We start from the raw sequence: 57,388 nt of genomic DNA, 5'->3' as shown, positions 1-57,388 counted from the left end.
ACTTTTAAGCGAGGAGTGGTTTTTCGTGGTGTGTGAAGTTCATCTGGCGTATTGCCCAAGAAGGCGAATCCAGGCGTAAAGCCAATAGCATACGCTCGATAGGTTGTCTCGTGGTGGCGCTTAATCACTTCGTCGACACTCAGTTTGCAATGGTTGGCAACATCGTCGATGTCTGGAGCGACTTCTTTGCCATAATACACAGGAATCACCACTTCACGCTGATCTTTGACTGAAAAATCATTTGGATCAATGGCTTCTATGGTCTGGCGAATCGTTTTAAAAATAGCAAAGCGGTCGTAATGATCGTCGTCAAATACCACTAAAAGTGTGGTGTAAGATGGTACTAAATCCACAATGCCAGCCAACTGCACCAAGTGTTGTGTAACTTGGGCAATGTAATTGGAGGTTGGTTCGCTAATCACCTGACTAAAGGTCAACAAGCAGGACTGATTGCTGACCATTTCTATATTCGGGAAATCTTTACTGCTCATAATTTAGTTCGCGTTTGTCTTGTTTGGCTGATTGAGTTTTAGTCGGTCAACCAGAGTGCGAATACGCATAACTGCATCCAGCGCATGATCACCATCGCCATGCACACAAATAGTATCGGCGTGGATCGCTAGTTGCTTGCCTGAGGCAGTTGTTAATGTGCCGGTTTCACATAGCTGCTCGACTTGTTTCTCAATCAGTTCAAAACTGGCGTGAACGGCGTGTGCTTCTTTACGAGGCGTGAGTCGACCTTCGTCAGTGTATAAACGGTCGGAAAATGCTTCAAACCAAACTTGAATACCGTATTTTTCGGCCATGAGTTTGATCTGTGGCGCTTCCGGAACCGCCATGACCATGAGTATCAAGTGGTTATCCAGTTCACTAACGGCTTGCATAACCGTGTCTAATACGGTGAAATCCGCCATCATGGTATTGTACAAAGCGCCATGAGGTTTGACGTAAGTTACTTGAGTGTTTTGGCTTTCGCAGATGCCTTTTAACGCTCCGATTTGGTATTGAATTAGGGCTTTCAATTCCGCAGGTGCAATGTCCATGTTGCGACGGCCAAAACCGACCAAATCTGGGTAAGCGGGATGCGCACCAATGGTCACATTATGTTGTTTCGCTAAGGCAACGGTTTTCGCCATAGTCAGTGGATCTGAAGCATGGAAGCCGCAAGCAATGTTTGCTTGATCAACAAAGGGCATGATTTTGTCGTCTAAACCCATTTTCCAGGCGCCGAACGCTTCGCCCATATCGCAATTTAATTTCATGTTTGGTTCCTTGTGCTCATTTATGTATTAAGAGCTTAGTTTTGAGACATGGTGGTTGGTAAAAAAGTGACGATCTCAGGAAAAATACTGATCAACAAGATAGCAACGCCAATCAATAAAAAGAAGGGGAGAGCCGCTTTTGCTACATACAAAATATTTTTCCCTGTCAGGGCCTGAATGACAAAGAGATTAAAACCAACAGGTGGGGTTATTTGCGACATTTCCACCACTAAGACAATGAAAATACCAAACCATAGCAGATCAATATTTGCCGCTTGAACCATAGGTAAGATAACAGCCACAGTCAGCACTACCACAGAAATTCCATCCAAGAAGCAGCCCAATATCACGAACAAAACGGTGAGGTATAAGATCAATTCCATTGGCGACAAAGACATGCCAGAAATCCACAAGGCCAAAGCTTTAGGGATACCCAAAAAGCCCATCGCCAGCGTTAGAAAGTGTGCGCCAACTAGGATGAATCCAATCATACAGGAGCTTTTTACCGCACCTAATAAGCTGTCCATAAAACTATGTCGACTTAATGAACCTGTGAATGCGGCCAGTACCAAGGCTCCAGCCACACCAATAGCAGCGGCTTCGGTTGGCGTCGTAATGCCACCATAAATTGACCCCAAAACAAAGCCAATTAATCCAACGACTGGCAAGAGTTTACGCAAACCTTTGATGCGTGCCGACCAGCTGGTCTCGTGACCTGTTGTTTTGGGTAGCTCGTCTTTGTGTAGATGCCCCCAGATCATGGTAAAGCCCATAAATAGGGTGACTAATAACAAGCCAGGCAAAGCGCCCGCGATAAATAATCGAGCGATAGACACTTCGGCCGCGACGCCATACACAATCAAAATAATGGATGGCGGAATTAATAGTCCCAATGTGCCTGAACCTGCCAAGGTGCCGATAGCCATGCGATCGCTGTAACCTTGCTTGCGCAGTTCTGGCAAAGTCATGCGGCCAATGGTCGCAGCCGTTGCCGCAGAAGAACCAGACACCGCAGCAAAAATGCCACAGCTAAGAATATTCACATGCAACAATTTACCCGGCACACCGCCTAACCAAGGCGATAAACCTTTGAACAAATCTTCTGATAAACGAGTACGAAACAAGACTTCGCCCATCCAAATAAATAGCGGCAGAGCTGTGAGAGACCAAGCTGTGCTGGCTCCCCAGCTAGAGGTCGCGAAGAGCAAGTCGACCTGGTAATTTTCAGAAAGAATTAAGCCCAAACCACCAATGGCGATTAGCGTAAACGATACCCACACCCCAAGTGATAAAAGGGCGAGCATGGCAAACGCCAGTAGGATAGAAATCCACATCATATCCATTAGATTTCCTCCAAAGACAGGGCGTCTTCTTGTTCACTGTAAGCTGGCTTTTTGCCGCGTAGTACGGTGATTAAAGCATCTAAAATAGCAAGATTCAGCGCAATAACACCAATAGCCACAGGCAGTTGAGGAATCCACAGCGGAACCGGGATGTAGCCGTAGGATACTTCGTCATAAATATAAGATTCATACACCATATAACTACAGGCATAGGACAAATAGCTCAATAACGCTAAGGACAGGATTAGAATCATGCCTTCTTGAATCTTGCGAGGTAACGGAGAAAATCGTTGAATCAGCAAGGTGACTCGAATATGGCCGCCTTCACGGAAGGTATAGGCCAATCCAAGAAAGGTTGATGCCGCAAGTGCATAGCCTGCGAAGTCTTCCGCAGAGGGGACAATAAAACCGAATAAACGACCGACGATTTGTGCTAATAAAAGCGAGGTAATAATAACGATACACAAACCGGACAGCAGGCCAGAACAGAGGTAGAGTTTTTCTTTTAATTGGCTCATAGCGTTCACTTTTCTGAAGAGCAATTAGAGACCCCACCTAGCCTCCCCCTTAGCAGGGAGAGGAATTTATATACAGCATCTCACTTAGTACAGGGGTAAGTGCTCCCTCTCCTTATGTCTTTGAAAGGAGAGGGCTAGGGTGGGGGTTATGTATATCGCTAGTTATTTTTGGTAACGAGTCAGGATGGCACCAATTTCTTTTGGTGCTTCCGCTTTCCATTCTTCTGTCATTGTTTTGCCAATGGCTTTTAGTTCTTCAACTAATTGAGGTGATGGGTCCGATACCACCATGCCATTTTCAACTAAGGTTGCTTTGTCTTTCGCGGCGCGTGCTGCGATTTGAGTCCAGCCAGCGGCTTCCGCGTGTTTCGCGGCGTCCAGTACGACTTGCTGAGTTGCTTTATCTAGACGACGGAAAGAACGCTTGTTTACCACGACGATGTTTTTTGGAATCCATGCTTTTACATCTGTGTAGTAGTTCACGTAATCCCAAGCTTGGCTATCTACACCTGTTGACGGTGACGTGATCATAGCTTGGATGATACCAGTACTAAAAGCTTGAGGAATGTCTGGCGTCTGAATAGTCATAGGAGTGGTATTCATTAAATCAGCAAGACGAGATTGCGTTGGGCTGTAAGCTCGCATTTTTTGACCTTTTAAATCGGCCAAGCTATTGACTGGCTCTTTGCTATAAAGGCTCTGTGCTGGCCATGCCACGGTGTAAAGCAGCATCATGCCGTCTTTATCAAGTTCTTTGGCGATCGATGGTTTAGCCGCTTCCCATAGTTTTTTAGCATCTTCAAAAGACGTGGCTAAAAACGGGATATTATCGTGTTTATAAATAGGGTTTTCATTGCCTAAAATGCCTAAGAACATTTCACCCATTTGCACCTGCCCTGATTTTACAGAACGTGGGATCTCAGTATGCTTGACTAACGAACCACCAGAGTGAACCGTGATATCAAGGTCGCTATTGTCTTTGATTTCTTTTGCGAAGGTATAAGCAATCTGTGTTTGTAGGTTGCCATCACCGTAAGGCGTAGGCATGTGCCATTTTTCCGCAAAACTGGCTGTAGATGTCAGGCCGCCGATAGCGACACCACCAATGAGTAATGCGTTAGTAAGTTTTAACATAGTGTTTGTTCCTATTTTTGATGTTGTTCGTTTTTATTATCAATAATGATGGATTGTGCTTGCCCGCACGGTGCGGCTTCAATGATCTGACATTTTCATCTCCTAATAGGAGTTAGAAAACGGCGAGGTCCGTATCTAAAATATCTGTGACGAGCATTTTTCCGGGTGCATGAGTGATGCATATCGGTGGCTTTGCATTGCGAATGGCAACCTGAGGTGTAACGCCACAAGCCCAAAACACGGGAACCTCTCCTTCTTTAATGTTCACTGCATCGCCATAATCTGGTTTGTTTAAATCTGCGATGCCAATCTCTTGCGGTGAACCAAAATGTAATGGAGCACTGTGTGCTTTCGGGAAGCGAGTCGTAATTTGAATAGCACGAATGGCATCTTTTGGGACATATGGTCGCATGGTAACAACCGTGTTACCGAAGAAGCGTCCTGCAGGCACAGTGGCAATATTGGTTTCAAACATAGAAACATTCACGTCTTCTTCTATGTTTCTTGGCGTGAGTCCCGCTTGGGATAAAGCATGCTCAAAAGAGAAAGAGCAACCCAGTACAAAGGCCACCATGTCGTCTTGCCATAAGTCTTCAATATCTGAGCGACTTTCGACCTTCTCGCCATTGCGATACACATAATATTCAGGAATATCGTGGCGCATATCGATGTCATTGCCGAGCTCAGGCATCGTAAAATCGCCAACCTCCGAAACACCAATTAAAGGACAAGAAACAGGGTTTTTCTGACAATAAAGCAAAAAATCATGAGCCCAATCTGCAGGTAAAATCACCACGTTACCCTGCATTGCGCCTTGCGCTAAGCCGCTAGTAACGCCCGTATGTGACTTGTTACGTATCGCTTGTCGAAGTATCTGCGTCTGGTGTAATAAGCTTGATTGAGATTGAGAGTGCATTTTTTATCCTTATTTTTGCCTTATTAACTTCCTGTAAGAGTAGATCTAGCGACCAAGAAAAGTCTAATCGTGTTTTTTTGGGTGTTTTGATCAATTTTTTTTATTAAAACGATTTGTTTCTCTCTTCACTTTTCTGCGGTTTGGTTTTTTTGTCGTATTCTTTGGCGATCTGAAGAGCTAGCTGTGCGACTTGATAAACGGTATGGTCCCTTGGATCATTTAAATAAGACGCGGTAAAAATAAGATCCTCAGGCACCCAGCCAGGATCAAAAGAAATAAGACGGTTTGCTTCAATAAAGCGTTGCGCTAGCTGTATTGGTAACACACCAACGCCAATACCTGAGGCAATCATTTCAAAGCTAGTTGATAGAGATGTTGAAGGAAAAACTTGACCTACTTCTCGATAGCGTCGCATTAACTCAGACATGAGTTCTTGGTAAGGGCGAGAGAGTCTAGAGAAGGAAATAATAGGTGTGCTGCCTAGGTCCTTGTTTTCAGTTTGTGGATGACAGAACCACCCAAGCTCGAATGAAGGTAAGGTGATGTTTTCAACATTCCCTTCGGATAGTGGTCCCATTAGAAACACCAAGTCCATGTTTCTACTTAATAATTGATCGCGTAAGTTCATGCTTATATCGACAGAAAGTTCGACAACCAGCTTTGGATAATGCTTTCTAAGAGCGGAGAGAAATTCAGACAACCAAGATTGTGCAATGGTTTCTGCAACCCCGATTCTTAACGTGCCTTTTACTTCTTCTGACGGTGTTAATTCCGCTCTGATTTGTGACAAATAGCTTTCCACTCGCTCCGCGTGTGACCTTAACAGTAAGCCTTCTTTTGTCAGTACAACACCACTTTTTTGGCGATCAAATAGCTTAATACCTAGTTCTTCTTCCAACGCCGAAATTCGTGCAGAAACAGCTGGCTGGGATAAATTCATCTGTTGTGCGGCTCTTCGCACCCCACCTAATTTGGCGACCCAAAGGAAGGTTTTTAATTGATCAAAGTTCATTTAATGCACTCTTTATTTTTGCGTTGGTTATACAGGTGATCGGTTTTTTTTATCACTTTAGAAAGAAAATTGCGAATTGACTTTATCACTTCAGCGTTTAACACTGAACTTAGCCTATCTAAAGACGCTTTGTCTTTTGGGGTACATAAAAAAATTTGTAATCAACAAATTCACAAAGTAGGACACGAATATGACTAAGCAGAATATATGTAGAACGGGGATTCCTTTTGTTTTAGCTGGAGCACTTTTCGCAGGTAATACTTTTGCAGATGACTCTCTTTCTATTGTCGGTAGTTGGAGCAGCTTGCCGCTTTATAAACAATTTGAACAACCGTTTTGGACAAGTACATTGCCTAATGACAGTAAGGGCGATTTTAGTGTTTCTATGACAACACATGACCAGATGGGCATTGGTGGTGGTGATGTTTTTCGCATGTTGGGTGATGGTGTTTTTGATATTGGTATGACGGTTGGAGACTATGCCGTTGCTGACGCACCTGCATTAGAAGGGCTAGATGTCCCTCTATTAGCGAATACAGCAGAAGAAGCCCATAAAATGGTAAATGCGGCTCGTCCAATGGTCGAAAAAATCTATGAGACAGCCTTTAATTCGAAAGTGTTGGCTATTGTGCCTTACCCGCCTCAAGTTGTGTTTTGTAAAGCACCAGTGTCGTCCCTAGAAGATTTATCCGGTTTGAAAATTCGTGCTTCAGGTCGTATGACAGCGAAGTTCTTAGATGCTCTAGGTGCGCAAAGCGTCAATATTGGTTTTGGTGAAGTGCCTGGGGCGTTACAGCGTGGTGTGATTGATTGCGCTGTGACAGGGGCTGGATCTGGTTACAGTGCGGGCTGGTGGGAAGTGACAACGACTCTTATGACCTTACCATTGGGTGGATGGGATCCGGTGGTTACAGCAATTAATTTAGATAAATGGGATGACCTGTCCGCTGAACAGCAAACGTTTATCCAATCGGAAGTAGCAAATAAGTTTGAGAAGCCTGTATGGGCGGCAGCGCAAAGCGATCTTGATCAAGATGTGGCTTGTTTAACCGGTAATGGCGAATGCACTAAAGGGCCAAGCCATAGCATGACGTTGGTTGAGCCGAGTGACGCTGATTTAGCACATGCTAAAGATATTCTTACCTCAAAAGTATTACCTGATTGGGCGGATCGTGCTGGTAAGGACTGGGTAAAAGAGTGGAATAGCTCCGTTGGGAAAGTCGTTGGCATTCAAGTCGCTGTGGCTGGAGAGTAGTATCCATGATGCGCATTATTGATTGGTTAAAACGTATCAATAATGGAGTGGCGATTGCTGCAGGCCTAGTATTGCTGGCCTGCATTCTCCTCATTCTGGTTGATATTGTGTTGCGGGAGTTTGGCATCAGTTTTGGTGGCTCAGAAGAAATTTCTGGTTATGTGATGGCGTCTGTCTCTAGTTGGGGGATTTGTTATGCATTAACAGAAAAAGCCCACGTGCGTATTGATGTTTTAAGGAATAAAAGTAAGGCCGCAGGACGTTCAATTTCAGACCTTATTGCGCTATGTGCGACATCATTTGTAGCGATTTATGCTGCTTACTATGTGATTCCTGTTGTAGAGAAAAGCTTTAAACGACAGTCACTTGCCAATACGTCATTAGAGACGCCACTTATTATTCCTCAATCTATCTGGATGGCGGGGTGGATATGGTTTGCTGTCACTTCGTGCGTGTTGCTGGTTTGTGCTATTTGCTTGGTCATTCAGCGTAAACACAATCAAGTAGACGATATTATTGGCACGGGGACTGAATAATGCTTCCTTTTACGTTTTTTGGCCTTTTAGGCCTGCTCGGTTTATCGATTCCTGTTGGTATTGTGCTGTTTCTATTGGCGTTCGGAATTGACGAGTTTTTTAGTCCTTTTCCTTTAATGCGTGGTTTAGGCCAGGTTTTATGGTCTTCGTCAAATCACTCAACGCTTATCGCTGTGCCTTTGTTTGTATTGATAGGTGAAATTCTATTACGAAGTGGCGTTGCCCAGAAGACTTATGGCGCACTCAATGCATGGGTTTCTTGGCTACCGGGCGGTTTAATACACGCCAATATAGCCACCGCGACTATGTTTTCGGCGACATCTGGTTCATCGGTGGCGACCGCTGCAACAGTCGCAACCGTAGCGACGCCTCAAGCAGAAAAATTGGGCTACGACCAACGCTTGTTTACGGGTTCGATTGCGGCTGGTGGAACCTTGGGCATTTTGATTCCACCATCAATCAATTTGATTGTGTACGGTTTTTTAACTGAGAGTTCAATTCCCAAGCTGTTTTTAGCTGGCATTGTTCCTGGTATCAGCATGGCGCTGATGTTTATGATAGTGACTGTGATTATCTGTTCTATCTGGCCTCGCCTAGGGGGACCAAAACAACACAGCAGTTGGAAAGAAAAAATTGTTGCGCTGAAGTCTCTTCTGCCAGTGTTGGTGTTGCTGTTTAGCATTGTAGGTTCTATCTATTTAGGGTGGGCTACGCCGACTGAAGCTGCTGCTATTGGTGTATTGATATCGCTTGTGTTGGCCGTTGCATACAAGGCATTTTCGACCAAAATGCTGCTTGATAGTTTATCGGGTACGATCCGAATTACGGCGATGATCATGTTGGTGGTATTGGGGGCCTATGTTCTCAATTTCGCTTTGACGGCTGCGGGTGTAGGCCGCACGTTACAAGATCTCTTAACGGGTCTAGGACTTAGCGCGTTGACGACTCTGTTGATAATTGTATTGATGTATATCGTTTTGGGCTTCTTTATTGAAACGCTGTCGCTGATGGTGGCGACTATTCCTATTGTTGTTCCCATTATTGTGGAACTCGGCTACGACAAAATCTGGTTCGGTATCTTAATGATCATTCTGGTTGAGATGGCATTGATTACGCCGCCTGTCGGATTGAACTTATACGTTGTTAACTCTGCCCGGAAGAACGGCAAAATCTCAGATGTTGTCATGGGGAGTTTGCCTTACGTTGGCGTGATGATCTTGATGATTATTCTGCTTATTGCTTACCCAAGTATTTCTCTTTACCTACCTAATAATTTTTAAGGAATCTCATGTTATTTACCGTGAATGAAACTGCAAAACAAATCGATATCAAGCACTTGGTCATTGCAGGCTGGACTGCGCGAGACATGGCATCTGTTCAAGAGCATATTGATGAGTTAATAGAAATCGGTGTGACGCCACCTTCTGCTGTGCCATTATTTTACCGAGCATCTAACTTGCTAGTGACGCAAGATCCTATTGTTGAAGTATTAAGTGGTGATACTTCTGGTGAAGTTGAGCCATTAATTATTAAGGCCGAAGGAAAGCTATGGCTGGGTGTGGGTTCTGATCACACAGATAGAAAGCTAGAAGCGCATTCTGTTGCTCATTCAAAGCAAGTATCTGTAAAGCCTATTTCTTCCACTTTATGGGATTTTGAAGAAGTAGCGGATCATCTGGATGAGTTACTAATTGAATCTTGGGTAGACGAAGGTGAAGGTTGGGCTCAGTATCAAAAAGGTTCATTGGCGAACATTCGTCCTTTGACGGAGTTGGTTGAGAAAGGTAATTTGTCTGAAGGTAGTGCGATGTTATGTGGAACCTGCCCAGCGATTGGCGGTGTACGTCGTACAGAAAAGTTTCGTATGAGTATTCATGATCCAGTATTGAATCGTACTATTTCATGTGAATACATCACCAAAGAATTGCCAATAGTGAGCTAATGTATGACGCAATCAAAACCAGCGGTTTTTTCTTGGCAGGGACGAGAGTTGGTTGCTAAGTGGAAAGCTGCAGTAGATATTATCGATTTGAAAGGGCAAGCTGTTTTTACCGAGCTTTTTGAATATGTTGAACCTCAGCAAGGACCTTTGAACGGGGCGATTATTTCGATCAAAGATCTGTTTCAAGTGGAAGGTTATAAAACTCAAGCGGGTTCAGTATTTATTGACCCACAGCTGGCTGATCAAGATGCGGCTGCCGTTGCGGCATTAAGAAAAGCGGGCGCGAGTTTTTTAGGTCACACTAATATGACGGAACTGGCGTATTCTGGATTGGGGCTTAACCCTCACTACGGGACGCCAGATAACCCGATAAATGCGGGACGTATTACTGGGGGGTCAACCAGTGGTGGGGCGGCGTCGGTTGCCTTGGGTGCGGCAGATGCTACTTTGGGAACGGATACGGGTGGTTCATTGCGTATTCCCGCTGCGTTTTGTGGTCTGACTGGTTTTAAACCCTCGCAACAAAGCGTATCAAGAAAAGGCTGTTTGCCATTATCTGATGAGCTTGATTCAGTCGGTCCAATTGCTAAAACAGTAGAAGAGTGTGAACTGCTGTGGCAGGTGTTGTCTGGAGTGACATCGTCAGCGGATACATCAAACAGCACGGACTCTGCTCAGCTGAAACTAGTGGTACCAAGTAACTTTGGTATGAATGATTTAGATGCTCAAGTTGAACAAGGTTTTGCTGAAAAATTGGCTCGCCTTGAAGCCGCTGGCGTGGTGGTTGAACGACGCTTTATTGAGGCGCTAGAAACGTATAAAACTTTGCCGGTTTGGCAGTTTTCGGCGTTTGAATGTCAGGCGTTTTATAGCCGAGACTATGATCTAACAAGCGCAGATATTGATCCGCGAGTTGCTTCTCGTATTGCCCGTGCGAAAACTATTAACGCTGAGGATTTTCAGCAGACTCAAGCGGCTCGACAGGCTTTTATTCAACAAATGGCGGAGGATGAACCGAATACGGTTTTCTTATTGCCAACCGTTGCGGTGGTCGCGCCTAAATTGAGTGATTTAGAACACGATTCTGAATACGATCGTTTGAACCTTTTGTGCCTGCGTAATACTTCGTTAGCCAATGTTTTAAACGGCTGCAGTATTTCTTTACCTTTTCTCTCTGAGAATGAACCTATGGGATTTATGCTGACCGCGGGAAATGGTTTGGATCAGCAGATTCTTGAATTAGCCAAAGTATTTGAGCCGATTGTAACGTCATAATAAGTTTGGCTTGGAGGCGTTTTTAGTTCTAAAGCGTTTTCAGTTCTAAAGTGTTTTCAGTTCTTAAAGTGTTAAAAAAGCTTGGTTAGCGATGCGCCAAGCTTTTTTTACTTTTAGATGATGTTATTGATGTGTTGTTGTCGGTTGTATTCTTGTGCTGCGATGACGGCGATATTGGTCGCGACTTCTGCGATAGGGTTAAACGGCTCATCAGAATAAGATGCGGTGAATGTCAGGTCGCTTGGTGTCCAAACCGATCTGATTTTACGTAGCTTACCTTCCTCTAATTCTTTGGTTATCATAATGTTCGGTAAGGTGGCAATACCAACGGCATTAATGGCTAAACTGCGGCAAGCGGCTAATGATGTCGAGGCAAAAAAGTGTGCTGGCGCGCCATCGAGCTCACGGAACTTTTGATTTATTTCAACATAAGGTTTGGTTGCTCGGGCGTAAGTAATGATTGGCCATTTAGCTAATTCTTCGAGGTATAAAAGCCTGTCTGGCAGATCTAAATTCGGACTGGCGACCCAAGATAGAGCAAAGGTACAGAGTTCTCTATTGACTATATGTGTTTCGGAAATCGGACCCATTAACAGTCCTAGGTCCAGAGAGCGATCTTTTATACCGTTGGTCAGGTTACTGGTTACATCAACTGTCATTTCTACATCAAGGTTTGGCATGTCTTTATTAAGCTGTGCGAGAAAGTCAGGCAGCCAAGTGTTCACAATCGTTTCTGATACGCCTAAACGTAATACCCCTGAATAAGCCGTAGAAAGACCGGCGCGTTTTCGTAATTGCTCAGTTTGATAAAGAATTTTCTCCACATAAGGGAGTAGCTCTTTGCCTTTCGATGTCAGCATTATTGGGCTGGAGCCACCTTCTCGTTCAAAAAGTTTGACTCCCAATTCGGCTTCTAAACCAGAAATTCGAGCAGAAATGGCGGGCTGCGTGGTATGAAGCCGCTCTGCGGCTTTGCGGAAATTTCCTAATGAAGCAACCCAAACGAAGGTTTCTAGGCGTTTGTAGTTCATGCAGCAACCTTAATTAAGTAGATATTGCGTAAAAGAGTATAAGGCGGACGATGTTTCGGCAATCTTTTCGTTAAGTCTTATAAGAGTCATAGGAGTGGCACAAAGCTTGCGGTATGCTGTGAACAATTTTCTAGGATCATTATAAACATGAATAAATTAATTACCTTACTACTTAAAGGATTAGTAGCGGTTCTACCTATTGGTTTGACTGTGTACTTGATCTATTGGTTGCTGGCGACTGGTGAAGCGATTGCTCGGCCACTACTGTTATTCCTTATTCCTGATGTGCTGTATTTTCCAGGATTAGGCTTAATTGCCACCTTGGGCACTTTGGTATTGATTGGATTCTTGGTCAATCTTTACGGTGTTCGTTATTTAGTGAAACTTAGCCATAACGTTTTTGAACGTATTCCGTTAGTGAAGTCTATTTATGGTGCCATCAAGGACATGATGATGGTATTTAACTTGGCGGAAAAGAAGGAAATGAAGAGTGTTGTGTCGATTGAGTGGAACGGCGCGCAAGTGATCGGTTTTATCACCGGAGAACAAACTGGACAGCAGTTGTTTGGAGACCAAGACTTAGTTGGCGTTTATGTTCCCCTGAGTTATCAAATTGGCGGTATAACACTTTATATTTCCCGGGATCGTTTGACGGAATTGGATATCGGTGTTGAGGAGGCTATGCGCCTTGCGCTAACGGCAGGCGTTCAAAGCCAAAAGGATCCCAAAGAGACATCAGAGAAAACTTAATCGCACCATTCTTAATCCATTTTCTTGCATCTAAAAGGAATAGTTTTATGAATATTAAGACTGTTTCTCAGTATTTGCTCCGAATAGAAAGAACATCCATGCTTGCTCAAAATAATTGTTTTGGGCTTCTACTGAGCTATACGTTGTTTTGCCTAACATAGCGTCGTTAGATGGCCCAAAGACGATAGAATGCAATAAATGCATTGCCAATTTTTCAGGATCGCCCTGACGCAGAAAATTTGACTTCTGTGTCTCTTTAACTAACAAAATTAATCTATCCATAATTGGGTCGCTATGTTGTTGGGCTGATTTGCTAACATCAAAAAATTTGGATTCACTAAGAGCAATACGTTTAAATGCAATCATTTCAGGATCTAAGTTCACAGTAAGGAACCAGCGAGCAATATGCTTTAGGTGTTCTAATTTATTGCCTTCATTACTGATTGTTTCAATTTCTAACGTCAATCTATCCACAATACGGCAGCGCATGTCCTCAACAACGGCTTGGAAAAGCTCAAGTTTTGATGAGTAACGACGATAAATTGTGTCTTTCCCAGCACTGCATGCGGATGCAACCTGTTCAATAGAGGTTGCAGCATAGCCTTGCGTTGCAAATAAACTGGCCGCCGTGCGGATGATTTTTTTAGATGTTTCTTCAGTCCTGTTTTTTGACGGCCTTCCTGAGCGTTTTTCTTTTTTAGGCTGTTCTATCATTATCTCTCCTCTATGCTTCTCACTTTTTATTTGTTAATAAAAATGAGTAACGAACTCTCTCTAGTATGATCATGGACAATAACAATTTGAGTCGAAGTTTTCCTTAGTATAACAAAAATAAAACTAGACGGGTGCGTCCCGTTTGATTTATATTTCAGGTCAATTACGAATACGAATCAATATCAAATGAAGGTTATTAAGCTCATGACTTTAGATGTATCTAAAAAAATCTCGACCTCAATTGTGCTCTTTTCATTACTTAATGCCTCTACAGGCTATGCTCTTGAAACCCATAACACGCTTCCAGCACTTGTTGTAGAAGAGACAGGGTTAGCAAACTCAACGGAAGAACAATACCTAGAAGATGACTCTAGCAGTGCAACTAAGAGTACTGTATCTGTATTAGAAACAGGGCAATCTATTTCGGTTATTACACGTAAACAGATGGATGATCAAAATGTAAAAACCGTAAAAGAAGCTCTGAATTACACCTCTGGTGTGCTTTCCACGACAAATGTTACTAGTCGTTATGATGGTGTCTTTATTCGAGGTTTTGGGGGCTTTGGTACAGCAACTCGTGCAGTGGATTTTTTAGATGGATTGAAGTTACCAAGAGGACAAGGCTTTTTGGTGCCTTCTATCGAAGTATTTTTGTTGGATCGTATCGATGTATTAAAAGGCCCATCAGCTTTACTTTATGGCAATACTAGCCCTGGGGGGGTAGTGAACCAAGTTAGCCGTTCTCCTGATTCGACGTCTTATAATGAAGCTAATATTAAAATTGGGACGGATAATTATCTGCAAGGGAGCATTACCAGCCAAGGAACCATTGATAAAGAGGGGGAATGGCAATACAGCCTAACAGGAGTCAGTACTTCCGCAGGTTCTCAATATGATGGTGTAAGCGAAGAGCGATTTGCTTTGGCGCCCGTCATAACATGGACGCCAGACAGTAAAACACAATTGACATTAAGTGCTTTCTATCAAGAAGACCCTGAAGGCGGGTATTTTAATTCTATTTACCCTAGCTCATTAGCGGATAGCGAATACAAATCTTCACTTAATAGAGATCTTAATGTTGGTGACCCAAGTTTTGACAGTTATGAACAAGAACAATACTACGTTGGTTATGCTCTAGATCACGCCATTAGTGACATGGTGAGCATCAGCTCAAAAGCACGATACTTTTCTGCAGAACAAGATTTCCAAGGCATGCAAATGAGCGGAGAGCTGACTAGCGACGGCCTTTTACCCCGAGCGGCTGCGCATTCAATTGAAGATGTGGAGAGCTTTGTTGCTGATAACTTTATTCAGCTTGATTTCAGTGCCGGAGGAATGCAGCACACAGCGCTTGCTGGATTAGATTACCAACAAACAACTAGCAATTGGGAATACTTATACGGTTCAGTGGACTCTCTTGATGTAACATCGCCTGTTTACGGTATCACTGTTGGATCGCTCTCAACTTATACCGATAGTAAACAGACACAAAAACAAACAGGGCTTTATTTACAAGACCAGATTAAAGCAGGCCGTTTAACAGCGCTTTTGGGAACTCGTTATGATTGGACGAAACAAGAAACCGAGAACAATCTAACAGATTCAACCAGCAAGCAATCTAGTGGTGCATCAAGCCATCGAGCAGGGCTTCACTACTTGTTTGATAACAATATAGCGCCTTACGTGAGCTACTCTACTTCGTTTGAGCCGACTGTTGGTGTTGATGTAGATGGAAATAATTTCATCCCCACAGAAGCTGAACAATGGGAGCTTGGTGTTAAATTCGAACCTTCTAGTATGGATGCTCTTGTCACGCTTTCTGTCTTCGACATAACTCAACAAAATGTTTTGACAGCGGGCTCAACCGCGGGATATTACGTTCAACAGGGTGAAGTTCAATCTCGTGGTATTGAATTGGAAGCACGCGGTAAACTTAGCAAAAAATTAGAGCTAATCGGTGCTATTACCGGATTAGACACAAAAACAACAGAATCGACTGTGGCTGCCAATATAGGCAAACGCCCTCAAACATCTCCTGAATACTATGCATCTTTATGGGCGAACTACATGTTCTTTGATGGACTAAGTATTGGTAGTGGTGTTCGTGTTGTTGGTTCCAGCTATGCAGATGACGCTAACACTATCAAAACAGACGGTTATACATTGTTTGACGCTAAGGTCAGTTACAATCTAGGTGCGTTAAATCCATTATTAAAAAATATAGATACAACTCTGAGCATCTCCAATGTATTTGACAAAGAATATTACGCGAGCTGCAGTTACAACTATTACTGCCAATATGGTGATGGAAGAGAACTACTGCTTACGGGTAGCTATAAATGGTAACTATCCTTACGTTAAAAAATCTCGTCCATAGAACAAATGCATTAAAAAAGTGTATTGAAAAAAATGCACACAAAAAAAATACATTGAAAACAAGAATAGGAAGCATCTGAGTGTCATATTTGAAAGCGAATGTAATCATAGAGTTTACGGACTTAACTCGGTGTTTTACTGATATTGTTGAATTAATGGCTGCGCATAACATTAAATTAACGACAAAAGGTAATGTGTATTGTTTAGTGTCTGCTTTTGGAACCGCGGAATTAAAACTAAAGCAAACGTGCTTAGATGTCTCTATTGAGGCATCTTCTCCAGCATCATTTAATCGGCTGAAAACTGAGTTAACTGGCCTCATTGAGTTCGCGGCTCAAGATGAAAAACTGGATATTCAATGGACAGGAGATTCTATAGGTGCTGTATTGCCGCCTGATTTGCGAGTCTTGATGGTATCTAATGTACAGCAAATAACACCTCGTATACGCAGAGTATCTTTTGGGGGAAGCAATTTAGATCGTTATGCAGTTTCAGATCAACTTCATTGTCGTATTTTGTTTATAGACAAAGGTACTAAGCAGTATCAGTGGCCTATGTTAGGAGATGATGGCCGCATTATCTGGCCAGAAACAGGCAAAATAGCCACGCGTATTTTTACTATTCGTAGTATTGATGTCGAGGCTGGGACATTAGACATCGATTTTGTAATGCATGATGGAAAGGGGCCGGCCAGTGCATGGGTTGCAGAGGCAGAATCAGGTGATGTTGTGGGTATACTTGGACCTGATGCCCATGGTCCAAAACCTGCGGAACAGTATTTTCTTGCCGGCGATGAAACGGGCTTGCCTGCAATCGCCCGTATTCTAGAGGCGCTTCCTACTACCGCTTCAGGATGTGCCATTATTGAAGTAAATGATAGCTGTGAGAAGCAACAAATAAACGCGCCATCAGGTATTACCATCACGTGGTTGTACCGTGGTGGAGCGAAAGCGGGAACAACAACATTACTTATTGATGCTTTTCGTGAACTCTCATTACCAGAAAATCATGACCTTGCTTTTTATTGGGTTGGAGCCGAGCTTTCAGCTTGTCGGGCGATACGAAACTATTTACGCTCCGATATGAAAGTACCCTCAGAGCGTATGGTGTGTTTTTCTCATTGGCGACGCGGGATGAGTGAAGAAGACATTATTGAAGCAGGGCCAAGCGCTCTTTCCTGACTTCAAGCAACGTAAACAAGTAGCAATAAAATATGCCTAATGATGACAATAAATACTCACCAAGAAAAATGATTTTACTTGGTGGTTTATACACAACCCAGTTTCTAGGATTGGGGTTCATATTAACCGCTGTCCCTGCCATTATGCGTGATCTGGGCAGTTCGTTAAGTGAGATCAGTATCATGTATACGCTGGGCTTTATATGGTCGCTTAAATTCCTATGGGCGCCTTTGATTGATAGGTTCAGCCCTTATAAGAAACAGCATTATCGCAGTTGGTTAATACTTTTTCAGAGCTTTATGATTGTTTCATTACTCTGTGCAGCTTTGTTAGATATAACCGCTCAATATGCTTCATTAATTGTATTGTTCGCTCTGTTTTCTATCTTCTCTGCAAGTCAGGATATTGCCGCTGATGCACTTGGGGTTACTATTTTAGAGCCGGAAGAAAGAGGGGTAGGTAATAGCATCCAATCGAGCGGTGGCTTTATTGGCAACCTTATTGGTGGCGGCGTCGTGTTAATGACCTATGAATGGATAGGCTGGACAGGGAGTTTACTAATTCTTGCAATGGCAACTGCGTTACCGCTAATAAACATATGGCGCTATAAGGAGCCACTCCGAGCCGCTAACGTTCATCATGAAAACGTACGCTACAGTGACATGATAGCCTTTTTTAAGCGTCCCAATTCAGGTCGTTGGCTATCCATTCTAATCACTTACACTCTTGGAATATCCATTGCGTACGCAATCATTAATCCCATGTTGGTTGATATAGGTTGGTCACTTGATCAAATAGGTTTTGCCACGAGTATTATTGGTTCTTTTGCGGCAATTTCTGGTGCGGTGTTGACGGGGGGACTGGTTCAAAAAATAGGCCGGAAACGTTCTATGATACTGGCGAATGTATTGGTTGGACTGTCTATTCTAATTCTTTTCGCTGTGGCGCAGGGTAACAACAACACCATTGTGATTTACAGTTCAATTTGTTTTATGTTGTTTGCTTTTGGAGCGAATTCGACCATGCTTGCAACTGTTATGATGGATAATTCTCAAAAGCAAACGGCGGGGACGGATTACACGCTTCAATATTCGTTGTCTTCTATTGTTGGCACCGGTGGTGTAAGCTCTGCGCTGCTGTTGGCTGAAACATTTCAATACACAGGTGTTTTAATCATTAGTCTATGTGTCACCGCTTTGTCGATTATTATCCTCAATTTTAACGGCCGCTATATTAAATAAATGGCATTTATTCATCGAAACCTTCCCTAGTTATCAAAGTAAGTTATTTAACATCAATTCGATATTTCTGTACTTACGCTTTTATAAGAAGTCTTTGGTGTTAGGCTCAATATTCTTTATCATGCGTTTCTTTTGTTAGTAACTCTTTAAAGTGATGATGGTGAGTATGCAGGAAACGGTACAAACGCAAAAAACAGTTCTGGTTGTTGGTGCTGGTCCAGCGGGCTTGATGGCAGCTGAAGGTATTTGTGCCGCAGGACATCAAGTTCATGTATACGATGCCAAGCCCAGTGCCTGCCGTAAGTTTTTATTGGCAGGTGTGGGAGGCATGAACATTACTCATTCTGAAGCTTATCCAGAGTTTATTCAACGCTATTATGATAAAGCCGATTGGCTTGATATATCCATGAGTCAGTTCAATGCCGATGCCTTGTGTGAATGGATTCATGAGTTAGGTATTGAGACCTTTGTCGGTACATCAGGTCGCGTTTTCCCCAAAGACATGAAAGCCGCTCCGTTGTTACGCAACTGGCTAAAGCGTTTACGCGATGCTGGGGTGCAGTTTCATATGCGTCATAAAATGATCGGCTTGTCGTCCAATGAGGTGATCTTTGATCATGTAGGAGAAAGCGTGATAGCACAGGCTGATGCAGTAGTGTTGGCCATGGGCGGGGCAAGCTGGCCGAAGTTAGGCTCAGATGGTGCTTGGCTTCCGGTACTGACTGAAAAAGGTATAGATGTGGCTCCTTTACAAAGTGCCAACTGTGGCTTTTACAGCAAATGGAGCGACCACTTAAAAACGAAATTCGCTGGTAGCCCACTTAAAGACGTCGCTTTTTCTTTTACCTTAGAAAACGGGGGCGTTGTCAGCAAAAAAGGTGAATGTATTGTCACGCAAGACGGCATGGAAGGGAGTTTGATTTATGCTTTTTCTAAATATCTACGTGACGGTATTAACGATTCAGGTCAGTCGTCTTTGTTGATGGATTTATTGCCACTAAAAAGCGAAGAGCAGGTTATTAAAAAGTTACGTAATACCAAGCCGAAAGAATCTTTTAGTAAATATTTAAAGCGCACCTTGGGAATCAGCGGTGTGAAAACGGTGTTGCTGTATGAGTCCTTCCCCAAAAATGCTTTTCAAACACCAGAAGCCTTAGCTCGCTGTTTAAAAGCTGTGCCTGTTAGCTTTTATAAAACCAAGCCGATAGACGAAGTTATTTCGAGTGCTGGTGGTGTATGTGAAAACAGTGTCGATGAAAAACTTATGTTGAAAGCCATGCCCGGTGTTTTTTGTGCTGGGGAAATGCTGGATTGGGAAGCTCCAACAGGTGGATATTTATTAACAGCGTGTTTTGCAACGGGGCGTTTGGCTGCAAAGGGTGTTGATGAATACCTAGCGTAACCCAATACGTTTGAGTCTTAATGGTGTTCGTATAAAATTGTCCGCATAAAAAACGCTCAATGTTGCCATTGAGCGTTTTTTTCTCTTTTTATGCTGCTGCCTATTTCGGTAAATAGAAGGCATCACAAGACATCCATGTCTGAGAATGATTTGATTATCTAGCCGATAAATTAATTAGATGCTTGCTGGTTTGGCATGCCAAAGCTGTACTGCACGCCAACCGTAGTTACGTTATCTAGATAGTTATCTTCGATGTCTTTTACTAAGCGGAAGTCAGCACGAAGATCGACGTCACTGTTAATCGCGTATTTCACACCGCCACCTGCGTTAACAAGCAAGTTATTTGAGTCGCCATCCACGTCAGTCATACCAACACCCGCTGCAACATAGGGTGTTAGATTAACGGTTGTAAACTCAGGAAGGCTGTATAGTCCATCAACGCGGTATTGATCTAGATCGTTGTCACGCCCACGTTTGCTGGCATCCGAGTGTAGGTAAACGGCTTCCACTGCCAATGGGCTATTCGTTTGGTAGCCGACACCGATGGAATACGATGTGTCGTTGCCTGCTTGTCTATCGCCATCTGTGTTGTAGTAGCCGATGCTTGGCGTGACGGTAAGACCTGGTGTTGGTGTTTCAGCATATGCCATTGTAGCGAGAGATGAAGCAATTAAGACACCACTAAAAAGAGTGCGTTTTTTAAAAGATGTAGACATATTTATTTCTCCTAATGAACATAATGTAGTGTTGTTCGTTAGTCAGATTACGCCAAAAAAAAATCTTGAAAAGCCCCATTAAAATGCGCAAAAAAAGGGTATGAACGGCTGCTACCCAATCATGACGAAAGTTTTACTAAAGTGGCGATATTTAAGCGATTGAATGATCAAAATGCGTGCGAAATGGTGTAGGAAATGGGGGGCTTATTACAGTAAATTTTCATGCCGATATAGTAAAAAAACAATTGTGGCGGGAGTAAGTACGAGACGTCCATAAAGCGGGGAATGTGCAAAAAGACGCCCGCTGCTAGGAGGTTAGCAGAGGGCGAATTCTGGTGTACTTATATACGCTTATTTCGATGAGATCACCGCAATCACGCGGCGGTTTGCTTCACGATTCTCTGCGCTGTCATTACTCATTAGTGGTTTTTCTTCACCGTAGCCAATAGCAGACACGCGACTTGATTCAACGCCTAGGTCTTTTGTTAATACATGTGCGATGGCTTGAGCGCGTTTTTCCGACAAAGATTGGTTATACGCTGCAGAGCCGCTGTTGTCTGTGTGGCCTTCAATTACGACGTTTGCTTTTGGGTACTCTTTTAGGAATGCTGCTACTTTTCTGATTTGAGGGAAGTATTTAGCGTTAACAAGAGTAGAGTTACTCGCAAACTGGACATCTAAACGAATGGACTTCGCTTCTTTTAGAGCTATGTAACAACCTTGAGCATCGACTTTTGAACCGACTTTTGAGTTCGGACAAACGTCAAGGTGATTGGCAACGCCGTCGTTGTCAGAATCCAAAGCACAACCTTTCATGTTAACGGAAACACCTGCTGGAGTGTTGAGACATTGATCTTTATGATCGACAACGCCGTCGTTGTCAGAATCCAAAACACAACCTTTCATGTCAACGGAAACACCTGCTGGTGTGTTGAGACATTGATCTTTATGATCGGCAACGCCGTCCTTGTCAGAATCCAAAGCACAACCTTTCATGTCAACGGAAACACCTGCTGGTGTATTGAGACATTGGTCGCTCTTGTCTATCACACCGTCATTATCAGTATCGGCTGCTTGCACCATAATGCTTTCGACTTCTTGTGTTGGTGCAGGTTTCGCACCGAAGACATAGTGAAGACCTACCATGGTTAGGTTATCTAATTCGTGGTCTTCTGTGTCCTTGATCAAGCGAAAGTCAGCACGTAGTGAAAAATCTTGGTTTAAAGCGTATTTCACACCGCCACCGGCATTGATAAGTGCATTGTTTTCGCCAGGGCTAAAATCGGTTGTACCAACACCAGCCGCTAAGTAAGGCGACCAATTCCCTTGTTCTGCTAGGTGGTATAAAGCATCTAGACGGTACTGATCAACATCGACATTGTTACCACTAACAGAGGTATCACTGTCCGCATTTAAATAAACAAATTCAACAGCCCACGGGTTATCAAATTGATATCCTAAACCAAGTGATAAAGCGGTGGTGTTATCAACCCCTCGGTGATTGTCCATGTTGTAGTAGCCAATACTGGGGGCAATTGTGACCCCTTCCTCTTGTTGTGCTTGGGTGACAGACGAAGCTGCGATAAGACTAATAAAAAGGGTGCGTTTATTGAGTAACATAGACATTGAATTTTTCCTGATAAGTTTTGGTCACTTGTAATTTGGTGTAAGCGCAATCAGTTGCGTGAATACTGACGTTATTATGGCTTAATAAAATGGTGCTATGACGAAAACGAAACAATTCAAAACATAACTAAAATCCCTTACAAAGCACTTACTTAAAATAGGCTTAAGTAACAAAAGACAGTCTTTTTAAGGTAGGTGTGTAAACGAAAAAGGTGCACAGAAAGAAAATATCTGTGCACCTCCTATTATTCAGCACTCTTCAGTGGCGCTTTTTAGCTAAATTATTCTTCACTAGTAGAAATGATTGCGACGACACGACGATTGGCTTCACGGTGCGCTTCCGTGTCATTCTCAACAAAGGGTCTTTCTTCGCCGTAACCAATCGACTCAACCCGAGTATCTGAGATTTCAAAGGTGTTAGTTAGTACCTCTGCTATGGCTTGAGCACGCTTTTCAGACAGCTTTTGGTTGTAGCTTGCGGCACCTGAGTCATCAGTATGGCCTTCAATTATGACCGTACTGTTTGGGTTTTCTTTAAGGAATATCGCGACTTTCTCTATTTCAGGGTAATACTTTTGCTCAACATTGGTTTTATTAAGGCCAAATTGAATATTAATTTTCCCTGGCGGCTCGGCAACTATTTCAGGCTGTTGAGGGGCTTCTTCCGTCATAGGTGATGTTGCCATTGGTTCTTCTTGAACTTGTTCGACTGGTTCAGAGTTAATGACTTCCGCTTGCTCGGTTTGTGGTGGCTGTACCGCTGGCTCCGGCTCTGCTTGAGTATAAGATTGTTCGTAAGCTTCGATAGAATCATTTGTGGATGGTGTTGAATTGCTAGAGGAACCACCAAACGTCATTTGCACACCGAGAGAGGTGACATTATCCAGATGGTGATCTTCGACGTCATCAACCAATCGGAAGTCTGCACGTAATGAAACCGTATCATTAATGGCGTATTTCAAGCCGCCACCAGCGTTCACCAATGTATTGTTATTGCCACCGTTACTGAAGTCGGCAGTGCCCACACCAGCCGCTAGGTAAGGCGTAAGGTTAAGTGGGCTGACGTCTGGTAAATGGTATAGACCATCTATTCGATACTGATCAACATCGACATCATTGCCACCGCCAGATTGGGTAGTATCTGCATTTAGGTAAACAAATTCGACTGCCCATGGATTGTTGAATTGGTAACCTAGGCCCAAAGAGTAAGCTTTGTCATCCTTGGTATCTCTATCGCTGTCCATGTTGTAGTAGCCGATGCTTGGCGTTAGGGTGAATCCTTCTTGTTGTTGTGCAAGCGCCAATGTTGATATTGAAGACGCTGCAATAATACTACTGAGAAGCGTGCGTTTTGCGATGTTAAAAGACATGTTTTATCTCCTGATAAATAGCTATGTTGGTTGTTCTTTTTCCAGAATAACGCGTTTATCAGTCGTTCAAAATTGACACAAAAATGACCTTTAAGCCCTGTGTCATCTATCATTGCGCAATCATGACTGGGTGTTTACTTAATAGGCAATATCAAAACGAACAGAGCGGAAAGTAGGCGATTAAAAGCGCAGAAAAGGAGATATTCATTACACGAGATTTTCACTCGTAACGAATAAAAAGAAATAAAAAATGAGTAGGTTAGGTAGAGGTAGATAGGTATTAGCTACCTCTACAAATAACCCCAATATTTAATCTTGCATTAATGATTGATGAGCTCCAATCCCAGCCATCACGCCAGACGCGGATGCGAAAGTGGCGTTTTGCATTGGGTTAGATATATCTCCAGCCGCAAAAACACCTTCTACAGACGTTTGTTTTACCGCATCGGTTTTAATCACAAGGCCAAGAGGGCCGTCTTCGAATTCACACCCAAGTTGCTTAGCAAATGGACTTGCCATATGAGTCCTTGGCCCAACGAATAAAGCTGCTATACGAATCGTGCGGCCATCAGCAAGATAAACAGTAGAAATATCTGGTGCTCGTCCTAGCACCTCTAATACTGGTGTGCTTTCAATGGTGACACCACGCTTTAATAAAAAAGCACGTTGTACTTCATCAGGTTCGTACAGACCTTGAGTAAAGTAAGTAGTTGGGCCCCAGTCGGGAATCATGCCGGCTTGATGTATGGACAGTGGACTGGTGGCAATAACACCGAGTGGCTGGTTGCGTACTTCATAGCCATGGCAATAAGGGCAGTGAATCACCGTCGCTCCCCAACGTTCTTTTAGGCCTGGAATAGTGGGTAATTCATCTCTTAACCCCGTGGCTAAAATGAGTTTTTTGCTATCAAGATTAGCGCCATCTCCGAGCATGACATGGAATCCAGAAGCGCTTTTTTCGACATTTTCCGCCTTGTCTTTGACAATATTTACTGTTGGGTATTTAAGTAGCTGGCGATGAGCTTCTTGCTGGATAGCAAAAGGCGACACACCGTCTAATCCGAAAAATCCATGAGATTGATCGGAGAAGCGATTTCTAGGTTCACCAGCGTCTATTACTGTGACTTTTCTTTGTCCCCTTGCGAGCTGCATGGCAGCCGATAACCCAGCAAAACTTCCACCAATTACGATAACGTCAAGTTGCATTAAGTTGTTCCTTATTTTGGATAAATACAATGATCTTAAGAAACATCATAAGTTACAAGAAAAGTCAAAGTCAACTCATGAAACTTTTATTGTTTCGTGATGATCTGAGTTAGAATGTGAAAATTGTTATTTGCCATGAGACCCCTGATGAGAAAAGACAGTCGTTTATCCCGCATGTTGCACGTACTGATTCACATGGATCAGTTAGATGCTCCAGCGACGTCAGAAAAGATCGCCACAATGCTTAATACCAACCCGGTTGTCGTGCGTCGCACCATGGCGGGTTTACGAGACAAAGGCTATGTCACCTCAGTGAAAGGTCATGGTGGCGGTTGGTCATTGGCCGTCGCTTTGTCTGATATCACCTTGCTAGACATTCATAATGCGCTTGGTGAAAGCTCTGTCTTCACCATAGGGCTGTCGGACGAACATACCTCGTGCCCCATCGAAATAGCCGTTAACCAAGCGATTAGTGACGTATTGATTGAAGCCGAAGCGTTATTGTTAGAGCGTTTTCGGGATGTGACATTGGATAAGTTAGCGGTGGGCTTTGCAGATTATCCGCTGAACCAACAAACCTCTAGCGGAGAGTAAAAACGTGGTTCGTTCTCAACGTTTGCTTGCTCTCATTGCTTTACTGCGGAGTCATCGATATCCAGTGTCTGGCCAAACCTTAGCTGACAAGCTGGAGGTGAGTGTGCGAACTTTGTATCGAGATATTGCAACATTGCAAGAGCAGGGGGCAAATATCCAAGGTGAAGCGGGCGTGGGTTACGTACTCAAGCCTGGCTTTCTGCTGCCGCCATTAATGTTCACCGAGGAAGAAATAGAAGCTTTGGTTCTTGGTGCTCGTTGGGTAGCGCAACGCACTGACAACCAATTAAGCGATGGCGCACAAAATGCCTTGAACAAAATTGCAGCGGTATTGCCTATAGAATTAAAAGACATGCTCGACGATACGACTTTGTTGATCGGCCCGAGTAAAGAGACGACCACAGATACGGTGAATATGGCCGAAGTTCGCCAAGCGATTCGAGATGAAAAGATTCTTTCTATTGATTATCGAGATTTAAAAGATAAGCACTCTCAGCGCCGTATCTGGCCATTTGCTTTAGGCTATTTCGACGAAGTGCGTGTGTTGGTTGCTTGGTGTGAGTTGAGACAAGAGATTCGAAACTTCCGTACCGATAGAATCTTATCGAGTGAACTAATCAATACTCGTTATGCAACACCTCGTCATGTATTGCTAAAACAATGGCGAGCTGATCTACACGAGTCGAAATCTTCTCAATAAAAACCTCAGTTTTGTGTCTCTACTGACAAGATCTGACACTCCTATTGTTTATTCTCACTTTTATCAGGCCAAAGCCTGATGAGAAGTACTAAACTTTTAACGTGAAATATAAACAGCGAATAGGATTATCAGTATGGATCTTTCAAATTTCACCATCTTATATGTGGATAATGTTCAGCGCAGTGTGGATTTTTACCGCCCTTTGTTTGACCGCGAACCTGTGGAGTTAACTGAAGGCTTCGCCTTGTTTGTCTCGGAAACGGGAGCCAAGTTTGGCTTATGGGCGCGAGAAGACGTATTGCCCAAAGCCAATGATGTTCCCGCCGGAAGTATGGAAGTGGCATTAACTCTTGATAACTTGATTACTTTACAGATTAACTACATCAAATGGCGAGAGCTTGATGTTGACATCATTCAAGAACCAACAGAAATGGATTTTGGTACGACCTTTACCGCGCTCGACCCTGACGGTCATCGTTTGCGTGTCTATACCCATGAAAAAGCCAATAATGCCTTATAATAAGTGACGAGCTTGCAAACAAACACCGTCATGATTTATGACATGAGGTGTTTGTTTCTCTTGATCTAAATGAAACCAAATGTCGTTTTCTGCTTTTATTATTAATCAAGATGAAATGATGGGTTAACTGGATGTATATTGATCAAGCCATATCACAAGCCTAAACTGATCGCATTAAATACAGCCAATTCAGCGTTTTGCAAGTTGGCTAACGACTCCAGTTTTAGAGGTGAATGATGATGTTACCCACTTATTTTATTTCTCACGGCGGCGGCCCTTGGCCTTATATCGCTGACATGCGCGCCATGTTCTCAAATCTTGAAGCGTCTTTGGTTCGAATGACACAAGAACTGCCTGAAAGGCCTAAAGCGATTTTGATGATTTCGGGTCACTGGGAGCGCAAAACCCTTGCTGTTCAATCCAGTCCAGCACCGGGTATGGAATACGACTATTATGGTTTTCCTACGCATACTTATGAGGTTAAATATCAAGCACCGGGTGCGCCAGACGTTGCGAAACGTGCAGCAGAGTTCATTAAGAGCGCAGGTTTCCCCGTCGACCTAGACGATAAAAAAGGTTTCGACCATGGCGCATTTGCGCCAATGGCAGTGATGTATCCAAAGGCAGACATGCCATTGATTCAGCTGTCGTTAAAATCGAACCTAAATCCAGAAGAACACATGGCGTTGGGTCGAGCTTTAGCGCCATTACGTGAAGAAGGCATCTTAATTGTCGGCAGTGGGTTGAGCTTTCATAACCTTGGGCTAAGAGGCCCGCAAGCTATCAAACCCTCTAATGGTTTTGATGCGTGGCTGCAAGAAACCTTATTGGAATCTACTCCGGCAGAACGCAGTGCAAGCATCGTTGGATGGGAAAAAGCGCCTTATGCTCGTATTGCTCATCCAAGAGAAGACCATTTGATTCCATTGATGGTTGCCCTTGGAGCAGCAGAAAAGGGCGAAGCAAGCTGCGTCTATCATGATGAAGGGCTTTTAGGTGGCTGGACAGCGTCTAGCTTCCGTTTTGATTAAGCGCCTTTAGACTTCTTCGTGGTATATTTTTTGGTGGCTCTAGATCGAAAACCAGATCTAGCGCCCACCTGCTTGATTCGTCCTTTCATTTCCAGCATGGCTATTTTTACTTTCTTATTCGATACGGCCAGCTTTTTTAGCTGTTCTATTTCTTTTAAGGCTTCAGCAAATTGCTTTTGTTTAAGCAAAATCTCAACAATTTCCTGCATATGTTTTATGACATCAAGGTGATCCGTGGTGAAGTTAGATAGGCTTATTTCAAACGCCTTTCTCGCATTGTTTAATGTCTCATCTGAATGATCTGTCTGTTCGTCGTTGCGTGTCATTGTGGTCATGAAAGCCTTGGAAGGTAGATTATATTTGGCGTCTAAAGTCGAGTCGTAATACTTGTCGTGGAAGGCCTGAAACATTGGCTGAAAAAGTGTGAAGGCAGCGCGGATCAAATACGATGATATCGCCTGCGGTGCCAGTTAATGTGACAACCTTCTGTTCGATGCTATGTAGCGAACTGCCTTCCTTAGTGAATCGCTGAATACGTTCATCAGGGGAACCTTCTTGAACCAGCGCTTGGAACCAAGGGTCTTCTTGAATGAGCGGTTCTAAAACCTGATCCATTGGCAATAGTATAACGTCTTTAGGGCTTTCAAAAAGTCCACTATTTACCGATGCAAAGGCGTTAATTAATGCCTCGTTATTGGACATCCCGAGTGTTTTTGCAAGACGTTCTGCTTGTCGATGAGATCCAGAAATGACGCTTGTTGCTCCCATGTCTGTGCTCACATCATCGAGAAATACAAAGACAAACAGGCTCCAAGGTTTAGTGTCACCCACTACACTAGGTTCATCGCAGTGCCAAGATTTATGAGGTACATTCCAGGCTGCTTCTGAGCCTGGAAAGCTCAACAAAGAATACCAAAGGTCTAACGGACACCAAGAGTCAGCGCCAAATACCTTATCGATAGCTGGTTTGATCGCACTTTCTATCTCGTCCAATTTACCCGAGGCTTTTAGGTCTCGCATAATCGACCCCATACCATTTAGCCGTTTTGCACGAGCGTCTCCGACAGGGTTATTTACATTGGAAAACCAAGTGCTAGGCTCTTTAAGTTGGATACCAAACTTGTGGTCAATCTCCTGCCAAAGAAGAGTTTGAACATCGGCAATTTTTTCAACATCGATGACATTGGAAAGTTTTAGGACTCCCTTATTTTGGAAGTCTTCAAGTTTAGATAGCACAGTCGTTGTCATCGAATTATTACCCTTTTTAGCATTTCAGTGTTGTTACTATGGCGAATAGTAACATTGTGCTCCTTGATAGAAGGCCTTTTGTATCAAAAATTTCCTTTCAACGCGGTGAAGTGTTGAGATAGTTATTAAATGGACGATATTTTGTGTGTCACCCTACAAATAGGTTGAGGGTTTTTAAGTCAGTTCCTGTAGTTGGTCGTTTCTTTACGCTTGTTTTAGTCCTCTGGGCAGCGCAAGTTTCGCCATGAAAATCTTGAGAGATAGCCTGATTTATCAGTGTTTTATTTTACAGGTAAAAAGTACCTCTTATTACTAGAGAGGCTTCGTACAACGATTTCGCTGCCATGTAATGCCTTCCCATTATTCGATAAATGAGAAGGCATTTTAATTAAGTCTAGGTTACTTCGTTAGCGAGCTTCTCCCGCTTCGTCCGCGTCGACTACGTCTATTTCATTTTTAGCATCCTTTAACCATTCTTGCATCGCAGGGTGAGCTAGCATGGTGTTGCGATAATTGGCTGCTGCTGAGGAAAGTGCCATGCCATAGGTGGCAAAGCGAAAGACGACAGGCGCAAAAAAGGCATCTGCGAGGCTGAATTCACCAAACAGGTAGTCACCTTTATCGGCGTTCTGCTCTCTTAGTTCAGTCCATGTTTTATTCATCCACTCCACTTCTTGTTGGGCTTTATCCGACAAAATAATTTCCCGGTTTGCGCGGCAATTCATCGGCATTTCGCCACGTATAGCAAATAAGCTGGAATGCATTTCTGCTACTAGTGATCGCGCCACGGCACGGTTGTTTTTATCCACAGGCCAGCCTTTTCCATTCAAGTAGTTTTCATTGATGTATTCGCAAATGGCCAGAGAGTCCCACACACTTAAATCACCATCCACTAATACGGGGACTTTGCCGACGGTAGAGTACTTGGCAAGTTCGGTGTGGAATTCGTCGCTAAACAGACGGAGTTTTATTTCTTCAAAAGGAATACTGAAGGCTTTTAACGCCAACCAGCCCCGTAACGACCAAGAGGAATAGTTTTTATTGCCGATGATGAGTTTCATAATGCGTGCTCCTTTTTATGTTTCTTTTTTGAATGACTTTTTAATGCCTTTTTCCATAAGATGCATTGTTGCAGCTTGTTTTTTTGATGACTAACGAATAGTTTTGATACTTCCTATTTCAAACCTTGATAGATGACTGTTTTATGGATATTGACTCACTTCGTAGTTTCATTGCCTTTGTTGATACGGGCAGTTTTACCCGTGCGGCAAAGCAGACTTTTCGTACCCAAAGTGCCATTAGTATGCAAATGAAAAAGCTGGAAGAAGAAACGGGTCATGTGTTGTTTGTAAAGGAAGGACGTAACCTTGGTTTAACGGAACAAGGGCAGCAGTTAGTGAGTTATGCCAGAAGGCTGGTGTCTTTACATGATGAAGCGCTAGGGCATTTTTCAACACATCTTCAGCACCCACCTTTAACCATTGGCTGCCCTGATGATTATGCCGAATCTATTTTACCGGATGTGGTTACTCTGATTCGCGAGTCGTTGCCTCAGCAAAGTATCCGTATCGTTTGTGATTGCAGTACCCAGTTAAGGCTCATGCTAGATCAAGGCAAGGTGGATTTAGCCATTCTAACCCGTGCACCTGATGCGGAAGAAGGTTATTTGCTAAAGCATGATTCGGGCGTGTGGGTAAAAGGGGAAAATACTCAAACAGATGAGCAAATAGAGAAGCAAAGCCCTTTGTCTTTGGTCCTATACGAGCCTGATTGTAAGTTTCATAGCACGGCAATTGATGGCTTGGAAAAGCAAGGGCGTGATTATCGTTTACTGTGCAGTAGTTCCAGCGCTACGGCGATTAAAGCCTTGCTGAGAAAAGGCCAAGGTGTGAGTGCGATGGCGCGATCCAGTGTGTCTTATGGCATCGCGATTATTCAGAATTCGAACTTACCTGCGTTGCCGTCTGTCGACATCGTGTTGGCGGTTGCGCCTGTGCCCCACCCTATGTTTTCTTCTCATTTGGCAGCGGATATCAGCCTGCGCTTTTTTAAAAAGGAAAGCATTAGGTAATGCGGTGATCTTCTTTAGACACAAGGCTTTAAAATAAAAAACGAAAGCCATTACTGACTTTCATTTTGTATAAGACTGCGACGTCATCAAACGCGACGATCAGTGTTACTGGCGCGTTCTAGTCCTCTCTACGTTTCCTAGAGTCAAAGCTAGCAGTAACTGCTTTTGGCTTATCGGTGTATTTAAGAATTTATTGTAGCTGCGAGCTTCTAGGAACAATTGGTTTAATGCGTTTTTGCCCAGTGATACCATAGTGAAGCCTCTGTCGTAGATGATGTTGCCAGCATTTAATAAGCATAGAGGTATTAAAGTTTTTGTTCTCATTTAACCAATACTTTAATTTTTTACATAAGTTTTCTCATTTATGACAGAGTAATGCCTAAAAGTTGTCTATGGTTATACAGTCACCATGCAATCTAAGGAGAGAATCCGCATGAACAGAAAAGATGACAGCGTACAACATTTGGTTAGTTTGCTTGAAAACTTAGAGAAAGTATCGCTTCAGGATATTGCTCAAATACCGCCTTCACAGCAGCATATATTGGCTGAAAAAATTGAAAGTTTACAGGATGAGCTAAAAGCCTTGATATCGGATGATGAACCAATGACGCATTGATGTTGGTTCGATAAATGTTTGCACAGTTGTTAGTGATAGAGAAGGTGGTAAATGCATCACCTTCTCTATCACTTCAGAAATGTTCACGCCTTACATTACGGAATGGAATGGAAGGTTCTCACTATGCTAGATAAAGATTGCACGTCGATTGCTTTGCAGATCTTGTCTCCGGGTTGTTTGAATGTAGGGGTGTCTTCTGCTGCGACCATGGCATTGATTACGGACTCTTCTATCGCTTCCACCGCCGCCATATAAAAATCATCAAAGACTTCATCATTTAGGCATTCCATTGACCGTATTGGACCCGACAGTTGAGGTAAATCTTGTTCGTTTGCTGTGCTAAATGCGAGGAAGATGTCTCCAGAATTGTTTCCTCCCGGCGAGCCATTTTTGCCAATGCCAAGTGCCGCTCGTTTCGCGAGGCGTTTTAACTGGTGAGGTAGCATCGGTGCATCGGTAGCAAGAATGACAATGATGGACCCCTGTTCATGTAATGCATGAATGCGATTATTAGGCATGAGTTTTCCAACAGGAGTCCCAAGTACTGTAAACCATGGACGAATGCCGTGATTTGCTTGCACTATGGCGGCGAGAGTATAGGTTTGGTCGGCTATTTCTATGAGTCGTGAGGAGGTTCCTGTACCACCTTTAAAATCATAAGCTATCATGCCTGTTCCACCGCCTACATTACCTTCTGAAATAGCACCGGGTTGTGCATTGTCTAGAGCGTCTAACGCATCTTGTTCAGATACATGCATGGCGTTGATATCATTGAGCACACCATCAAAGGTTTCTGCAACCACAGGCATAGCCCATAGGTGATTGTTTTGCCATGCTTCTTGGTATTGTTTTATTGTCCATTTCACTGCCGCGTGATGAGTAATACCAACGGCATGGGAGTTGGTTATCATGATTGGCCCCACAAAATAACCACCATCTTGTATCCAATGAGTGCCTGTCATTTCGCCGTTGCCATTGAGAGCAAACATGCCAGCCCATACTGGTTGCGGTGTGTTGTTTCTACCCCGTGGTAGTATGGCCGTAACCCCAGTTCTAGCTGGTGATATTGGATCATTATTAATAAGCGTTTTATAACCCACCTGAATACCAGGAACATCGGTAATGGCATTGTTTGGACCTGTAATTCCGGGGAAAGGTAGCCCCAGTTCTCGTGCACGTAGTTTGGACATAATTCAGCCTACTATTTCTTAGGGTGTGGATGTGTTTTTGGATTTGAAGTAAATACCTGCTGAGGCAATGACAACCGAAAAAAGCAGCATCAACGTTGCGATTGCGTTTATTTCGGGTTTAATACCTCGACGAATCATGCCAAGGATAAAAACGGGTAAAGTGGTTGAATCCACACCGCTAATGAAATAAGTGATCACCAAATCATCCATGGAAATGATAAAACTGAGTAACGCTCCGCCAATTACTCCAGGCAGGATTAAAGGCAAAGTGACTCGACGAAATGTTTGCCATTCATTTGCACCTAAGTCAGCAGAGGCCGATTCTGTAAGAGGGTTCATGCCTGCTAATCTGGCACTAACAACGATAAAAACATAGCTGGTTAAAAAAGTGCAATGACCAATAATGATAGTACTGTTTCCTAGAGTGAAACCAGCCCCGACAAAGAAAATGAGCAAGGCAATGCCCAAGACAATATCGGGCATAACCATGGGGACAAACAATAGTAATCGATAAAATGAATGTAGCTTAAAGCGATAACGGGCTAAGGCGACAGCCGTACTGGTGCCGAGGAAAGTCGCTATGATAGTCGCGCTGCCTGCAACAATTAAACTATTTAATAAGGCGTTGAGAAGCTGATCTGTTGAGTCTATATAGCTAGATGAGTCGGCTAATGAAGTTTCTAGACCAAAAACACTGCGATACCAATCTAAGGTGAAGCCATCCCAAATCATAATGTTGATAGGGTTTGAGTTAAACGAATAGATCACGATAAGTATTACAGGTGCGTAGAGGAAAATAAAAAAGAGCACACTGTAAATGGATAATAAGCGGCCTAGGGGCGTTTGTTTTTTCATGATGGTCTCCTATAAAGCGGCTTGTTTTTTGGCTGATTTATATAGATAAATGGATAAAATGATCATCATCATGAAGATAATTATCATAGAAAGTGTCGCTCCAAAGGGCCAATTCCTGGCGTATAAGAACTGTTGCTCAATCATATTTCCTATCATCAATACCTTGGCGCCGCCAAGTATGTTTGGCACAACAAAATTACCGAGACTGGGGATAAAGACCAAAATACAGCCTGCAACAATGCCCGGTAACGTTAAGGGAAAAATGACTTTTCGAAAGGTGGTAAAAGGCGTGGCACCTAAGTCTTCTGACGCTTGAAGCAGATTTTTATCGAGCTTCTCAACACTGGAATAGATAGGCAGGAACATAAACGGAATGAATATATAAACCATGCCTATGATCACGGCAGTTCCAGAAAACATCAGGTTTAATGGCTCAGTGATTAACCCTGTGGCTTCTAAAAATTGATTGGCAAAGCCCGAGTTTCGTAAGATTAATACCCAAGCGTAGAGGCGAACCACCATGCTAGCGAAAAAGGGCAATGTCATTAAAAAGATACACAAGGCTTTCTTTTTGGCCGATAAGGTTGAGACCCAAAATGCGACTGGATAACAGATACATAAAGTGCAGAGGACGGTAGCAACTGCTAGCCCAACAGAGCGCAATAAAATTTCCAAATAAACAGTATCGAACTCTTCATAAAAGCCATCAGCCCAACCAAGTACTCGACCATAATTCCAGTGATAAAAATGCCATTCAACGCCACCGTATAAGCCCGGCTCTAAAAAGCTGTAGGTCAGCATAATTAACATGGGACCCACAAAAAACACCAATAAAAATAGGCTGGTCGGTGCGAGTAAAGCCACTAGCATGAGCTGTTTTCGTGAAATACTAAGGGATTTCATATGCGGCCCTTAGTCGGTTTTTTCTTGGATGGAATGGTATGAAGTGCGCTAATTTGGTAATACAAGGTGACTTTGTTGTCTTTTATCAGTGGTGTATTGGTTTTTCTAGTTAATGCCGAAAACGCTAGACCATTTTCTAGTGCACCATGTAGCTGATAATCTGAGCCGATAAAGACCGTTTGATTCAGTGTCATTGTCAGCTGGGCTTGAGCGCCTTCTTGCCCGTTAGGGGTTAAAGACAGGTGTTCAGGCCTTAACAGTAGCTTGACCTCTTCTCCTAGCTCGGGTGTTGTATCCAAGCTGTGTATAGTGACGCCGTCACAGTCGACATCAATCCCCGTTTCGGACTTTTCAATGACGGTGCCTGATAAGATATTGCTTTCGCCTATGAAGGTGGCGACAAACTCTGTTTGTGGTGAATGGTAAACTTCATCAGGTGTGCCGACTTGTTCTATTCTTCCTCCGTTAAGTACCACAATACGGTCGGACATGGTGAGGGCTTCTTCTTGGTCATGGGTAACAAAGATGAAGCAAATACCGAGTTCTGTTTGTAGGTTTTTGAGCTCGAGTTGCATCTGAAGTCGTAGATTTTTGTCTAATGCTGAAAGAGGTTCATCGAGAAGCAGTAACTTTGGACGATTAATGATGGCACGAGCGAGAGCAACACGTTGTTGCTGACCTCCCGATAACTGTGATGGAAGTCGTTGTTCTATGCCGCCCAACCCCACCATATCTAGTGCTGTAGCGACACGTTGGTTACGTTCTACTTTGTTGACTTTGGCAATGTCTAAACCATAACCAACATTATCCCCAACCGTCATGTGAGGAAATAGGGCATAGGACTGAAACACCGTATTCACCGGGCGTTTGTGAGCGGGCTGTTGGATAATGGATTGCCCATCTAACAGGATATCGCCACTGTCTAACTCTTCAAATCCAGCGACGATTTTTAGCAACGTCGTTTTTCCGCATCCTGAAGGGCCTAATAAAGTAATAAATTCACTTTGTGCAATAGGCAAACTAATATCATCTAACGCATTAATAATACCGCCTTCAGGGGTAATAAATTGACGATGCGCATGGCGAATCTTTATATATTCAAGCGATGGGGTGGACCCTGACATAATAAACCTCAAAGAGAAAAAAAGGGCGGTATAACCCGCCTAAATTCTGGGATACGATTACCTTATGATGTGCGAATCTTGGTCCAGACTCGATCATATAGCTTGATGCCTTTACCAAGCTCTTTGAACAGCTGCAGCTTAGCTTTTACTTCTGCTGGAGGGTTAATGCTCGGGTTGTTGCGTATATAGTCGGGCAATAGTTTGATGGCTTCGGTATTCATAGTGCCATTGGTTTGTTGCTTAGCATTTAGCGCAGCGATGTCTGGCTGCGTAAAGAACTCCATAAACTTCTTTGCATTCGCTTTATTTGGAGCGCGTTTTAGTACACACATATCTTCTTGATACATGGTAGCGCCTTCTTTCGGAATGATATAAGCAAGATCATCTGGTTTTTTGAATACGTATAACATTGAACCGACATACCATTGTGCAGCGGCAATATCACCAGATTGGACCATAGGGATACTGTCATAAGTAAAGGCTGAGACATTGTGCTTGTGCTTGATAATATAGTTTTGAGCGGCCTTTAAGTCGTCACGATTTGTTGTGTTGACACTTTTACCATTGGTGATTAACCCAACACTGATGACTTCTCGCATATCATCCAGCATGGCGATATTTTTACCGTCATTTGGTAGAGCGAAAAAATCAGCCCATGAGTTCAGCTCAGGCACGAGTTTTTTGTTGTAAAGAATACCAACGGTGCCCCAAGCGTAGGGCAGGCAATATTCGCCATTTGGATCAGATTCAGCATTCAGAAAGTTTTTATCGATATGTTTAAAGCCTGAATATTGATTGATGTTGGTTTTTTCAAGCAAGTTGAGTTTTGCCATAATGTCTTGCATATGAACGGATGGAAATACAATATCGTAACCCGTTGCTCCAGCTTGTAGTTTGGCTAACATCTCTTCATTTGATGAATAGGTATCTAATTTAACCTTGATGCCTGTTTCCTCAGTAAAGCGCTGCAGTACTTCCGGGTTAATGTATTCTCCCCAATTATAAAGACTTAGCGTTTCCTCCGCGGATGCCGAGTGTGCAAAGCTGAGAGCGGTAATGGCGATGCTCGTCATAGCGAGAGCTTTTTTTACCTTTTGACTACTTTTTAAAGAAATTGATTGTTTCATAATGCGGCCTTCTTGATCGTTTCTAACGGAGTTGTCTTGGTCTGTAAAAGCACCGTTATTTTATTGTAGGGGATGGTAATATTCTTTCAATGTCATAATATGTTATGTTTCTAACAATCTGAAAATGCTATAGATATGAATGAATTGGACTAAATTGAACTATTTTAAATAAAAAATAGTGGTTTTATTTGCACTCATTTGGTTTGTTTTTGATAAAAATCGCACCACATCACGGCAGTGTGACCAGTAAAAATAGTAAGGCTGACAGAATGAAAAATACATTTTCTTCAAAACCTGAATATATTGCGACGACAACATCACAGAGAATTCAAGAGTTAATCCCTTTGGTGTCTAAATCTGAAGCGCGAGTGGCGCAGTTTATCTTGTTAAATCTAGATCAAATTAGCTTTGAAACTGGCGCCTCTATCGCTGAAAAAGCGGCCGTTAGTCAAATTACGGTCAGCCGTTTTTTAAAGAGGGCTGGTTATCAGGGTATCTCAGCACTGAAAGAAGAGCTACAGAAGGAATTTATTCCAATGGAAGTAGGGGAAAGTCAGAGGCTGTCCCCAGATTCTTTTTATAAAGACAATTTGAAACAAGAGTTGAAAAGCATGGTTCGTCTTTACGAGCAATTTGAGACGGAAAATTGGGAGAGCTTGGTAAGTTGCGTTAGTGCCGCAACTCGAGTCTATGTCACGGGGTTTCAATCAATACGAGGCACCGCGGAAGATTTTACTCGACGACTTTCCCTAGCTCGTGATCGGGTGCAGTATCTTTCGCCTCATGATGGCATGTTAGGAGAATGGCTTGAAGATAGCCCGAGGGGTAGGAAGGGCTATGATACTTTAATTATTCTTGACGTCGTTCCTTATGCTTCAGAAGGTCGAAAGCTGTGTGAAGTCGCCGTGGAAAAAGGTATTCAAATTGTAATTATCACTGATGAATTTTGCCATTGGGCGGGTGAGTATAATGCCCATGTTATTTATGCAAAATCTAAGTCAGGGCTGTTTTTAGAGTCGACTTGGGGACTTGCTTTAACAACCAATATGCTAGTGGATGCCGTATCTAGACGAAGCGTGAATAGTGATATCCGAATTAAGCGATGGCAGGAAATGGCGAAACGTTTTGCTCTTTTTTAAGTTAAAAAAAGACCGGCCTAAGCCGGTCAAACGTTCAGAGAGTGTTAGGTGGTATTATTCCCAAGAGCGAATTAAATCGTCATAAGAAACAGTAACACCTTGTGGTTTTTCGTTCGCCAATTTTGGTTTTGGTGAACCTGGTTGAGCCAACCAGTAAGCTTCGTCACGCGGTTCGTTCAGTTTTGGTCCACATAGAGGCTGTACGTTAGCGCGCTCTAGACGTTGCATTACTTTATCCTGTGCCGCAGCTAGACCATTCAAGGCTTCTTGAGGCGTCGCTTCGCCACTGGCTGCTTGAGAAATGTACTGCCACCAAAGCTGAGCTAGCTTAGGATAATCTGGTACGTTAATCCCAGTTGGAGACCATTCTTTACGAGCAGGTCCTTTGTAGAATTCAACCAAACCACCCAGTTTAGGCGCCGCGGCGGCCATTTCTGGAGAGTTAATGTCAGATTCACGAATAGGGGTTAAACCAACCAAAGTTTTTTGCAGTGAAACCGTTTTTGCTGTGGTGAACTGGGCGTACAACCAAGCGGCTAGACGACGGTCTTCAGGCGTAGAGTTCATGAAAGTCCAAGCACCAACGTCTTGATACCCTTTCTTCATGCCTTCTTCCCAGTATGGCCCAACCGGAGAAGGAGCCATGCGCCATTTCGGTGTGCCATCTTCGTTTACAACAGGAAGCCCTTTAGTTGTCATATCAGCGGTAAACGCGGTGTACCAGAAAATCTGCTGAGCCACGCCACCTTGAGCTGGTACTGGACCAGATTCAGAGAAGGTCATACCTTGCGCTTCTGGCGGCGCATACTTACGTAACCATTCAACGTATTTAGTCGTGGCATAAACCGCTGCTGGACCATTTGTTGCACCACCACGCGAGACGCTTGAACCAACAGGTGAGCACGCATCTTTGATACGAATACCCCATTCATCTACAGGCAAACCATTTGGTGTGCCTTTATCACCAGCACCCGCCATAGAGAACCAAGCATCAGTAAATCGCCAGCCTAGAGATGGGTCTTTTTTACCATAATCCATGTGACCGTATACTGGCTCACCATCGATGGTTTTGACTTTATCTGTGAAGAATTCCGCAATATCTTCATAAGCGGACCAGTTTACTGGTACGCCTAGCTCATAGCCGTAAATGGATTTGAATTTTTCTTTTAAATCAGCACGGGCAAACCAATCTGCACGGAACCAATAAAGGTTAGCAAACTGTTGCGTTGGCAATTGGTACAACTTGCCATCTGGGCCTGTGGTGAAGTCCAAACCGATAAAATCAGCTAGATCAAGAGTTGGCGAAGTAAATTCTTTACCGTCGCCTTGCATCATGTCAGAAATTGGTACCACTTTACCGTAACGAAAATGCGTACCGATCAAGTCAGAATCGTTGACGTAAGCATCATAGATGTTACGACCAGACTGCATTTGCGTTTGCAGTTTTTCGACCACATCACCTTCTTGAATCAGGTCATGGTTAACCTTGATGCCGGTGATTTCTTGGAAGGCTTTAGCTAATACTTGAGACTCGTATTTGTGTGTTGTTAACGTTTCAGACGCGACATTGATTTCCATGCCACGGAATTTTTTCGCGGCTTCAGTAAACCAGTGCATTTCGTCAAGCTGTTGTTGCTTGCTGAGTGTTGAAACGGTGAATTCTGAATCTACCCATTTTTCTGCTGCGTCAGAATATGCATCTGCCCAAATATTGGCAGAGTGCAACATAACAGCAAAGGGCAAGGCGGCTAGTGCAATTTTTTTCTTATTGTAGTGCATGTTTTACCTCAACTAAGTTTGGTTTTTTATGTTTGGCTTCCGTGCCAGATATTCCATCGTTCTTATTGATAAGTTCGACAGATAAGGACGCTGACTAGCCCCAGCGCATTAGGATGATCATCCAGAATGCACACAGGACAGTTGCCACCGCGATGTTCACATCCGTTAACGCAACGAATGCAAGGTGGATAAAAGCACTGCTAAGCAGGCCGATGAATAAACGATCACCGCGGGTGGTTGCTAGTGGCAAAAAGCCACGACGTTCCACACAAGGTGAGATGATTTGCCAGGTGGTCATACCGACCAAGATCACAGCGATGCCCATAAAGAACAGGGCTGTAGGTAATGTCCAAGACATCCAAGCCATAATAATTCTCCTTACACTCGACCAAGGGCGAAGCCCTTCGCGACATGGTTACGAACGAAATAAATGACCAACATACCCGGTAGGATGGTTAACACACCTGCAGCAGCGAGTAGTCCCCAATCCATCCCTGAAGCAGAGACAGTACGTGTCATAATGGCAGCAATGGGTTTGGCTTCGACAGACGTTAATGTCCGTGCTAAAAGCAGCTCCACCCAAGAGAACATGAAACAGAAGAACGCGGTCACCCCAATGCCTGAACGGATCAAAGGAATAAAGATTCGCACGAAGAATTTCGGGAAGGTATAGCCATCGATATACGCGGTTTCGTCTATTTCACGAGGTACACCGCTCATAAAGCCTTCTAGAATCCATACGGCTAATGGTACGGTGAAAATACAGTGTGCTAGCGCGACAGCGATGTGGGTATCGAATAAGCCTACAGACGAATAAAGTTGAAAAAATGGTAGTAAAAATACCGCTGGTGGCGCCATACGATTTGAAAGCAACCAGAAAAACATGTGTTTATCGCCAATGAACTTATAGCGACTAAAAGCATAAGCGGCAGGCAAAGCCACCAATAAGCTAATCACCATGTTCATGGATACGTAAAAAATCGAGTTAACGTATCCCATATACCAAGTAGAGTCGCTAAAGATTTTAGCGTAATTTTCCAAAGTGAAATCAGCTGGAAAAAAAGACAAGCCACTCAGTATTTCAGTATTGGTTTTAAACGACATATTGATTAGCCAATAGATTGGCAAAAGCAATAAAACCACGTAGAGAACCAGTCCAAATCGGCCACGAGTATTGGCATTGCGAGCTTTACGCTCCGCTCGGCTATACACAGGAGCTTGTTCTTTAGCTGGTTTATTATGTGACATTGTTGATTGCGTCATGATCCGCTCCTATTTGTCTTTTTGCATGTTCATGATGGTGGTGTAGAACACCCAGCACACGAGCAAGATAATTAAGAAGTACACCAGCGAGAATGCCGCCGCTGGACCCAGATCAAATTGACCAATGGCTTGTTGTACCAAGGACTGACTTAAAAAAGTGGTTGAGCTACCAGGACCTCCGCCAGTGAGTACGAAAGGCTCGGTATAAATCATGAAAGAGTCCATAAAGCGTAGTAGCATACCGATGACTAATACATTGGCCAGTTTAGGCAATTGGATATAGCGGAATACTGCCCAACGAGACGCTTGGTCGATTCGCGCTGCTTGGTAATACACTTCTGGAATGGCTCTTAAACCTGAGTAGCACAACAACGCAATCAGCGGAGTCCAATGCCAAACATCCATTAACACTACTGTCAGCCAAGCGTCAGTTGGGTTAGAAGAATAGTTATAGTCGAGACCTAAACCATTCATAAATGCACCGAACAAGCCAATATCAGCACGGCCAAATATTTGCCAAATAGTGCCAACCACGTTCCATGGAATCAGCAAGGGAATCGCCACAAGAATCAATGCCAAAGACGCGCCTCTACCTTTCGTCGGCATCATCAAGGCCACACAAATACCCAGTGGTACTTCAATGATTAGAATGGTGAAGGAGTAGATAAATTGGCGCAGCAGAGCTTCATGCAAGCGACTGTCTAACATCACTTGTTTAAACCACTCAGTGCCAACAAAGTAGCGAGTGTAAGGGTCAAAAATATCCTGTACCGAATAATTTACCACTGTCATTAAAGGAATAATGGCAGAGAAGGCAACGATTAGGAAAACAGGCATAACAAGGAACCAAGCCTTGTTGTTTTCAACTTTAGTTTGCATGGTCGGTCTCCTTATTCATGTCGTCTTCGCTAGAATGAGCCGTTAAGTCAACGAGATATTCATCCACGTAAACTTTGGTCCATTGCTCAGGAAAGCTCACATAGATTTGTCCAGAAGGCACTTTTTGATCTTCGCTGAGACGTGCTTTCATCACTTTTCCATGGAATAAGAAAGACAGAATCTTGTAAGTGCCAAGGTCTTCCACGTAATCTACGTCGACAGGAAAAGCGTCATCATTTTTGCCATCCCATACATGAACAAATTCGGGACGAATTCCTAAGGTAACCTTGTTGGCACCCATGTTTTTCAATCGTGCTAACATGGAATCGCTAACGGAAATTTCATGATCGCCAAACATCAGTGCTTCTTTTTCGCCTTGGCTTTTTAGCTCAGCTTCAAAGAAGTTCATTCCTGGGCTACCGATAAAGTAACCAACGAAGGTGTGGGCTGGGTTTTCAAATAATTCACGTGGCGTACCAAACTGGACGATTTGTCCGTTGTACATCACGGCGATTTTATCGGCAAAAGTAGAGGCTTCGAGCTGATCGTGTGTCACATACACCATGGTGATGTTGAACTGCTCATGGATTTGCTTGAGCTTACGGCGCAGCTTCCATTTCAATTGAGGGTCGATCACGGTGAGTGGCTCATCAAACAGAATGGCCGATACATCGTCACGAACCAATCCACGCCCCATAGATACTTTTTGCTTTTGGTCTGCTGATAAGCCTTTGGCTTTGCGCTTCAATTGCTCAGACAATTCTAGAATCTCGGCGACTTCGTAGACTTTTGATTTCACCTTGTATTCTGGTACACCAATATTACGCAGTGGAAAAGCCAAGTTATCAAACACCGTCATGGTGTCGTACACCACAGGGAACTGGAACACCTGAGCAATGTTGCGTTCTTCAGGTTTCAATTCGTTGACGCGTTTACCATCGAACAAAACTTCACCGTTGGATGGTTTTAGCAAACCGGAGATAATGTTCAGTAGTGTCGATTTTCCACAGCCAGATGGTCCAAGCAGAGCAAAGGCACCGCCTTGCTCCCACACATGCGTCATTTCACGAATGGCGTAATCTTCGGGCTTGGTTGGGTTTTCTGTATAAGTATGCGCTAGCGCATTTAACGTGATAGAAGCCATGATTATTGGTCCCTCATTCGCGCTGGGGAGTGCACCATTTTGCCTTGAGCGTCAAAGGCGTAAAGCTTGTGCGTTGGGAAGTAGACTTTAATTTCTTGGTCTACTTGATAGGCATGAACCCCAGATAAATGCAGCACTAAATCAAAATGTGGGTTGTGGACATGCAAGAAGGTTTCTGAGCCGCTGATTTCTGCTAAGTCAACACGCACAGGTAGTTCTAAATCATCGTCAGAATGAGGAACTAAGCCAATATGCGAGGCTCTTACCCCAAATTGATAGTCGCCTGGTGTTAAGCTACGCAAGTCGCTGTTTAGTCTAAAATGTACCGTGTCATCAAAAGTAACTTCTTCTTCACTGACACGGCCTGGAACCACATTGATAGGTGGCTCAGAGAACATTTCGGCGGTAATAATATCTTTAGGTTGGTGGTAAACCTCAGCTGTAGGCCCCATTTGTAATAGTCGACCTTCGTTCAAAACCGCAGTGTTGCCGCCTAATGCGAGTGCTTCGTTTGGTTCTGTGGTGGCGTAAATAGCAATACAGTTACGCACTTTGAATAAAGCACGCAGTTCTTGGCGAAGCTCTTCACGTAATTTGTAATCAAGGTTAACCAGAGGCTCATCGAACAAAATGATTTGCGAGTCTTTCACCAAGGCTCTCGCCATTGCTGTTCGCTGCTGTTGTCCGCCAGACAATTGTAGCGGCAAGCGATCAAGAAATGGATCGATACGTAGCATTTGAGCGGTTTCTCGCACGCGACGATCGACTTCCGTTTCATCCATTTGAGCCAAACGGAGTGGCGAAGCAATGTTTTCGTATACGGTAAGGTTGGGGTAATTGATGAACTGTTGATACACCATAGAAATGTTGCGTTCGCGAACGGCTACACCCGTTACGTCCACCCCATTCATGAGTATTTTTCCTTTGGTCGGCCGATCTAGGCCAGCCATGAGTCGCATAAGCGTGGTTTTACCAGACAATGTGCGTCCAAGTAAAACGTTGAAAGAGCCTGGTTCTAGGGTCAAATTGACATCATCGATCCAAGTCTCGCCTTCAACAACGCGCGATACATTCTGCAGCGTCAGAGACATTGTACGTACCTTTTTGTTGTTATTATTTTTGAGGATGAAACACAACGGTGGTTCTAAATGTGTTGAGTAAAAACCTCTTCATTATTTGGCCTGTTCTCTTAACTGTGTTGCGTAAGTGCAAAAGTGAACATGCCTTGATGAATAAATACATTACAAAACTCATGCCAAAAATATTTTTATACTTTTTGTTGTTTTTAACTTTATGATATATATAGTTTTTTAATGTATTTTAGCTATATTTAAGAGACTTTCATTTTCGAACAAGGACTGTTCACGACTGTTCAAAGTGTTTACAGTTACTTCAACACAATGAACATTTCGTGCACAGTCTGGTATTTGCCTTGTTGTGCTGGAGCTGGAAATGCAAGAAGAAGAACAAAAGCAACGAGCCTTTCACGCATTAGTGGATGAAGATTCGACACAGGATTCTAGCCTGTCTCAGACTCACAAAGAGCGTATTCAAGCGTCGTGGTACCGTTGTGAACAATTTGGCTTAGATCACAGTAGTCGCCCAGACTTTGCGACGCTACCCAGAGGGACGTTAAGCGATCTGGTCGATCAACATCGTAGCTTGCTGGAAACCACTGAAAACGAAGTGCTGCCGTATTATGAGAACATCCTGAGTAATTCGGCTTGTATGATTGTTTTAGCAGATCGACAGGGACACGTACTAAATACCTGGGGGCAGCCTCGTTTTGGAAGTGCGGAAGAGCACGGTTTAGTTGGTGGTAACCAATGGACCGAAATGGGGGTTGGTACCAATGCCATTGGTACGGCACTGATTACAGGCGAAGCCATTCAAGTCGGCCGTGATGAGCACTTTCTTCGAGCCAACCGTTTTATGGTTGGGTCCGCTTCGCCTATCTATAACACCAAGAACGATTTAGTTGGTGTATTAGACATTTCCTCAGATGCGTATCTTCCGCAAGATCATACTTTTGGCATGGTCAAGCTTATGTCTTTGAGTGTGGAAAACCGCTTGATATTTTCCGCTTTCCAGCAAGAGCATTTTATTCTTAGTTTTAATACCAATGTGGTCAGTTTAGACAGTCATTGGTCTGGTATTTTAGTGCTTGATGAAAATGGCACCATTGTGTCCGCTAACCGTCGAGCTGAAGTGGTTTTAGCTCGGGATTTAGCATTGCTCAATATTAATCAAGTTTTTGATATCGAAATGCGCGAAATTAAACATCATCCCTTTAGTTTACCAATGAAATTGATTGCCATGGGACGTTATCAATTTTATGTCAAAGTCATTCCGCCAGTGCAGCAAATTATGCGCGTACCAGATTTTCGGCAACGTGCTGATTATGTCGCTCCTTCTCAGACGGAAACCCTTGTTATGAAAGAAAAAAATCCGCCTACTGAAAAAATAATTAAAGCGGAAAAAGCGTCTATTAAAACCATACCTGATAATGTAATCCCATTGTCAGAACTGCAGCATGGTGATGAGCGAGTAGAACGTTTAGTGCGTCAAGCTCACAAGATTATGGAGAAAGACATTCCTATCTTAATTCATGGTGAAACCGGTGCCGGGAAAGAAATTTTTGTGCGTAGTTTGCATTATCATAGCTCGCGCGCCAAAGAGATGTTGGTAGCGGTAAACTGCGCCGCTATTCCTGCGGAACTGGTTGAGTCTGAACTTTTTGGTTACGAAAAAGGGGCTTTTACAGGGGCTCAAAACAGAGGCTCAATTGGATTAATTCGTCGCGCTCATCATGGCACCTTGTTCTTGGATGAAATAGGTGAAATGCCAATGGCAGTACAATCGCGTTTGTTGCGTGTTTTGCAAGAAAGGGTGGTTACACCTCTGGGTTCAACAGAAGCGTTTCCGGTCGATATCAAACTGATTTCAGCCACCAATCGCATCTTAAAAGACGAAGTTAAAGAAGGGCGCTTTCGACAAGATTTATATTATCGAATTTCGGGCTTGAACATAGAATTGCCAGCATTACGGGAACGATTGGATAAAGGCGAGTTGATCCAATATTTGCATAACCGCCTACGAAAAGAAGAGCCAGGCCCACCGTTATCGGACTCGATGGTCGCCCTTTTAGTAACCCATCCTTGGCCTGGAAATATGCGCCAACTGGCTCATGTACTAAAAGTCGGCATGGCCATGGCGGATGAAGAAGTCTTGGAAGAATGGCATTTACCCGATGATTTTTTTGATGATCTTGAGGCAGTGACTCCCTCGGACTATTCAACACAATCAAGTGCAACAGGCGAGGAAGAAGAGCCACTGGAAAAACTGATTCCTCGGTTATTGAGTGAGTTTAAGGGGAATGTTTCGCAAACGGCGAAAAGTGCTGGTGTTAGCCGAAATACAGTTTATAAATACGCTAAATGAAAAGACGAAAATTATTTAATGTAGAGAATTGTAATGGTTGATGAGTCAACACCCAGTCTTGAATAGGCTTGAATAGCTTATTTTTTCAGAGTTTTAAGCGTGGCTATATCTCGTTAATTAAGTTCTCATGGTTTTCTATTACAAATTTAATATATTTTTATTCTCGTAACTTGCTATAAATATAGAACACTCCAGCAAGAATATTGGACGTTCTATGACCCAAAAATTAAAGGCGCAGCTAACAGTCTTGATCAACCTGCTTTTGTTAGTATTTTTTGCCACCTCTGTTTTTTTTATAGGCAATGCATGGCAGCAACAAAGAGAGCGAGAAACCAGAGAACAAGAGCAGCAGCGCTACTTTGTTCAAGTAGAAGGTTATCTTCAGGAAATTACGTCATTTATTTCTTCCATTTCAAACCATTATACGGGCGATTGTCCTCGCCGTTTTGTGCTATTGATGCGCAAAGAGCTTTTTAATATCCCTGGAGCTATTGAGTTTGGTGTTATCGAAAAAGACGGTGATCGTGGTGTAGTTGTGTGTAATTCTTGGGGCGATGATGACAGGGTGGAAGTTAGGGTTCCTAAACCTCACGATGGCTTTTTAATAACGGGTCCACATATGATTAACTCACTTGAAATGCCTATTTTTGTTATTAAAAAGTCCATCGAAAACTTTGAATTCAATGTAATTATTAAAAAAAGCAGTGTGGATGTATTCTTTAATAACAGTTCACATATGACTGTGTCCGGTGACGAGACGTCGACGGGTGAAAAGTACCGTACCTCTGAGGTGCTTGATAATTTAGCTTATTATGTTTCCCCGCTCTCCACTGACAAAAAATATCATGAGTATTTCATTCCTATTACATTGCTTTTATTCATTATTGCCTATTTTTTATTCACGCCTCAATTAATCAGAGCGATCGATAAAATTATGTTAAGGCGACGAATTACAAACCACTATTATTACAATGAATACCAGCCTGTTGTGGACACAAATCAAGACAAAGTATTTTCAATTGAAGTGTTTTTAAGAAGCCGAGACGACGTCAATGTAAAAGACACAATCGCAAAAATGAAAAGTTTGGATTTGAGTATTGATCACACTATTTTTCAAATTCGCCAAATCGAATTGAATTTTTCAAAAGACTTTATTGCACAAAATAACTTCCAAGTGAACATTTCTAGCTTGCACCTTAAGAGTGTATTTTTTGTTGACCACATATTGCAACTAGAAGACTTAACCTGTTCTAGTTTGATCCTTGAAGTAACGGAAGATGAAAACTTAATGCTGGAAAAACAGACGATTAAAGAGCACATGAAAATATTGAAAGCATTAGGCTGCCGTTTTGCGATTGATGACTTTGGTATTGAGTACTCTGGTTTGTCTTATATTTCAGAATTTGACTTTGATATCGTCAAAACGGATAAAATTTTCATGGGGAAAAGCGATCAAAATACTGCGATTCTAAAGTCCATAATCGCGTTTTGTAATGAGCTCAATATTGATTGTATTGCCGAAGGCATTGAGACAGAAAAAGATAAGGATGAAACAAAACGAATCGGTATTCATCTTCATCAAGGGTGGTACCATGGTTGTCCAATGAGCGCCGAAAAAATAGTGGCTTATAGAGGCAGTATGTGACAATAGACCAATATATCGGATAGGCATGCTGTCAACTAACCTATTAGTAGGATTCATTTCCATCTTGAATAGGTCATAGTCAGCGAGATCTGGTTGATTATAAAAACACTCTTATTGAATAAATTAGAGTGTTTTTTTTACGTATTCTTTATCGTCCTCTGGGCGGTTGTCCTCCAGAGTGACTCCTTGAGGGAGAATGATCACCAAAGGTGCCATTTGGCGACTGTCCAAACGGGTCTCGGTTGCCTTGCGAAGGTGAAAAGCCGCCGTTACTCCATTGCTCGAAGGGATTGCTGCGATCATTTTGTTGCGGCGTAGCTTCATTAAAAAATGAGGAGCGGGACGGAGTATCAAGCTGCTCTCGCTTGATAGCGTTTTGTGGCTCTATAGTTTTCCTAAAGGTGCTTGGCGAGTATTCCACACTTTCTGAAAATTGAGGGCTACGCTTTTCAACAATGTAGTGTGTACTTTGGTTCGAAAACGGGATGTCTCTATGGTAATAAATTCGTGTTAAGCGATTGCCATATTCTGTGTAGACTCCTGCTAAGGTGATTATTTCACCGCTTTTTGCATCAAGTACATCGGCTGGCAGAGCGTTATTGCCAATTGTCCATTTATCGTTTTTGGAGAGCACAATAGGCGCGCTGACTTTCCAGGTGTTATCGTCGTTTGCTGCGACAATATCGGTGGCGTAAAACACGTTACTATCAAAATAACCGCTGACTTTGACATAGTCATCCTGTGTAAGTTTTGGCCATGAACCTGGTATATTCGGATCTTTCATGATGTTGACGCCTTGGATGTTCCATGTCTGGTCGGCATTTTGTTTTAGCCTTCCTACTAAAGAGTGATCAATTAAAATAGTCTTGGCTTGCCACGTCCCCGATTTTTGAGAAGCGAGCACTTGGACTTGTTGTCCCACTCGTAATGATGAACCTTTAGTGTTTTGACCATCCATTTTAATATCAGTGTCGTGACTAAATTCGATTTCTAAACCATTTACCCAAATACTACCAAACGCAGTAATGGTACCTATCACAGCTGTGCCGCCAATACCTCGGTCGTCACTGTTTGCGTATTTTCCTGTACCGCCCATACCTCTCTCATCAGAGTCTGAGTATTTGCCTGTGCCACCTATACCTCGGTCATCATGAGCCCATAAAAGTGATACGCAAGTAATAAAAATAACCAATGCGGCTATTAATTTAGTCATTCTGAGTATCCTCAGTCTGATAAAAATATGTTCCTAAAAGAAAACGGTATTGGCCTTTTAGCCCTGCATCGTCTTGTTTTGCTAATGCTTGAGCACGTTTGTTGATGCGAATTAACAAAGCTTTGCTTTCGTCATCTGCAAGTTTTCGAAGCGCGATAATAGAGTCTTCGCTGAGGTGGTTATAGAAAACCGAACGTTCGGGCAATGGTGTTTTTTCTGAGCGGATGTTGTGCTCGCAAGTGGCTATGTGGTCTGCCGTATTTCGGGCAAAAAAGGCCATTTTAGTGGCCATGTCTTCCGTTGGAAATAACGCATCCATCATTAAACGGTAACCTTTTTCATCTCCTTGGATAAGGCCGCGCTGTAACCAATCGTCCAATACGGTACGAGGGCGAATGTCTGAGCTGACTGCATACACTAGGGACTCGAAAGATGGTGCCCCGGTTCTTGGTAGCAAAAGGGGATCACCTTGTGCATCAAGGAATTGAGAATCGCCCATCCATAAACTTAATAAACGTGAGGTAAGTGATACTTTTTCGTTTTTATCACCGTCTAATTCGGGCGTATCGGTGAGTCTCTTGACGTCTTTTCTGTGCACCCCGCTGATCACGCTGATACGACTTAGAGTGATGCGTTCTTTATTGCTCTTCAACTCTTTTTGTACTTCTTCCACATACGCGCGTTTGAGCATATCAGCGAACTCTGGAAAGGTAATACCTTGACGCACCACCAGCCTGACCAACGAAGACAGCACTTTGTAGAGCGCGTTGCGAATAAGTTGCTTGGCATCATTGCTAGTTGACGGTTTAGACATAGAAAGGAATCAAGAATAAAGGTTCAGAAATAGTAATTTGATGTGGGAATATTTTCCACTTTTTTGTGATGGATGTCCGGTTTGGCTTAGTTTTTTGTGGTCTTTATTATGCGTTTTGAATAAAAGGACGGCCGTCGAAAGATCAATTTCTTGTGAATATAACGGAAATAATGTTGACGTGGGAAAATATCACACGCTATATTTGTATTTGGTGGGAAAAAATCCCACAAATTAAGTTTATTGTTTCCGCAGGTGATGTTATGAAAGTACGCAAGATCTCTCCGTGTTTGTTCTGCTTGTTGATCGGGGTGCTTGGGACTTTGTCTTCTCAAGTGTTGGCTGATGTCCTTGACGAAGAAAGCAGTGTTTCAAGCGATAGTAGTGTTGTTTCAAACGATAGCAGCACAACATCGAGCAGTTCGGTTATTAGTAATGAATCCAGTAGTTCGGTCGATGACAGCGTTACGACAGGCAGTAGTAGTACGTCCGTTATCAATGGCGAATCTTCTAGTAGCTCAACTGATTCCAGTGTGGTTACGGGCGGAAGTAGTACGTCGGTGCTAGAGGAAGAGTCTAGTTCGTCTGTTTCGGACAGTGATTTAGTTGGTGCCGCAAGCACCTCTGAAGCCTCTAGTCATAGAAGCAATGGTCAACAAAACGGGTTTTCTTATGGCTCAATGTTTCGAACAAATGATTCTGGTTATTCCCCTAGTAGTCGCTCTAGCACCAGTGGTTTCTCTGGTGGTTATTCAGGCCATTCTAATCGTGGCAGCAGTGTCGGTGGTGGCCGGTCTGGCGGTCACTCTGGGGGAAGAGGGCACTAGCAAAGGTAAGTATTGATGCGGTTTCTGGACTGCGTGAGTAAGACAGAACTTTCATAAAGTATCCAATCATTGGTTGATGGATTTGATAAGGAGTAAGGTTGTGAAGAAAATCGTGTTATTAAGTATGGCTGTCGCTAGTATGGGGGCTTCTGCAGTGAGTGTGGCTGATACACGTGCGCAAGTGGGGGCGGGTTATCACGGCAGTAGTATTGCTGAAAACAATAGTGATTACGATGTGGATTTCACATCTCCGGTATTTTCAGCGCGCGTTTTACCTAGTAATCATTTCGCGATTGAAACTAACTATTATCTGGCGGGTGGAGGGAAATTTTCGCTGGGTGCGGACTCCGGATCTTCTTCTTATGATACGTCTGGATTGGAGCTAAATTTGCTACTTGGCACGAATATGGTTGATGAAGGCGTTTATGCGTATGCCGGTGTGGGTTATTTCAGTGAAACTTGGAAGTCCAATTCATCTGGTAGTAAATATGATGCGAGCGGCCTACAAGCGCCTATTGGTGTTGGCTACAACTTCGGCAATTTTGCAGTGGATCTACAATACGCTTACCGCAACCCCAGTGCCTATGATGGGCAAGTTTTCGACCATGGATCTGATGCTGAAGCATCTGTGTATCAGCTGAGATTTTTCTCCAACCTATAAACATCTAAGTAGAACGGATTAACATGTTTTGTGTAATGAGGTAGGCGTGATACAGTTTTCGCTTATATTAATAAGCTAAACTATTTGGCTTATACAGATGCATTATTAAGGAAGTCACATGTTAATCCGTTCTATTTTATGTCTTATTACCGTGCTGTTTCTGGCATCTTGTAGTAACTATTCTGTCAAAAATACACAGGCTAAATCTGATACTGTGAGCTTACCTTTGTTACATGGCTGGCATGATGGCGAAGCGGTTTTATACATTACAACGGATGTTTCTGATCAGGCTGTAGCAAAAGCAGAAAATGCTAATTATGCACCGCGATTACGTGATGCTGTGCCAAATTACCCTAAACCACCTCAGGTTAAAACCGTGCTAGAGCGCGTGTATGCATTTCCAAATGGAGAGCAGTCTAAAAGTGTGTTTGCATCTGTGCCTGAACCATTGGGTCATTTGAGCCAAGATCGCCATTATTCACCTCTTTGGCTGATGTATGTGGTGGTGTGGAAAGAGCCTAGCAAGGCGAAAGAACTTACATCTGAAGAAGCCATTTTTGTAGCCGAAGATCAGGGTTTGGTTACTATTGAACGAACTGATATTGTGCTCAATTGTCCGATTATTCCATTTCCTATTGTTGATTAATGCCTAGTCAAATAACGCTCTCTTAAGGGCGTTTTCCCCCTCCTCCATCTGCTCTTATTTTGAATCAGGACTTCTTTTTCAGGGAAGTGTTTAATTATCAAAATGAATATGATTCACTTAAGTTTAAATTAATTCATTTTTATTCATGTTCGAGTCTAGGTATAAATACTAACAGTATTAATTAGGCGATCGCCATTCAGCAAAAAATGGAAGGCATGAGTAAGGAATAGACTCCTAGCTCACTTCAGAAAATAGGATACCAGATCATCATGAATAACGAGTTTACCTTTAGTGTAAAGAGCATTTGTTTCGATGAAAATTATCGACCTTCAGACAACACTCGCATTACAACTAACTTTGCGAATTTGGCTAGGGGAGAGAGACGAGAAGAGAATTTACGTGACGCTTTAAGGATGATTAATAACCGTTTTAATGCCCTGGCGTATTGGGATAACGCAAAGGGGGATCGTTACTCTGTTGAGCTTGAAATTATTTCCGTTGAGGTCGATATCGAAGGGAAGGGACAGACCTTTCCTTCCATTGAAGTTTTGAAGACGAATATTATTGATCATCACACCGAACAGCGTATCCGGGGCCTCGTAGGGAATAATTTTTCTTCTTATGTGCGCGATTATGACTTCAGCGTTTTACTGCGCAACCATAACGAAGGCCAAACGAAATTTAGCATTCCAGATAATTTTGGCGATCTACATGGCAAGCTATTCAGAAGTTTTGTAGCGTCAGACAGCTTTAAAGAAAATTTTACCAAGCCGCCAGTTATCTGTTTGAGCGTTTCAGACAATAAAGTTTACCAGCATACTGGAAATCAACACCCTATACTGGGAGGGGAATATCAACCAAATAGTACTTCTCTGACCGAGCAATATTTTCAGAAGATGGGCTTACAGGTTCGATACTTTATGCCTGCAAATAGTGCTGCACCGCTGGCTTTTTATTTTGAGGGTGATTTGCTTAACGATTACAGCAACCTTGAACTTATTGGCACCATCAGCACAATGGAAACTTTTCAAAAAATTTATCGACCAGAAATTTACAATGCGAATACGGTCGCTGGAAAGCGTTATCAACCTGACTTAAAAAACCTCGATCACTCACTAACGCAAATTGTTTATGACCGTGAAGAGCGTAACCAATTGGCGAGTGAGCAAGGAAAATTTGCAGAGCAGCATTTCATAAAACCATATCAAAAGGTTCTTGAGCAATGGTCTGCTAATTACGCATAGACGCAAGTATCCATGGTTATTTTTCCAATATTACATTTAATAGACGGCATTTTTTATTATGAAAACAGTTACTAACAACCCACTGTTACCGACCTCAACCGCTGGCAGCTTACCGAAGCCCACATGGCTTGCAGAGCCAGAAACCCTTTGGTCTCCTTGGAAATTGGAAGGTGATCAATTAGTTGACGGCAAACAGGATGCACTGCGCATCTCACTTCAAGAGCAGCAGCAAGCGGGTATTGATATTGTCAGTGACGGTGAACAAACGCGCCAACACTTTGTTACCACTTTTATTGAGCACCTCAGCGGCGTTGATTTTGAGAATCGTCAGACAGTAAGAATTCGTGACCGCTATGACGCGAGCGTACCTACTGTCGTTGGTCCTGTTAGTCGTATCAAGCCAGTTTTTGTTGAGGATGCTAAGTTTTTGCGTCAGCAAACCAAGCAACCGATTAAATGGGCGCTGCCAGGCCCAATGACCATGATTGATACACTTTATGATGATCATTATAAAAGCCGCGAAAAGCTTGCTTGGGAGTTTGCCAAAATTCTCAACCAAGAAGCAAAAGAATTAGAAGCGGCTGGTGTGGACATCATCCAATTTGATGAGCCCGCGTTTAATGTGTTTTTTGATGAGGTCAATGATTGGGGTATCGCAACCTTAGAAAGAGCCATCGAAGGTCTTAAATGCGAAACGGCGGTGCATATTTGTTATGGCTACGGCATTAAAGCCAATACGGATTGGAAAAAGACGCTTGGGTCTGAATGGCGACAATATGAAGAAGCTTTTCCTAAGCTGCAAAAATCCAATATCGATATTATTTCGCTTGAGTGTCATAACTCCCATGTACCAATGGAATTGCTTGAGCTGATTCGCGGTAAGAAAGTCATGGTCGGCGCAATCGACGTGGCAAACCATGCCATTGAGACACCAGAGGAAGTGGCTAATACTCTGCGAAAAGCGCTGCAGTATGTGGATGCGGATAAGCTTTATCCTTGTACTAACTGTGGCATGGCGCCGCTGCCTCGTGCTGTGGCAAGAGGCAAGCTAAATGCCTTGAGTGCTGGCGCAGACATTATTCGAAAAGAGCTGGCTTTATAGTCGAATTAATTGGCCTCAATCGTAAAAATCCCGTTGCGAATTTATATTTCAAAACGGGATTTTTATGTATTGCTAGTCATAGAAGTGAATAAAGGCTAAATATTCGACACAACTTTTAGCATATCAAGAAACGCATCCACGGATTCCACTGCAGCGGATTCGTGCATGGTGTGATAGCCGATGGTTGGGATTTGAATGGTTGTACCATCCACCAAACCATTGGATGCGGCGATAATGCGGCCAAGCTCAGTACTGCCAAGTGAGCTTGGCGGCAATCCTTGCACGGCACGTTTCGTATTTTCTCTTTCTACATAGCGGTTTTTATACAAATAACTGATGTTATTTTTCTCACACAGCTCTTCGAGAAGCTTAGTGCTGTCTTTGTTGAACGTCGCGTTGGCGTCTTTTTCTCTAAGTACCAGAAGTTGCTCGTTGGCTGAATTCACATTTGGAAAGGGGCTGGTATCAACAACGAATAGACGGTTGGTTGAACCACCAAAACGACGGAACCATTCTAGTAAATAGCGCCAGCTTTTCCCCGCTTCTTCTTGGGCGGTAAAAAAGGCGGTGCCTTTAAAGCCATGATCAAAAAGATGTACCAAAGCCGCAGCTGAAATGACGTTATCAAGCTGGCCTTCCAAACGATTGTCGACCACATGTAATTGGTCTTTAAAGGCGATTGGTGTTCCTGCAACAACGCCTTCTAATCCTTCGGTTTCGAAAATTAAGTTGTTACGGAATTCACAAATATAGGAACTTTTAATCGTACCTTTGCCACGATAAACGCCAGACCAAGGTTCGTAAGCATATACTTCTTCATGATTAAAACGCTCGGTTACTTTCGTCATTAACTCTTCAGAAACCGAGTTATTTAATAGATCGGTGCGGTTTGCCGAAACAAATGCTGCGTATTGGAATTCATTTGGGCCTGTGCATACTAAACCATGGCGATCGATATGGGCCGAAAACATGGTGCTAAACGGATCATTGCCTTGAGCAACTAATAGACCTTCGTACCAAGTGACTTTTGCCCCTCGTTCTTCCAGTTCTCGTTGTAATACGCGGAAAAATGAATGCTCTGCGCCAACTACACTAGGAGCGCGAATAAGCAGTTTGAGCAGATCGATAAAGTCATCACTAGGCATGCAAACAGATTCCGAAAAAGAAAGGGACAGAAGCTTGTTTATAAACGTTAATGCGTGATTCACATAACGTTTTTTTATTTATTTTAGCAGCGCTTCGATGAACTTAAAGACTTTGGCGTGCAGCCATGGAAGCGATGAAAAGCGGCACTGAAATTAGAGGGGTGTTCGTAGCCTACTGCATAGGCCGTTTGCGCTACTTGATGACCAGAAGTGAGCATTTCCCATGCTTTGTTCATTCTGGCTTCTAACAATAATTTATAAGGACTGGTGTGGTAAATAGCATGAAATCCCTGCTTAAGTTTGCTTTCGCTAAGCCCTATTTTTTGGCAGATAAAAGCAATACTTAAAGGTTGGCTCATATGCTGAATCATGAACAACCTAGCCTGTATGACTTTGTGTTCATCTCTCGGACTCATGGTTGCTTTTTGATGGGTGATCGTGGTGTTGGTTTGTAGCTGCTCAAGTTGTTCGCTGAGCAAGTTTAGTACCAGAATGTTTTTTTCTAGAGGGCGTTCAGTATGCCCTGATAATGTGAGGTGCAGTAGTCTATTGACATAGTGCTGGGTATTTTTCGACGTTTTTGTATATCGATGTTGACGAGGATAAGGGATTTTTTCAGCCTGGAATTCAAATGGGATTTGATAGCGCTCAAACACACTACCATCAATGAGAATTCTTAGCTGACTTGTCGTTTTGTTCGCGCTGTAAAGGCGTTGTCCAGAGCTATTGCCGAAAGTCGTAATGGTGGTGTGTTGGGGGGAGAAAATGAGGCTTTCAGCGTTGGTTTGTTTCGGTTGATAACGAGAATGACCTTCTAACCCATAAGTGAGGCTGAAAGTTGAGGCGTCTTTTTCAATGGTACTTTCTTCAATTAAATCTTGGTATGGAGTGTAACTCGAGTAAGCAATAGACAGCCCAGGTTCGATAATAAACCTGTCCACATAGCATTCACCCAGTTCGGCCGAAATGGTTTGTCTTTGCCAACCGGATTGTCGTTCGGTAACGCCCGTTAATGCGCTTTTACTCACTCGAAAGACCATGAGCTTTCCTACTTTATATGCGATGCAAACGTATTGAATACGAATGTCGACGAAATGAATAAGTAATTAAATGATAATCAATATCAACAAAGTCTATCATCTTTTCCTACAGCGTAAAGTACTAATTACGAGAAGGAAAAAGTTGGATGAAACGAAGAATATTAACTAATACTACGCTAATCGTCGGCGCGTTTACTCTGTCGCCTTTGTCAGCTTTTGCGCAAGAAGCTACATGGCAAGACAGCGAAACTTGGTTGCCAGAATTGATGGTGACAGCAGATAAAACGCAACAAACCTTGTCGACAGCAGCTGTGCACGCGACGGTTTATGACGCAAAAACATTGCAGCAAGATGGTGTTGATAGCTTAGCCAAATTAGAGGGGCGTGTGGCAGGGTTGAGCTTTCAGCCGTTTGGACAGTCTGCTATTAATTCTCCGGTGGTGCGAGGGTTAACGGCGAATTTTAATGCGCTGTCTAGTTCGACATTACTAATGGTTGATGGCGTGCCGACATTAACAGCTCAGGGTTTTGAGAATAATTTAGTAGAGATTGATCGAATAGAAGTGCTGCGTGGGCCGCAATCTACTGTTTATGGCCGTAATGCAGAAGTAGGTGTTATTTCGA

Annotated in this window: 56 protein-coding genes (2 of these 56 only partly in view); 25 read left to right on the top strand and 31 right to left on the bottom strand. The window is 43.2% G+C overall.

What is annotated here, in order from left to right; translation table 11 throughout:
* From pxpB to DFP80_RS07335, 7 genes are all read right to left on the bottom strand, one after another.
* Positions 1-491, bottom strand: partial view of a 5-oxoprolinase subunit PxpB gene (pxpB, locus tag DFP80_RS07365; RefSeq protein WP_113916161.1) — the 5' portion only. 214 nt of this gene lie to the left of the window's left edge; the window shows 491 of its 705 coding nt (coding positions 1-491); the start codon lies at positions 489-491; the stop codon falls past the left edge of the window.
* Positions 492-494: 3 nt separating this feature from the next.
* Positions 495-1,262, bottom strand: a complete 768-nt coding sequence (locus DFP80_RS07360; RefSeq protein ID WP_113916160.1) for a 5-oxoprolinase subunit PxpA — start codon at positions 1,260-1,262, stop codon at positions 495-497.
* A gap of 35 nt (positions 1,263-1,297) precedes the next feature.
* Positions 1,298-2,605 (bottom strand): TRAP transporter large permease, encoded by a 1,308-nt coding sequence (locus tag DFP80_RS07355; RefSeq protein ID WP_113916159.1) that lies wholly within the window; start codon positions 2,603-2,605, stop codon positions 1,298-1,300.
* The gene (locus tag DFP80_RS07350; protein WP_113916158.1) at positions 2,605-3,123 is read right to left on the bottom strand and encodes a TRAP transporter small permease; all 519 of its coding nucleotides are present in this window, start codon (positions 3,121-3,123) and stop codon (positions 2,605-2,607) included. Before DFP80_RS07350 ends, DFP80_RS07355 begins: the two co-directional genes overlap by 1 nt.
* Positions 3,124-3,285: 162 nt before the next feature.
* Entirely contained in the window at positions 3,286-4,257 is a 972-nt protein-coding gene (locus tag DFP80_RS07345; RefSeq protein WP_113916157.1) for a TRAP transporter substrate-binding protein, read from the bottom strand.
* A gap of 112 nt (positions 4,258-4,369) precedes the next feature.
* Positions 4,370-5,173, bottom strand: coding sequence for a putative hydro-lyase (locus tag DFP80_RS07340; RefSeq protein WP_113916156.1), 804 nt, complete (start codon positions 5,171-5,173; stop codon positions 4,370-4,372).
* 103 nt (positions 5,174-5,276) lie between these two features.
* The gene (locus DFP80_RS07335; protein ID WP_113916155.1) at positions 5,277-6,185 is read right to left on the bottom strand and encodes a LysR family transcriptional regulator; all 909 of its coding nucleotides are present in this window, start codon (positions 6,183-6,185) and stop codon (positions 5,277-5,279) included.
* Positions 6,186-6,375: 190 nt separating this feature from the next.
* Between DFP80_RS07335 and DFP80_RS07330 the strand changes: the two genes are divergently transcribed.
* The 5 genes from DFP80_RS07330 to DFP80_RS07310 are packed head-to-tail and all read left to right on the top strand — an operon-like array spanning position 6,376 to position 11,193.
* Positions 6,376-7,440 carry a TRAP transporter substrate-binding protein gene (locus tag DFP80_RS07330; protein ID WP_113916154.1) on the top strand — a complete coding sequence of 355 codons (1,065 nt, stop codon included), beginning with the start codon at positions 6,376-6,378 and terminating at the stop codon, positions 7,438-7,440.
* 5 nt (positions 7,441-7,445) lie between these two features.
* Positions 7,446-7,976 (top strand): TRAP transporter small permease subunit, encoded by a 531-nt coding sequence (locus DFP80_RS07325; RefSeq protein ID WP_113916153.1) that lies wholly within the window; start codon positions 7,446-7,448, stop codon positions 7,974-7,976.
* Complete coding sequence (locus DFP80_RS07320) at positions 7,976-9,256, top strand: TRAP transporter large permease (protein ID WP_113916152.1); 1,281 nt, start codon at positions 7,976-7,978, stop codon at positions 9,254-9,256. Before DFP80_RS07325 ends, DFP80_RS07320 begins: the two co-directional genes overlap by 1 nt.
* An 8-nt stretch (positions 9,257-9,264) precedes the next feature.
* Positions 9,265-9,918, top strand: a complete 654-nt coding sequence (locus tag DFP80_RS07315) for a DUF2848 domain-containing protein (RefSeq protein WP_113916151.1) — start codon at positions 9,265-9,267, stop codon at positions 9,916-9,918.
* Between the two features lie 3 nt (positions 9,919-9,921).
* On the top strand, positions 9,922-11,193 hold the full coding sequence (locus DFP80_RS07310) for an amidase family protein (RefSeq protein ID WP_113916150.1): 1,272 nt from the start codon (positions 9,922-9,924) through the stop codon (positions 11,191-11,193).
* Positions 11,194-11,306: 113 nt separating this feature from the next.
* Here DFP80_RS07310 and DFP80_RS07305 read toward each other — a convergent pair whose 3' ends face one another.
* Positions 11,307-12,224: a LysR family transcriptional regulator gene (locus DFP80_RS07305; protein WP_113916149.1), complete on the bottom strand. Its 918-nt coding sequence runs from the start codon at positions 12,222-12,224 to the stop codon at positions 11,307-11,309.
* A 147-nt stretch (positions 12,225-12,371) separates the two neighbouring features.
* On the opposite strand from DFP80_RS07305, the gene DFP80_RS07300 reads away from it, so the two are divergent.
* The gene (locus DFP80_RS07300; RefSeq protein WP_113916148.1) at positions 12,372-12,974 is read left to right on the top strand and encodes a DUF502 domain-containing protein; all 603 of its coding nucleotides are present in this window, start codon (positions 12,372-12,374) and stop codon (positions 12,972-12,974) included.
* Between the two features lie 54 nt (positions 12,975-13,028).
* Here DFP80_RS07300 and DFP80_RS07295 read toward each other — a convergent pair whose 3' ends face one another.
* Complete coding sequence (locus tag DFP80_RS07295; RefSeq protein WP_113916147.1) at positions 13,029-13,688, bottom strand: TetR/AcrR family transcriptional regulator; 660 nt, start codon at positions 13,686-13,688, stop codon at positions 13,029-13,031.
* 204 nt (positions 13,689-13,892) lie between these two features.
* On the opposite strand from DFP80_RS07295, the gene DFP80_RS07290 reads away from it, so the two are divergent.
* The 4 genes from DFP80_RS07290 (at position 13,893) to DFP80_RS07275 (ending at position 19,888) form a co-directional block, all read left to right on the top strand.
* Positions 13,893-16,034 carry a TonB-dependent siderophore receptor gene (locus tag DFP80_RS07290; protein WP_113916146.1) on the top strand — a complete coding sequence of 714 codons (2,142 nt, stop codon included), beginning with the start codon at positions 13,893-13,895 and terminating at the stop codon, positions 16,032-16,034.
* A 110-nt stretch (positions 16,035-16,144) separates the two neighbouring features.
* On the top strand, positions 16,145-17,245 hold the full coding sequence (locus DFP80_RS07285; RefSeq protein ID WP_113916145.1) for a siderophore-interacting protein: 1,101 nt from the start codon (positions 16,145-16,147) through the stop codon (positions 17,243-17,245).
* A 32-nt stretch (positions 17,246-17,277) separates the two neighbouring features.
* Positions 17,278-18,486 carry an MFS transporter gene (locus DFP80_RS07280; protein ID WP_113916144.1) on the top strand — a complete coding sequence of 403 codons (1,209 nt, stop codon included), beginning with the start codon at positions 17,278-17,280 and terminating at the stop codon, positions 18,484-18,486.
* Positions 18,487-18,652: 166 nt separating this feature from the next.
* Positions 18,653-19,888, top strand: a complete 1,236-nt coding sequence (locus tag DFP80_RS07275; protein ID WP_113916143.1) for a TIGR03862 family flavoprotein — start codon at positions 18,653-18,655, stop codon at positions 19,886-19,888.
* Positions 19,889-20,058: 170 nt separating this feature from the next.
* Here the strand turns inward: DFP80_RS07275 and DFP80_RS07270 are convergent, their stop codons facing one another.
* The 4 genes from DFP80_RS07270 to DFP80_RS07255 form a co-directional block, all read right to left on the bottom strand.
* Complete coding sequence (locus DFP80_RS07270) at positions 20,059-20,604, bottom strand: porin family protein (protein ID WP_113916142.1); 546 nt, start codon at positions 20,602-20,604, stop codon at positions 20,059-20,061.
* A 351-nt stretch (positions 20,605-20,955) separates the two neighbouring features.
* On the bottom strand, positions 20,956-22,230 hold the full coding sequence (locus DFP80_RS20875) for an OmpA family protein (RefSeq protein ID WP_113916141.1): 1,275 nt from the start codon (positions 22,228-22,230) through the stop codon (positions 20,956-20,958).
* Between the two features lie 281 nt (positions 22,231-22,511).
* Entirely contained in the window at positions 22,512-23,600 is a 1,089-nt protein-coding gene (locus tag DFP80_RS07260; RefSeq protein ID WP_113916140.1) for an OmpA family protein, read from the bottom strand.
* A 309-nt stretch (positions 23,601-23,909) separates the two neighbouring features.
* Positions 23,910-24,806: an NAD(P)/FAD-dependent oxidoreductase gene (locus DFP80_RS07255; protein WP_113916139.1), complete on the bottom strand. Its 897-nt coding sequence runs from the start codon at positions 24,804-24,806 to the stop codon at positions 23,910-23,912.
* A 147-nt stretch (positions 24,807-24,953) separates the two neighbouring features.
* On the opposite strand from DFP80_RS07255, the gene DFP80_RS07250 reads away from it, so the two are divergent.
* The 4 genes from DFP80_RS07250 (at position 24,954) to DFP80_RS07235 (ending at position 27,651) form a co-directional block, all read left to right on the top strand.
* Positions 24,954-25,400, top strand: a complete 447-nt coding sequence (locus DFP80_RS07250; RefSeq protein ID WP_113916138.1) for an Rrf2 family transcriptional regulator — start codon at positions 24,954-24,956, stop codon at positions 25,398-25,400.
* Between the two features lie 4 nt (positions 25,401-25,404).
* Complete coding sequence (locus DFP80_RS07245) at positions 25,405-26,100, top strand: helix-turn-helix transcriptional regulator (RefSeq protein ID WP_113916137.1); 696 nt, start codon at positions 25,405-25,407, stop codon at positions 26,098-26,100.
* Between the two features lie 133 nt (positions 26,101-26,233).
* A complete protein-coding gene (locus DFP80_RS07240) occupies positions 26,234-26,620 on the top strand; it encodes a VOC family protein (protein WP_113916136.1) in 387 nt (128 codons plus the stop codon).
* Positions 26,621-26,853: 233 nt separating this feature from the next.
* Positions 26,854-27,651, top strand: a complete 798-nt coding sequence (locus tag DFP80_RS07235; protein ID WP_241560242.1) for a DODA-type extradiol aromatic ring-opening family dioxygenase — start codon at positions 26,854-26,856, stop codon at positions 27,649-27,651.
* On the opposite strand, the gene DFP80_RS07230 is transcribed toward DFP80_RS07235, so the two are convergent.
* The 3 genes from DFP80_RS07230 to DFP80_RS07220 form a co-directional block, all read right to left on the bottom strand.
* Complete coding sequence (locus DFP80_RS07230; RefSeq protein ID WP_113916135.1) at positions 27,648-27,977, bottom strand: hypothetical protein; 330 nt, start codon at positions 27,975-27,977, stop codon at positions 27,648-27,650. The genes DFP80_RS07235 and DFP80_RS07230 overlap by 4 nt on opposite strands.
* A gap of 28 nt (positions 27,978-28,005) precedes the next feature.
* Positions 28,006-28,899 (bottom strand): phytanoyl-CoA dioxygenase family protein, encoded by an 894-nt coding sequence (locus tag DFP80_RS07225; protein WP_113916134.1) that lies wholly within the window; start codon positions 28,897-28,899, stop codon positions 28,006-28,008.
* A 407-nt stretch (positions 28,900-29,306) separates the two neighbouring features.
* On the bottom strand, positions 29,307-29,960 hold the full coding sequence (locus DFP80_RS07220; protein WP_113916133.1) for a glutathione S-transferase family protein: 654 nt from the start codon (positions 29,958-29,960) through the stop codon (positions 29,307-29,309).
* A gap of 143 nt (positions 29,961-30,103) precedes the next feature.
* Here DFP80_RS07220 and DFP80_RS07215 point away from each other — a divergent pair, with 143 nt between their 5' ends.
* Positions 30,104-30,970 (top strand): LysR family transcriptional regulator, encoded by an 867-nt coding sequence (locus tag DFP80_RS07215; RefSeq protein WP_113916132.1) that lies wholly within the window; start codon positions 30,104-30,106, stop codon positions 30,968-30,970.
* A 433-nt stretch (positions 30,971-31,403) separates the two neighbouring features.
* The gene (locus DFP80_RS07210; RefSeq protein ID WP_113916131.1) at positions 31,404-31,586 is read left to right on the top strand and encodes a hypothetical protein; all 183 of its coding nucleotides are present in this window, start codon (positions 31,404-31,406) and stop codon (positions 31,584-31,586) included.
* Positions 31,587-31,681: 95 nt separating this feature from the next.
* Here DFP80_RS07210 and DFP80_RS07205 read toward each other — a convergent pair whose 3' ends face one another.
* From DFP80_RS07205 to DFP80_RS07185, 5 genes are all read right to left on the bottom strand, one after another.
* Positions 31,682-32,776: a DmpA family aminopeptidase gene (locus tag DFP80_RS07205; protein WP_113916130.1), complete on the bottom strand. Its 1,095-nt coding sequence runs from the start codon at positions 32,774-32,776 to the stop codon at positions 31,682-31,684.
* Between the two features lie 18 nt (positions 32,777-32,794).
* Entirely contained in the window at positions 32,795-33,631 is an 837-nt protein-coding gene (locus DFP80_RS07200) for an ABC transporter permease (protein WP_113916129.1), read from the bottom strand.
* 9 nt (positions 33,632-33,640) lie between these two features.
* Entirely contained in the window at positions 33,641-34,534 is an 894-nt protein-coding gene (locus DFP80_RS07195) for an ABC transporter permease (RefSeq protein ID WP_113916128.1), read from the bottom strand.
* Positions 34,531-35,658, bottom strand: coding sequence for an ABC transporter ATP-binding protein (locus DFP80_RS07190; RefSeq protein ID WP_113916127.1), 1,128 nt, complete (start codon positions 35,656-35,658; stop codon positions 34,531-34,533). Before DFP80_RS07190 ends, DFP80_RS07195 begins: the two co-directional genes overlap by 4 nt.
* Positions 35,659-35,720: 62 nt before the next feature.
* Positions 35,721-36,785, bottom strand: coding sequence for a polyamine ABC transporter substrate-binding protein (locus tag DFP80_RS07185; RefSeq protein WP_206610590.1), 1,065 nt, complete (start codon positions 36,783-36,785; stop codon positions 35,721-35,723).
* A 269-nt stretch (positions 36,786-37,054) separates the two neighbouring features.
* On the opposite strand from DFP80_RS07185, the gene DFP80_RS07180 reads away from it, so the two are divergent.
* Entirely contained in the window at positions 37,055-37,924 is an 870-nt protein-coding gene (locus DFP80_RS07180; RefSeq protein WP_113916126.1) for a MurR/RpiR family transcriptional regulator, read from the top strand.
* A 54-nt stretch (positions 37,925-37,978) separates the two neighbouring features.
* Here the strand turns inward: DFP80_RS07180 and DFP80_RS07175 are convergent, their stop codons facing one another.
* From DFP80_RS07175 to DFP80_RS07150, 6 genes are all read right to left on the bottom strand, one after another.
* The gene (locus tag DFP80_RS07175; RefSeq protein WP_113916125.1) at positions 37,979-39,703 is read right to left on the bottom strand and encodes an ABC transporter substrate-binding protein; all 1,725 of its coding nucleotides are present in this window, start codon (positions 39,701-39,703) and stop codon (positions 37,979-37,981) included.
* 94 nt (positions 39,704-39,797) lie between these two features.
* On the bottom strand, positions 39,798-40,070 hold the full coding sequence (locus DFP80_RS07170; RefSeq protein ID WP_113916124.1) for a DUF2160 domain-containing protein: 273 nt from the start codon (positions 40,068-40,070) through the stop codon (positions 39,798-39,800).
* Positions 40,071-40,081: 11 nt separating this feature from the next.
* Positions 40,082-40,966, bottom strand: a complete 885-nt coding sequence (locus DFP80_RS07165; RefSeq protein ID WP_175020606.1) for a carbohydrate ABC transporter permease — start codon at positions 40,964-40,966, stop codon at positions 40,082-40,084.
* Positions 40,967-40,975: 9 nt separating this feature from the next.
* Positions 40,976-41,845 carry a carbohydrate ABC transporter permease gene (locus DFP80_RS07160; protein WP_113916123.1) on the bottom strand — a complete coding sequence of 290 codons (870 nt, stop codon included), beginning with the start codon at positions 41,843-41,845 and terminating at the stop codon, positions 40,976-40,978.
* On the bottom strand, positions 41,835-42,989 hold the full coding sequence (locus DFP80_RS07155; protein WP_113916122.1) for an ABC transporter ATP-binding protein: 1,155 nt from the start codon (positions 42,987-42,989) through the stop codon (positions 41,835-41,837). Before DFP80_RS07155 ends, DFP80_RS07160 begins: the two co-directional genes overlap by 11 nt.
* A 2-nt stretch (positions 42,990-42,991) precedes the next feature.
* Positions 42,992-44,080, bottom strand: a complete 1,089-nt coding sequence (locus DFP80_RS07150) for an ABC transporter ATP-binding protein (RefSeq protein WP_113916121.1) — start codon at positions 44,078-44,080, stop codon at positions 42,992-42,994.
* Between the two features lie 361 nt (positions 44,081-44,441).
* On the opposite strand from DFP80_RS07150, the gene DFP80_RS07145 reads away from it, so the two are divergent.
* Together DFP80_RS07145 and DFP80_RS07140 are read left to right on the top strand one after the other, a co-directional pair.
* Positions 44,442-46,430 (top strand): sigma-54-dependent Fis family transcriptional regulator, encoded by a 1,989-nt coding sequence (locus DFP80_RS07145; RefSeq protein ID WP_113916120.1) that lies wholly within the window; start codon positions 44,442-44,444, stop codon positions 46,428-46,430.
* 214 nt (positions 46,431-46,644) lie between these two features.
* Complete coding sequence (locus DFP80_RS07140) at positions 46,645-48,075, top strand: EAL domain-containing protein (protein WP_113916119.1); 1,431 nt, start codon at positions 46,645-46,647, stop codon at positions 48,073-48,075.
* 148 nt (positions 48,076-48,223) lie between these two features.
* Here the strand turns inward: DFP80_RS07140 and DFP80_RS07135 are convergent, their stop codons facing one another.
* Together DFP80_RS07135 and DFP80_RS07130 are read right to left on the bottom strand one after the other, a co-directional pair.
* Positions 48,224-49,288: a DUF5666 domain-containing protein gene (locus DFP80_RS07135; RefSeq protein ID WP_113916118.1), complete on the bottom strand. Its 1,065-nt coding sequence runs from the start codon at positions 49,286-49,288 to the stop codon at positions 48,224-48,226.
* On the bottom strand, positions 49,281-50,102 hold the full coding sequence (locus tag DFP80_RS07130; RefSeq protein ID WP_113916117.1) for a DUF6502 family protein: 822 nt from the start codon (positions 50,100-50,102) through the stop codon (positions 49,281-49,283). The genes DFP80_RS07135 and DFP80_RS07130 overlap by 8 nt, the downstream gene beginning before the upstream one ends.
* Before the next feature lie 260 nt (positions 50,103-50,362).
* On the opposite strand from DFP80_RS07130, the gene DFP80_RS07125 reads away from it, so the two are divergent.
* The 5 genes from DFP80_RS07125 to DFP80_RS07105 all read left to right on the top strand — a co-directional run bounded on the left by DFP80_RS07125 (position 50,363) and on the right by DFP80_RS07105 (position 54,579).
* Positions 50,363-50,926 (top strand): hypothetical protein, encoded by a 564-nt coding sequence (locus DFP80_RS07125; RefSeq protein ID WP_147243842.1) that lies wholly within the window; start codon positions 50,363-50,365, stop codon positions 50,924-50,926.
* Positions 50,927-51,026: 100 nt separating this feature from the next.
* Positions 51,027-51,587: an outer membrane beta-barrel protein gene (locus tag DFP80_RS07120; RefSeq protein ID WP_113916115.1), complete on the top strand. Its 561-nt coding sequence runs from the start codon at positions 51,027-51,029 to the stop codon at positions 51,585-51,587.
* A gap of 118 nt (positions 51,588-51,705) precedes the next feature.
* Positions 51,706-52,233 carry a DUF7482 domain-containing protein gene (locus DFP80_RS07115; protein ID WP_113916114.1) on the top strand — a complete coding sequence of 176 codons (528 nt, stop codon included), beginning with the start codon at positions 51,706-51,708 and terminating at the stop codon, positions 52,231-52,233.
* Positions 52,234-52,502: 269 nt separating this feature from the next.
* Positions 52,503-53,477, top strand: a complete 975-nt coding sequence (locus DFP80_RS07110) for a DUF1852 domain-containing protein (RefSeq protein ID WP_113916113.1) — start codon at positions 52,503-52,505, stop codon at positions 53,475-53,477.
* 58 nt (positions 53,478-53,535) lie between these two features.
* On the top strand, positions 53,536-54,579 hold the full coding sequence (locus tag DFP80_RS07105; protein ID WP_113916112.1) for a methionine synthase: 1,044 nt from the start codon (positions 53,536-53,538) through the stop codon (positions 54,577-54,579).
* 95 nt (positions 54,580-54,674) lie between these two features.
* Here the strand turns inward: DFP80_RS07105 and DFP80_RS07100 are convergent, their stop codons facing one another.
* Positions 54,675-55,724, bottom strand: coding sequence for a peptidase M42 (locus DFP80_RS07100; protein ID WP_113916111.1), 1,050 nt, complete (start codon positions 55,722-55,724; stop codon positions 54,675-54,677).
* Positions 55,725-55,807: 83 nt separating this feature from the next.
* The gene (locus tag DFP80_RS07095; RefSeq protein ID WP_113916110.1) at positions 55,808-56,764 is read right to left on the bottom strand and encodes a helix-turn-helix domain-containing protein; all 957 of its coding nucleotides are present in this window, start codon (positions 56,762-56,764) and stop codon (positions 55,808-55,810) included.
* Positions 56,765-56,910: 146 nt separating this feature from the next.
* Between DFP80_RS07095 and DFP80_RS07090 the strand changes: the two genes are divergently transcribed.
* A protein-coding gene (locus DFP80_RS07090; RefSeq protein ID WP_113916109.1) for a TonB-dependent receptor crosses the window boundary here: on the top strand, positions 56,911-57,388 show its beginning. The gene runs 1,535 nt beyond the window's last position; the window shows 478 of its 2,013 coding nt (coding positions 1-478); the start codon lies at positions 56,911-56,913; its stop codon lies off the right edge, out of view.

The sequence above is a fragment of the Marinomonas rhizomae genome (genome assembly GCF_003315485.1).
Classification (GTDB): Bacteria; Pseudomonadota; Gammaproteobacteria; order Pseudomonadales; family Marinomonadaceae; genus Marinomonas; species Marinomonas rhizomae.
This window is presented reverse-complemented; position numbering and strand designations above follow the sequence as displayed.

Excerpts from the sequence above, each read along its gene's own strand:
- DFP80_RS07235 (WP_241560242.1), top strand. The coding sequence starts at position 26,854 with ATGATGATGTTACCCACTTATTTTATTTCTCACGGCGGCGGCCCTTGG.
- DFP80_RS07130 (WP_113916117.1), bottom strand. The coding sequence starts at position 50,102 with ATGTCTAAACCGTCAACTAGCAATGATGCCAAGCAACTTATTCGCAAC.
- DFP80_RS07200 (WP_113916129.1), bottom strand. The coding sequence starts at position 33,631 with ATGAAAAAACAAACGCCCCTAGGCCGCTTATTATCCATTTACAGTGTG.
- DFP80_RS07165 (WP_175020606.1), bottom strand. The coding sequence starts at position 40,966 with ATGACGCAATCAACAATGTCACATAATAAACCAGCTAAAGAACAAGCT.
- DFP80_RS07140 (WP_113916119.1), top strand. The coding sequence starts at position 46,645 with ATGACCCAAAAATTAAAGGCGCAGCTAACAGTCTTGATCAACCTGCTT.
- DFP80_RS07210 (WP_113916131.1), top strand. The coding sequence starts at position 31,404 with ATGAACAGAAAAGATGACAGCGTACAACATTTGGTTAGTTTGCTTGAA.
- DFP80_RS20875 (WP_113916141.1), bottom strand. The coding sequence starts at position 22,230 with ATGTCTATGTTACTCAATAAACGCACCCTTTTTATTAGTCTTATCGCA.
- DFP80_RS07180 (WP_113916126.1), top strand. The coding sequence starts at position 37,055 with ATGAAAAATACATTTTCTTCAAAACCTGAATATATTGCGACGACAACA.
- DFP80_RS07280 (WP_113916144.1), top strand. The coding sequence starts at position 17,278 with ATGCCTAATGATGACAATAAATACTCACCAAGAAAAATGATTTTACTT.
- DFP80_RS07155 (WP_113916122.1), bottom strand. The coding sequence starts at position 42,989 with ATGGCTTCTATCACGTTAAATGCGCTAGCGCATACTTATACAGAAAAC.
- DFP80_RS07225 (WP_113916134.1), bottom strand. The coding sequence starts at position 28,899 with ATGACAACGACTGTGCTATCTAAACTTGAAGACTTCCAAAATAAGGGA.
- DFP80_RS07305 (WP_113916149.1), bottom strand. The coding sequence starts at position 12,224 with ATGAACTACAAACGCCTAGAAACCTTCGTTTGGGTTGCTTCATTAGGA.
- DFP80_RS07290 (WP_113916146.1), top strand. The coding sequence starts at position 13,893 with ATGACTTTAGATGTATCTAAAAAAATCTCGACCTCAATTGTGCTCTTT.
- DFP80_RS07220 (WP_113916133.1), bottom strand. The coding sequence starts at position 29,960 with ATGAAACTCATCATCGGCAATAAAAACTATTCCTCTTGGTCGTTACGG.
- DFP80_RS07170 (WP_113916124.1), bottom strand. The coding sequence starts at position 40,070 with ATGGCTTGGATGTCTTGGACATTACCTACAGCCCTGTTCTTTATGGGC.
- DFP80_RS07270 (WP_113916142.1), bottom strand. The coding sequence starts at position 20,604 with ATGTCTACATCTTTTAAAAAACGCACTCTTTTTAGTGGTGTCTTAATT.
- DFP80_RS07185 (WP_206610590.1), bottom strand. The coding sequence starts at position 36,785 with ATGAAACAATCAATTTCTTTAAAAAGTAGTCAAAAGGTAAAAAAAGCT.
- DFP80_RS07335 (WP_113916155.1), bottom strand. The coding sequence starts at position 6,185 with ATGAACTTTGATCAATTAAAAACCTTCCTTTGGGTCGCCAAATTAGGT.
- DFP80_RS07330 (WP_113916154.1), top strand. The coding sequence starts at position 6,376 with ATGACTAAGCAGAATATATGTAGAACGGGGATTCCTTTTGTTTTAGCT.
- DFP80_RS07315 (WP_113916151.1), top strand. The coding sequence starts at position 9,265 with ATGTTATTTACCGTGAATGAAACTGCAAAACAAATCGATATCAAGCAC.
- DFP80_RS07135 (WP_113916118.1), bottom strand. The coding sequence starts at position 49,288 with ATGACTAAATTAATAGCCGCATTGGTTATTTTTATTACTTGCGTATCA.
- DFP80_RS07160 (WP_113916123.1), bottom strand. The coding sequence starts at position 41,845 with ATGCAAACTAAAGTTGAAAACAACAAGGCTTGGTTCCTTGTTATGCCT.
- DFP80_RS07250 (WP_113916138.1), top strand. The coding sequence starts at position 24,954 with ATGAGAAAAGACAGTCGTTTATCCCGCATGTTGCACGTACTGATTCAC.
- DFP80_RS07190 (WP_113916127.1), bottom strand. The coding sequence starts at position 35,658 with ATGTCAGGGTCCACCCCATCGCTTGAATATATAAAGATTCGCCATGCG.
- DFP80_RS07105 (WP_113916112.1), top strand. The coding sequence starts at position 53,536 with ATGAAAACAGTTACTAACAACCCACTGTTACCGACCTCAACCGCTGGC.
- DFP80_RS07300 (WP_113916148.1), top strand. The coding sequence starts at position 12,372 with ATGAATAAATTAATTACCTTACTACTTAAAGGATTAGTAGCGGTTCTA.
- DFP80_RS07320 (WP_113916152.1), top strand. The coding sequence starts at position 7,976 with ATGCTTCCTTTTACGTTTTTTGGCCTTTTAGGCCTGCTCGGTTTATCG.
- DFP80_RS07230 (WP_113916135.1), bottom strand. The coding sequence starts at position 27,977 with ATGACACGCAACGACGAACAGACAGATCATTCAGATGAGACATTAAAC.
- DFP80_RS07110 (WP_113916113.1), top strand. The coding sequence starts at position 52,503 with ATGAATAACGAGTTTACCTTTAGTGTAAAGAGCATTTGTTTCGATGAA.
- DFP80_RS07125 (WP_147243842.1), top strand. The coding sequence starts at position 50,363 with ATGAAAGTACGCAAGATCTCTCCGTGTTTGTTCTGCTTGTTGATCGGG.
- DFP80_RS07255 (WP_113916139.1), bottom strand. The coding sequence starts at position 24,806 with ATGCAACTTGACGTTATCGTAATTGGTGGAAGTTTTGCTGGGTTATCG.
- DFP80_RS07175 (WP_113916125.1), bottom strand. The coding sequence starts at position 39,703 with ATGCACTACAATAAGAAAAAAATTGCACTAGCCGCCTTGCCCTTTGCT.
- DFP80_RS07360 (WP_113916160.1), bottom strand. The coding sequence starts at position 1,262 with ATGAAATTAAATTGCGATATGGGCGAAGCGTTCGGCGCCTGGAAAATG.
- DFP80_RS07340 (WP_113916156.1), bottom strand. The coding sequence starts at position 5,173 with ATGCACTCTCAATCTCAATCAAGCTTATTACACCAGACGCAGATACTT.
- DFP80_RS07145 (WP_113916120.1), top strand. The coding sequence starts at position 44,442 with ATGCAAGAAGAAGAACAAAAGCAACGAGCCTTTCACGCATTAGTGGAT.
- DFP80_RS07275 (WP_113916143.1), top strand. The coding sequence starts at position 18,653 with ATGCAGGAAACGGTACAAACGCAAAAAACAGTTCTGGTTGTTGGTGCT.
- DFP80_RS07150 (WP_113916121.1), bottom strand. The coding sequence starts at position 44,080 with ATGTCTCTGACGCTGCAGAATGTATCGCGCGTTGTTGAAGGCGAGACT.
- DFP80_RS07205 (WP_113916130.1), bottom strand. The coding sequence starts at position 32,776 with ATGTCCAAACTACGTGCACGAGAACTGGGGCTACCTTTCCCCGGAATT.
- DFP80_RS07240 (WP_113916136.1), top strand. The coding sequence starts at position 26,234 with ATGGATCTTTCAAATTTCACCATCTTATATGTGGATAATGTTCAGCGC.
- DFP80_RS07095 (WP_113916110.1), bottom strand. The coding sequence starts at position 56,764 with ATGGTCTTTCGAGTGAGTAAAAGCGCATTAACGGGCGTTACCGAACGA.
- DFP80_RS07310 (WP_113916150.1), top strand. The coding sequence starts at position 9,922 with ATGACGCAATCAAAACCAGCGGTTTTTTCTTGGCAGGGACGAGAGTTG.
- DFP80_RS07115 (WP_113916114.1), top strand. The coding sequence starts at position 51,706 with ATGTTAATCCGTTCTATTTTATGTCTTATTACCGTGCTGTTTCTGGCA.
- DFP80_RS07215 (WP_113916132.1), top strand. The coding sequence starts at position 30,104 with ATGGATATTGACTCACTTCGTAGTTTCATTGCCTTTGTTGATACGGGC.
- DFP80_RS07325 (WP_113916153.1), top strand. The coding sequence starts at position 7,446 with ATGATGCGCATTATTGATTGGTTAAAACGTATCAATAATGGAGTGGCG.
- DFP80_RS07100 (WP_113916111.1), bottom strand. The coding sequence starts at position 55,724 with ATGCCTAGTGATGACTTTATCGATCTGCTCAAACTGCTTATTCGCGCT.
- DFP80_RS07195 (WP_113916128.1), bottom strand. The coding sequence starts at position 34,534 with ATGAAATCCCTTAGTATTTCACGAAAACAGCTCATGCTAGTGGCTTTA.
- DFP80_RS07355 (WP_113916159.1), bottom strand. The coding sequence starts at position 2,605 with ATGGATATGATGTGGATTTCTATCCTACTGGCGTTTGCCATGCTCGCC.
- DFP80_RS07295 (WP_113916147.1), bottom strand. The coding sequence starts at position 13,688 with ATGATAGAACAGCCTAAAAAAGAAAAACGCTCAGGAAGGCCGTCAAAA.
- DFP80_RS07350 (WP_113916158.1), bottom strand. The coding sequence starts at position 3,123 with ATGAGCCAATTAAAAGAAAAACTCTACCTCTGTTCTGGCCTGCTGTCC.
- DFP80_RS07345 (WP_113916157.1), bottom strand. The coding sequence starts at position 4,257 with ATGTTAAAACTTACTAACGCATTACTCATTGGTGGTGTCGCTATCGGC.
- DFP80_RS07260 (WP_113916140.1), bottom strand. The coding sequence starts at position 23,600 with ATGTCTTTTAACATCGCAAAACGCACGCTTCTCAGTAGTATTATTGCA.